Annotated in this window: 49 protein-coding genes (2 of these 49 running past the window's edge); 21 read left to right on the forward strand and 28 right to left on the reverse strand. The window is 69.1% G+C overall.

The genetic code is table 11. The features are described 5' to 3' along the window. Positions 1-66, reverse strand: the beginning of a protein-coding gene (locus ACFYRH_RS34625) for a hypothetical protein (protein ID WP_387784061.1). Its footprint begins 387 nt before the window's first position; only the first 66 of its 453 coding nucleotides appear in the window; the start codon lies at positions 64-66; its stop codon lies off the left edge, out of view. A gap of 51 nt (positions 67-117) precedes the next feature. Between ACFYRH_RS34625 and ACFYRH_RS34630 the strand changes: the two genes are divergently transcribed. Together ACFYRH_RS34630 and ACFYRH_RS34635 are read left to right on the forward strand one after the other, a co-directional pair. Continuing rightward, positions 118-726 carry a uridine kinase gene (locus tag ACFYRH_RS34630; protein ID WP_387784063.1) on the forward strand — a complete coding sequence of 203 codons (609 nt, stop codon included), beginning with the start codon at positions 118-120 and terminating at the stop codon, positions 724-726. 98 nt (positions 727-824) lie between these two features. Continuing rightward, positions 825-1,487 (forward strand): hypothetical protein, encoded by a 663-nt coding sequence (locus ACFYRH_RS34635; protein ID WP_387784064.1) that lies wholly within the window; start codon positions 825-827, stop codon positions 1,485-1,487. Positions 1,488-2,095: 608 nt separating this feature from the next. Here the strand turns inward: ACFYRH_RS34635 and ACFYRH_RS34640 are convergent. From ACFYRH_RS34640 to ACFYRH_RS34665, 6 genes are all read right to left on the reverse strand, one after another. Next, a complete protein-coding gene (locus ACFYRH_RS34640; protein WP_387784065.1) occupies positions 2,096-3,373 on the reverse strand; it encodes a thymidine phosphorylase in 1,278 nt (425 codons plus the stop codon). Continuing rightward, complete coding sequence (locus tag ACFYRH_RS34645; protein WP_387784066.1) at positions 3,373-3,804, reverse strand: cytidine deaminase; 432 nt, start codon at positions 3,802-3,804, stop codon at positions 3,373-3,375. Before ACFYRH_RS34645 ends, ACFYRH_RS34640 begins: the two co-directional genes overlap by 1 nt. Continuing rightward, positions 3,779-5,068 (reverse strand): ABC transporter permease, encoded by a 1,290-nt coding sequence (locus ACFYRH_RS34650; protein WP_387784067.1) that lies wholly within the window; start codon positions 5,066-5,068, stop codon positions 3,779-3,781. The genes ACFYRH_RS34645 and ACFYRH_RS34650 overlap by 26 nt, the downstream gene beginning before the upstream one ends. Further along, positions 5,065-6,264 carry an ABC transporter permease gene (locus tag ACFYRH_RS34655; RefSeq protein WP_387784069.1) on the reverse strand — a complete coding sequence of 400 codons (1,200 nt, stop codon included), beginning with the start codon at positions 6,262-6,264 and terminating at the stop codon, positions 5,065-5,067. The genes ACFYRH_RS34650 and ACFYRH_RS34655 overlap by 4 nt, the downstream gene beginning before the upstream one ends. Further along, on the reverse strand, positions 6,264-7,814 hold the full coding sequence (locus ACFYRH_RS34660; protein WP_387784071.1) for an ABC transporter ATP-binding protein: 1,551 nt from the start codon (positions 7,812-7,814) through the stop codon (positions 6,264-6,266). Before ACFYRH_RS34660 ends, ACFYRH_RS34655 begins: the two co-directional genes overlap by 1 nt. A gap of 93 nt (positions 7,815-7,907) precedes the next feature. Next, positions 7,908-8,987 carry a BMP family protein gene (locus ACFYRH_RS34665; RefSeq protein ID WP_387784072.1) on the reverse strand — a complete coding sequence of 360 codons (1,080 nt, stop codon included), beginning with the start codon at positions 8,985-8,987 and terminating at the stop codon, positions 7,908-7,910. Between the two features lie 296 nt (positions 8,988-9,283). On the opposite strand from ACFYRH_RS34665, the gene ACFYRH_RS34670 reads away from it, so the two are divergent. After that, positions 9,284-10,465, forward strand: coding sequence for an amidohydrolase (locus ACFYRH_RS34670; protein WP_387784074.1), 1,182 nt, complete (start codon positions 9,284-9,286; stop codon positions 10,463-10,465). 54 nt (positions 10,466-10,519) lie between these two features. On the opposite strand, the gene ACFYRH_RS34675 is transcribed toward ACFYRH_RS34670, so the two are convergent. Continuing rightward, positions 10,520-12,094 (reverse strand): methylmalonyl-CoA mutase, encoded by a 1,575-nt coding sequence (locus ACFYRH_RS34675; RefSeq protein WP_387784076.1) that lies wholly within the window; start codon positions 12,092-12,094, stop codon positions 10,520-10,522. Between the two features lie 150 nt (positions 12,095-12,244). On the opposite strand from ACFYRH_RS34675, the gene ACFYRH_RS34680 reads away from it, so the two are divergent. The 4 genes from ACFYRH_RS34680 (at position 12,245) to ACFYRH_RS34695 (ending at position 21,081) form a co-directional block, all read left to right on the forward strand. After that, positions 12,245-15,337, forward strand: coding sequence for a M14 family zinc carboxypeptidase (locus ACFYRH_RS34680; RefSeq protein WP_387784077.1), 3,093 nt, complete (start codon positions 12,245-12,247; stop codon positions 15,335-15,337). A gap of 213 nt (positions 15,338-15,550) precedes the next feature. Beyond that, positions 15,551-16,675, forward strand: coding sequence for a glycosyltransferase family 4 protein (locus ACFYRH_RS34685; RefSeq protein ID WP_387784078.1), 1,125 nt, complete (start codon positions 15,551-15,553; stop codon positions 16,673-16,675). After that, entirely contained in the window at positions 16,672-17,901 is a 1,230-nt protein-coding gene (locus tag ACFYRH_RS34690) for a glycosyltransferase (RefSeq protein ID WP_387784080.1), read from the forward strand. The genes ACFYRH_RS34685 and ACFYRH_RS34690 overlap by 4 nt, the downstream gene beginning before the upstream one ends. A gap of 147 nt (positions 17,902-18,048) precedes the next feature. After that, positions 18,049-21,081: a choice-of-anchor D domain-containing protein gene (locus ACFYRH_RS34695; protein WP_387784082.1), complete on the forward strand. Its 3,033-nt coding sequence runs from the start codon at positions 18,049-18,051 to the stop codon at positions 21,079-21,081. Positions 21,082-21,123: 42 nt separating this feature from the next. On the opposite strand, the gene ACFYRH_RS34700 is transcribed toward ACFYRH_RS34695, so the two are convergent. Then, positions 21,124-21,939, reverse strand: coding sequence for an MBL fold metallo-hydrolase (locus ACFYRH_RS34700; protein WP_387784083.1), 816 nt, complete (start codon positions 21,937-21,939; stop codon positions 21,124-21,126). A gap of 247 nt (positions 21,940-22,186) precedes the next feature. On the opposite strand from ACFYRH_RS34700, the gene sdhC reads away from it, so the two are divergent. The 5 genes from sdhC (at position 22,187) to ACFYRH_RS34725 (ending at position 26,755) form a co-directional block, all read left to right on the forward strand. Next, positions 22,187-22,564, forward strand: a complete 378-nt coding sequence (gene sdhC / locus ACFYRH_RS34705) for a succinate dehydrogenase, cytochrome b556 subunit (protein WP_344237808.1) — start codon at positions 22,187-22,189, stop codon at positions 22,562-22,564. Between the two features lies 1 nt (position 22,565). After that, complete coding sequence (locus ACFYRH_RS34710; RefSeq protein ID WP_387784085.1) at positions 22,566-23,033, forward strand: succinate dehydrogenase hydrophobic membrane anchor subunit; 468 nt, start codon at positions 22,566-22,568, stop codon at positions 23,031-23,033. Positions 23,034-23,042: 9 nt separating this feature from the next. Continuing rightward, on the forward strand, positions 23,043-24,785 hold the full coding sequence (sdhA, locus tag ACFYRH_RS34715; protein WP_387784087.1) for a succinate dehydrogenase flavoprotein subunit: 1,743 nt from the start codon (positions 23,043-23,045) through the stop codon (positions 24,783-24,785). Next, a complete protein-coding gene (locus tag ACFYRH_RS34720; RefSeq protein WP_387784088.1) occupies positions 24,785-25,489 on the forward strand; it encodes a succinate dehydrogenase iron-sulfur subunit in 705 nt (234 codons plus the stop codon). The genes sdhA and ACFYRH_RS34720 overlap by 1 nt, the downstream gene beginning before the upstream one ends. Before the next feature lie 108 nt (positions 25,490-25,597). Continuing rightward, positions 25,598-26,755 carry a WD40/YVTN/BNR-like repeat-containing protein gene (locus ACFYRH_RS34725; protein WP_387784090.1) on the forward strand — a complete coding sequence of 386 codons (1,158 nt, stop codon included), beginning with the start codon at positions 25,598-25,600 and terminating at the stop codon, positions 26,753-26,755. A gap of 119 nt (positions 26,756-26,874) precedes the next feature. Here the strand turns inward: ACFYRH_RS34725 and ACFYRH_RS34730 are convergent, their stop codons facing one another. Together ACFYRH_RS34730 and ACFYRH_RS34735 are read right to left on the reverse strand one after the other, a co-directional pair. Beyond that, complete coding sequence (locus ACFYRH_RS34730) at positions 26,875-27,297, reverse strand: DUF2000 family protein (protein WP_387784091.1); 423 nt, start codon at positions 27,295-27,297, stop codon at positions 26,875-26,877. A 1,205-nt stretch (positions 27,298-28,502) separates the two neighbouring features. Further along, positions 28,503-28,913 (reverse strand): MarR family winged helix-turn-helix transcriptional regulator, encoded by a 411-nt coding sequence (locus tag ACFYRH_RS34735; protein WP_387784092.1) that lies wholly within the window; start codon positions 28,911-28,913, stop codon positions 28,503-28,505. Between the two features lie 53 nt (positions 28,914-28,966). On the opposite strand from ACFYRH_RS34735, the gene ACFYRH_RS34740 reads away from it, so the two are divergent. Continuing rightward, positions 28,967-29,713 carry an alpha/beta fold hydrolase gene (locus tag ACFYRH_RS34740; RefSeq protein ID WP_387784094.1) on the forward strand — a complete coding sequence of 249 codons (747 nt, stop codon included), beginning with the start codon at positions 28,967-28,969 and terminating at the stop codon, positions 29,711-29,713. Here the strand turns inward: ACFYRH_RS34740 and ACFYRH_RS34745 are convergent. Next, complete coding sequence (locus ACFYRH_RS34745) at positions 29,688-30,515, reverse strand: M55 family metallopeptidase (RefSeq protein WP_387784095.1); 828 nt, start codon at positions 30,513-30,515, stop codon at positions 29,688-29,690. The genes ACFYRH_RS34740 and ACFYRH_RS34745 overlap by 26 nt on opposite strands. A gap of 23 nt (positions 30,516-30,538) precedes the next feature. On the opposite strand from ACFYRH_RS34745, the gene ACFYRH_RS34750 reads away from it, so the two are divergent. Further along, positions 30,539-31,330 carry an AraC family transcriptional regulator gene (locus ACFYRH_RS34750; RefSeq protein ID WP_387784097.1) on the forward strand — a complete coding sequence of 264 codons (792 nt, stop codon included), beginning with the start codon at positions 30,539-30,541 and terminating at the stop codon, positions 31,328-31,330. Here ACFYRH_RS34750 and ACFYRH_RS34755 read toward each other — a convergent pair. From ACFYRH_RS34755 to ACFYRH_RS34765, 3 genes are all read right to left on the reverse strand, one after another. Then, positions 31,302-31,538: an SCO4848 family membrane protein gene (locus ACFYRH_RS34755; RefSeq protein WP_387784099.1), complete on the reverse strand. Its 237-nt coding sequence runs from the start codon at positions 31,536-31,538 to the stop codon at positions 31,302-31,304. The genes ACFYRH_RS34750 and ACFYRH_RS34755 overlap by 29 nt on opposite strands. Then, positions 31,539-34,301, reverse strand: coding sequence for an AAA family ATPase (locus tag ACFYRH_RS34760; RefSeq protein WP_387784101.1), 2,763 nt, complete (start codon positions 34,299-34,301; stop codon positions 31,539-31,541). 171 nt (positions 34,302-34,472) lie between these two features. Beyond that, entirely contained in the window at positions 34,473-36,032 is a 1,560-nt protein-coding gene (locus tag ACFYRH_RS34765) for an amino acid permease (protein ID WP_387784103.1), read from the reverse strand. Positions 36,033-36,191: 159 nt separating this feature from the next. Between ACFYRH_RS34765 and ACFYRH_RS34770 the strand changes: the two genes are divergently transcribed. From ACFYRH_RS34770 to ACFYRH_RS34790, 5 genes are read left to right on the forward strand one after another with little or no spacing between them, the layout of a single operon-like run. Beyond that, positions 36,192-37,544 carry a glutamine synthetase family protein gene (locus ACFYRH_RS34770; RefSeq protein ID WP_387784105.1) on the forward strand — a complete coding sequence of 451 codons (1,353 nt, stop codon included), beginning with the start codon at positions 36,192-36,194 and terminating at the stop codon, positions 37,542-37,544. After that, a complete protein-coding gene (locus ACFYRH_RS34775) occupies positions 37,525-38,232 on the forward strand; it encodes a gamma-glutamyl-gamma-aminobutyrate hydrolase family protein (protein ID WP_387784106.1) in 708 nt (235 codons plus the stop codon). Before ACFYRH_RS34770 ends, ACFYRH_RS34775 begins: the two co-directional genes overlap by 20 nt. Further along, complete coding sequence (locus ACFYRH_RS34780; RefSeq protein WP_387784108.1) at positions 38,229-39,575, forward strand: aldehyde dehydrogenase family protein; 1,347 nt, start codon at positions 38,229-38,231, stop codon at positions 39,573-39,575. Before ACFYRH_RS34775 ends, ACFYRH_RS34780 begins: the two co-directional genes overlap by 4 nt. Beyond that, on the forward strand, positions 39,576-40,352 hold the full coding sequence (locus ACFYRH_RS34785) for a 3-oxoacyl-ACP reductase (RefSeq protein WP_387784110.1): 777 nt from the start codon (positions 39,576-39,578) through the stop codon (positions 40,350-40,352). Positions 40,353-40,361: 9 nt separating this feature from the next. Further along, complete coding sequence (locus ACFYRH_RS34790; protein ID WP_387784111.1) at positions 40,362-41,081, forward strand: FadR/GntR family transcriptional regulator; 720 nt, start codon at positions 40,362-40,364, stop codon at positions 41,079-41,081. 3 nt (positions 41,082-41,084) lie between these two features. On the opposite strand, the gene ACFYRH_RS34795 is transcribed toward ACFYRH_RS34790, so the two are convergent. The 6 genes from ACFYRH_RS34795 to ACFYRH_RS34820 form a co-directional block, all read right to left on the reverse strand. Then, positions 41,085-41,996: a carbohydrate ABC transporter permease gene (locus ACFYRH_RS34795; RefSeq protein WP_387784113.1), complete on the reverse strand. Its 912-nt coding sequence runs from the start codon at positions 41,994-41,996 to the stop codon at positions 41,085-41,087. Then, the gene (locus ACFYRH_RS34800) at positions 41,993-42,916 is read right to left on the reverse strand and encodes a carbohydrate ABC transporter permease (protein ID WP_387784115.1); all 924 of its coding nucleotides are present in this window, start codon (positions 42,914-42,916) and stop codon (positions 41,993-41,995) included. Before ACFYRH_RS34800 ends, ACFYRH_RS34795 begins: the two co-directional genes overlap by 4 nt. Beyond that, positions 42,916-44,253, reverse strand: coding sequence for an ABC transporter substrate-binding protein (locus tag ACFYRH_RS34805; RefSeq protein ID WP_387784116.1), 1,338 nt, complete (start codon positions 44,251-44,253; stop codon positions 42,916-42,918). Before ACFYRH_RS34805 ends, ACFYRH_RS34800 begins: the two co-directional genes overlap by 1 nt. A gap of 20 nt (positions 44,254-44,273) precedes the next feature. Beyond that, on the reverse strand, positions 44,274-45,773 hold the full coding sequence (locus ACFYRH_RS34810; RefSeq protein ID WP_387784556.1) for an alpha-N-arabinofuranosidase: 1,500 nt from the start codon (positions 45,771-45,773) through the stop codon (positions 44,274-44,276). Positions 45,774-45,898: 125 nt separating this feature from the next. Further along, a complete protein-coding gene (locus ACFYRH_RS34815; protein ID WP_387784118.1) occupies positions 45,899-48,085 on the reverse strand; it encodes a hypothetical protein in 2,187 nt (728 codons plus the stop codon). Positions 48,086-48,213: 128 nt separating this feature from the next. Further along, a complete protein-coding gene (locus tag ACFYRH_RS34820) occupies positions 48,214-49,215 on the reverse strand; it encodes a LacI family DNA-binding transcriptional regulator (protein ID WP_387784119.1) in 1,002 nt (333 codons plus the stop codon). Between the two features lie 188 nt (positions 49,216-49,403). Here ACFYRH_RS34820 and ACFYRH_RS34825 point away from each other — a divergent pair, with 188 nt between their 5' ends. Both ACFYRH_RS34825 and ACFYRH_RS34830 read left to right on the forward strand, forming a co-directional pair. After that, entirely contained in the window at positions 49,404-50,381 is a 978-nt protein-coding gene (locus tag ACFYRH_RS34825) for a zinc metalloprotease (RefSeq protein ID WP_387784121.1), read from the forward strand. A 46-nt stretch (positions 50,382-50,427) separates the two neighbouring features. Further along, complete coding sequence (locus ACFYRH_RS34830) at positions 50,428-51,588, forward strand: D-alanyl-D-alanine carboxypeptidase family protein (RefSeq protein ID WP_387784122.1); 1,161 nt, start codon at positions 50,428-50,430, stop codon at positions 51,586-51,588. Here ACFYRH_RS34830 and ACFYRH_RS34835 read toward each other — a convergent pair. The 7 genes from ACFYRH_RS34835 to ACFYRH_RS34865 form a co-directional block, all read right to left on the reverse strand. Next, on the reverse strand, positions 51,585-52,652 hold the full coding sequence (locus tag ACFYRH_RS34835) for a YhjD/YihY/BrkB family envelope integrity protein (protein WP_387784123.1): 1,068 nt from the start codon (positions 52,650-52,652) through the stop codon (positions 51,585-51,587). The two genes, ACFYRH_RS34830 and ACFYRH_RS34835, sit on opposite strands and share 4 nt — an antisense overlap. A gap of 28 nt (positions 52,653-52,680) precedes the next feature. After that, positions 52,681-53,199, reverse strand: a complete 519-nt coding sequence (locus ACFYRH_RS34840) for a 2'-5' RNA ligase family protein (RefSeq protein WP_387784124.1) — start codon at positions 53,197-53,199, stop codon at positions 52,681-52,683. A gap of 8 nt (positions 53,200-53,207) precedes the next feature. Then, positions 53,208-54,263, reverse strand: a complete 1,056-nt coding sequence (trpS, locus tag ACFYRH_RS34845) for a tryptophan--tRNA ligase (RefSeq protein WP_387784125.1) — start codon at positions 54,261-54,263, stop codon at positions 53,208-53,210. Between the two features lie 103 nt (positions 54,264-54,366). Next, positions 54,367-54,783 carry a hypothetical protein gene (locus ACFYRH_RS34850; RefSeq protein WP_387784126.1) on the reverse strand — a complete coding sequence of 139 codons (417 nt, stop codon included), beginning with the start codon at positions 54,781-54,783 and terminating at the stop codon, positions 54,367-54,369. Positions 54,784-54,840: 57 nt separating this feature from the next. After that, positions 54,841-55,842 (reverse strand): iron-siderophore ABC transporter substrate-binding protein, encoded by a 1,002-nt coding sequence (locus ACFYRH_RS34855; RefSeq protein ID WP_387784127.1) that lies wholly within the window; start codon positions 55,840-55,842, stop codon positions 54,841-54,843. Positions 55,843-55,890: 48 nt separating this feature from the next. Beyond that, on the reverse strand, positions 55,891-57,234 hold the full coding sequence (ngcE, locus tag ACFYRH_RS34860; protein WP_387784128.1) for an N-acetylglucosamine/diacetylchitobiose ABC transporter substrate-binding protein: 1,344 nt from the start codon (positions 57,232-57,234) through the stop codon (positions 55,891-55,893). Positions 57,235-57,274: 40 nt separating this feature from the next. After that, positions 57,275-57,671, reverse strand: the 3' portion of a protein-coding gene (locus tag ACFYRH_RS34865) for a sugar isomerase domain-containing protein (protein WP_387784129.1). It continues 389 nt past the right edge of the window; the window shows 397 of its 786 coding nt (coding positions 390-786); its start codon lies beyond the right edge, outside the window; its stop codon occupies positions 57,275-57,277.

The raw sequence follows: 57,671 nt of genomic DNA on the forward strand, positions 1-57,671 counted from the left end.
GACGCCCACGGTCGTTGCGATTGCGGCCAGCCCGTAGACCACGGCGCCCAGCTTCATCTTCGGCATACCTGGTTATCGCGGGGCGGGATTGGCTGTTACTGCAGGAAGTGGCAGAGAATGAGGCCCGTGCGTTCACGGGTGGTGTTGCTGGCAGGGCCTTCGGGAGCTGGGAAGTCGCGCCTGGCGGAGCAGGTCGGGCTGCCCGTGGTCCGGCTGGACGACTTCTACCGCGACGGGGACGACGAGGCGATGCCGCGCTCCCCGCTCGGCATCGTCGACTGGGACGACCCACGCTCCTGGGACGGTGACCGCGCGGTCGCGGCCCTCGAGGAGCTGTGTACGACGGGATCCGCCGACCTCCCGATCTACGACATCGCCGCCGACGGCACCGTCGGTCACCGCCCGGTCAGTACCGGCGGCGCCCCGCTCGTCGTTGCTGAAGGCATCTTCGCCGACCAGATCACCGGCGCGCTCGCCGACCGCGGCCTGCTCGCCGCCGCGATCTGCGTCCGGCACCACCGCATCGTGACGTTCGCGAGGCGGTTCCAGCGCGACCTCCGTGAGCGCCGGAAGCCCCCGTTCACGCTGCTCCGCCGCGGGTTGCTGCTGCTCCGCGACGATCCGCAGGTGGTCCGGCGCTGCGTCGAGGCCGGCTGCGAACCGATGCATCCGAAGGCCGCCCGGCGGGCGATCGAGACGCTTCTCACGCAGTCCACCTCTCAGTAGGACGAGACTGTTCGCCTGGAGTTCACCAACTTCTGATGACATCGGGCCCGGATGTGTCGGATGCGCTCGGGGGCGAGTGGCCGGACGGAGAGAGACCCGTGAAGCGGACTGCGCCAGGCGTTGCCGTTGTAGTGACCGCAGTACTGCTGTCTGTGACCGCCTGCGGGAACGAGGACGGCGCATCGGCTGGTGGCGTGCAGGCCCCGCCCGTGAAGCACTCCGCGCTGAACGGTCCGGCCGAGAAGGCGGCGAAGGGTTCGCTGGCCGCGCTCGCCGCGCTCCCCCGCGGGTACGTCGCGGACTCGCGCAACGGCACCGGCCCGTTCACCGCGACCGCTTTCCTGAACACGTGGTCCGCCGACCCGGCGCTGGACCGCGCGCTGCTGCTGAACGCGGGCTTCCTCGAGGGGTACCGGGCGTCGCGGTTGAGCCCCGACAAGAAGAAGCGCTACACCGTGCAGCTGTTCAAGACCGGCTCCGCCGCGAAGGCGAAGGTGCTGCAGAAAGGGCTGTGGAGCCAGGACACCCACGAGCGTTCGTTCGACCTTCCTGGCGCGCTGACCGACGCGCGGGTCGAGTACGACGGCGGCGCCGACCAGTCCGTGGCAACCGCCGAGGCCAGCCTCACCGTAGGCCCCCTCGTAGTAGAACTGTCCATCCGCGAAGCGGCTCCCCTCGGCACCGCCCTCACCCCCGACGCCCCACTCATCACCACCCTCACCAAAGAACAACGCACCCGCCTAACCACCACCTCCAGCTAACCCACCCACCCCGCCCACACATCACGCCCCTCGCCCCCACGGCCAGGCCCTAGCCCGCACGGCCACGGACCCGCCCGCACCACGGACCCGCATGCACCACGGACCCGCCTGCACCACGGACCCGCCCACTACCGCTACACCCCGCCGCGCGCCCACACCGCCCACCGCCGCCCACCGCCGCACGAGGGCATATCCCCTCGTCTTGGGGGTTCTTCCCTCTCACACCAACAGAGAACCCCCGCCTTGAGCGGATAACCCCTCCCGCGCAGGCATCGCCTCCCCGCAGGCATCCCCTCCCGCAGGCATCCCCTCCCGCGCCGGCATCCCGTCCCGTGCGCGGGCATCTGCTCCCCGTCGGGTCCCCCGTCCTCCCGGCGGAGCGGGGGAGCTTGTGGCGGCTGGCGGGGGTCGGGATCTGCAGGTCGGCAGGAGGTGTCGGGGCTGGGGGTAGTGCACTCGAGCGTGAGCGGGGTCGCGCGTACGGCGTTCCTCGGGTGCACTACCTGTCGAGATGCAGATTCCCGAGCGCGAAGGCGGTGCGTTTTCGCGTTCGGCAACCTTGCGCGGCTGCTGACCGGGTTCCTCCGGACCGGGCTGGTGCCGGCTGGTCAGGCGGTGATGCGGTCGATGACCAGCGGGGCTGGCTTGTAGGTGTCTGCGACGGCCACCGCGTCGGCCAGCGACTCGAGGGCGCGCTCGATCCGCGACGGGTCGTCGGTGTGCAAGGTCAGCAACGGCTGACCCTCCTGCACCTGGTCGCCCGGCTTCGCGTGCATCTCCACGCCAGCGACCGCCGACACCGGGTCCTCCTTGCGCGCCCGCCCGGCACCGAGCCGCCACGCCGCGACGCCCACCGCGAGCGCGTCGAGCTTCGCCAGCACCCCGGAAGCAGGAGCCGGTACGACGTGTTGCTCGGGAGCGACCGGCAGCTCCGCGGACGGATCACCGCCCTGCGCCGCGATCATGCGCCGCCAGACGTCCATCGCCGTACCGTCCCGGAGCTTGTCCGCGGGGTCGACATCCGTGACGCCGGCCGCGGCGAGCATCTCGGCGGCGAGGGCAACGGTCAGCTCGACGACGTCGGCCGGCCCACCGCCGGCCAGTACCTCGACCGACTCCCGGACCTCCAGCGCGTTCCCGGCGGTCAGTCCGAGCGGAACGGACATGTCGGTGAGCAGCGCGACTGTCTTCACCCCGGCATCGGTGCCGAGCGCAACCATCGTCTCCGCGAGCTCCCGGGCGTCCGCCGGCTCCTTCATGAACGCCCCGGAGCCGACTTTCACGTCCAGCACCAGCGCACCGGTGCCTTCCGCGATCTTCTTGCTCATGATCGAGCTGGCGATCAACGGAATCGCCTCGACCGTACCGGTCACGTCCCGCAGCGCGTAGAGCTTCTTGTCCGCCGGCGCCAGCCCGTCACCCGCCGCGCAGATCACCGCGCCGACGTCCTCCAACTGCCGCATCATCTCGTCGTTCGACAGCGTGGCCCGCCAGCCCGGGATCGACTCCAGCTTGTCCAGCGTCCCGCCGGTGTGCCCGAGCCCGCGCCCGGACAACTGCGGTACGGCGACCCCACAGGCCGCCACCAACGGCGCCAGCGGCAACGTGATCTTGTCCCCGACGCCACCGGTCGAGTGCTTGTCCGCGGTCGGCCGGGACAGCTTGCTGAAGTCCAGCCGCTCACCGGACGCGATCATCGCCGCGGTCCAGCGGGCGATCTCGCGCCGGTTCATGCCCTTCAGCAGGATCGCCATCGCGAGCGCGGACATCTGCTCGTGCGCGACGTGCCCGCGGGTGTAGGCGTCGATCACCCAGTCGATCTGCCCGTCGCTCAGCTCCCCGGCGTCCCGCTTGGCCCGGATGACGTCCACCACGTCGAAACTCATCAGTTCTCCAAGTCCTCCGGCCCGAACGCGTCGGGCAACAACTCACGCAACGGCCGCGGGCCGCGCGGTGTCTCGAGCAGCAGTCCGGGCCCGCCGTTCTCGTGCAGCAGCTGCCGGCAGCGCCCGCACGGCGTCAGCAGATCGCCGTGCCGGTCCACACAGGTGAACGCCACCAGGCGCCCGCCTCCGGTCCGGTGCAGCTCCGACACCAGCCCGCACTCCGCGCACAGCGTGAGCCCGAACGAGGCGTTCTCCACGTTGCACCCGGCAACGATCCGCCCGTCGTCGACCAGCGCCGCCGCACCGACCGGGAAGCCGGAGTACGGCGCGTAGGCCCGGCCCGTCATCTCGACGGCGGTGGCCCGGAGGAGCTCCCAGTCGACCGGGCCCGCGTCGCCGTCGGCGCTACTCGGTGACGTAGGGCTCACCATCGGCCTTCGGAGCTCTCACCCGGCCCACCAGTCCGGCCACGGCGATGATGGTCGCCAGGTACGGCGCCATCAGCAGCAGCTGACCCGGGATCGGCGTCTGGATGATCTGCAACTGCGACTGCAGCTGGGTCGCGAAACCGAAGAACAGCGCGGCGACCGTCGCGCCGATCGGGTGCCAGCGGCCCATGATCAGCGCGGCCAGCGCGATGAACCCGTTGCCCGCCGTCATCTCCTTGCTGAACGAACCGGCGTACCCGACGGTGAAGAACGCGCCGCCGAGGCCGGCCAGGATGCCGCCCGCGAGGACCGCGGAGTACCGGATCCGCTTGACCCGGATGCCGACCGTGTCGGCGGCCTTCGGGTGCTCGCCGACCGCGCGGATCCGCAGTCCCCAGCGGGTCTGGAACAGCACGAACGTGACGACCGCGACCGCGATGTACATCAGGTACACGAGGATCGTCTGGTGGAACAGGATCGGGCCGATGAACGGGATGTCGCCCAGCCCCGGGATCTTGACCGCCGAGAGCACCTCGGGGTTGTTCAGCTTGCCCGAGTCGCTCTGCAGGAACTGGTCGAACAGGAAGCCGGTGATACCGGTCGCGAACACCACCAGGACGACGCCGAGCACGACCTGGTTGACCAGGTACTTGATCGAGAACACCGCCAGCAGCGCCGCCATCAGTACGCCGGTGACGGCCGCCGCGACCAGCGCCGCCGCGCCGCTGCCCGTCGTACTCGAGACGACCGCCGCGGTGAACGCGCCGACCAGGAACTGGCCCTCGATCGCGATGTTGATGACTCCGGCCCGCTCGCTCATCACGCCGGCCAGCGCGCCGAGGATCAGCGGCGTCGCGAAGTTCAGCGTGCCCTGGAACTGGTTGGCCAGCGGGAAGGTCTTCCCGGCCGCTGCCCAGCACAGGAACGAGCCGATGAAGCAGATCCCGAGCAGGGCCGCCAGGTAGCCGGAGTACGACTGCGGGACCCGGCGCAGCAGGTACGCACCCGCGGCGATCACGCCGAAGATGCCGAGTACCAGCGCGGTGAACTGGGCCGGTACGCCGAGCAGGTTGTGCTCGAGGTCGCCCGAGACGAGCTGGAAGGTCGCGTCGCCGCCCTTGGTGAAGATCGCCAGACCGAGCCCGAGCAGCGCGAACAGCACCATCAGGGAGCCGACCCGCAACCGCCGGGTCCGATCCGCCGGCGCCTCGATGACCTGAGGCTTCGCCGTCGTCTCCGGTACGGCGTCGGGAGTCGTCTCGCTCATCCGTTCCACCCCTTCGCGAGAACCGGTCCGGTCCCACGTTCCTTCGGCAGGAACCGGAAGATCGAGCGCACCAGTGCCGGCGCCGCGACGAACAGCACGATCACGGCCTGCAGGACAGTGGTCAGGGTCAGCGGGGTCTGCGTGATCAGCTGCATCTGCAGACCGCCCGCGTTCAGCGCGCCGAACAGCAGACCGGCGAGTACGGTGCCGAGCGGAGTGCCGCGGCCGAGCAGCGCGACCGTGATCGCGTCGAACCCGACCGATGCCGCGACTCCGTCGGTCAGCGGCAGGTCCGTGCCGAGCACCTGCTGGGTACCGGCCAGACCGGCGAGCGCACCGGCCACGACCATCGCGATCACGTAAGCGCGGCCGACCGACATCCCGGCGGTCCGGGAGGCGTCCGGGTTCGCGCCGACGGCCCGCAGCTCGAACCCGATCGTCGACCGGTTGAGCAGCCACCAGACGAAGACCGCGGCCAGCACCGAGAGGATGAACCCGCCGTGCAGCCGGGTGCCCCCGAACTGCGGGTACTGCGCGTTCGCGTCGACGATCGGCGAGATCGGGTCCGTACGGCCCGGACGGCGGAAGGCCGACGTGGTGAGCAGCCAGGCGAGCAGGTAGATCGCCACGTAGTTCAGCATGATCGTCACGATCACCTCGTGCGCACCGGTGCGCGCCTTGAGGAAGCCGACGACGCCACCCCAGATCGCGCCGCCGAGCAACCCGGCGAGGATCGCCACGATCAGGTGCAGGACCGGCGGCAGGTGCCACGCGAACCCGACGTACGCGGCGAGGATCGCGCCCATGATCAGCTGGCCCTGGGCACCGATGTTGAACAATCCGGTGCGGAAGGCGAGCGAGACCGCGAGACCGCCGCAGATCAGTGGTGTTGCCTGGGTCAACGATTCGCTGATCGGGGTCAGCCCGCCGAACGCGCCGACCGCGAGCGCCTTGTACGCCTCACCGACGGCGCTCACAGCGGCCGAGACGGTGTCCATCGGGGCGGCGCCGAAGTACTTGACCGCGGCCTGCACCTGATCGTCGCTGACGATGATCAGGATCGCCCCGACTAGCAGCGCCAGCACGATCGCGCTCAGCGAGACCAGGCCCTGGACGGCCCAGTTCGGCAGGCCGGCGGACCGCTTCGGCTCCTTGGCCGGCGCGGGCGCCGGCACGGCATCTGTCTCAGTGCTCATCAGATGGTTCCCAACGTGGTCGGGTGTTCGATCGCCTCGTCGTGTGCCTCGGACTTCGAGGCGCCGGCCATCATCAGGCCCAGTTCGTCGCGCGGGGTGTCGGACGGTACGACGCCGACAACCTTGCCGCGGTACATCACCGCGATCCGGTCCGCCAGCGCGGCGATCTCGTCCAGCTCCGTGGACACGATCAGCACCGCCGTGCCGCGGTCGCGTTCCTCCACGATCCGGCCGTGCAGGAACTCGATCGAGCCGACGTCCACGCCGCGGGTGGGCTGCGAGGCGACCAGCAGCTTCAGCGGGCGGGACAGCTCGCGGGCCAGCACGACCTTCTGCTGGTTGCCGCCGGACAGCGACGACACCGGCAGGTCGATGCCCTGGGTGCGGATGTCGAACTCCTGCACCCGCTCCTCGGCGTTCTTGTCGATCTCGTCGGTCCGCAATGCCGGCCCGTTGCCGAACGGGGCCTTCCGGAACAGGTCGAGGATCAGGTTCTCGGCGACCGTGAACGAGCCGACGAACCCGTCGTGCGCCCGGTCCTCCGGGACGTACCCGATGCCGGCCTCCAGCCGGTGCCGGGTGGACTTCCCGGTCAGGTCCTGACCTTCCAGGCTGATCGTGCCGGCCGCGATCGGCGTCAGCCCGAGCAGCGCCTCGGCGAGCTCGGTCTGGCCGTTGCCCTGGACCCCCGCCACCGCGAGGATCTCGCCGCTCCGGACCTCCAGGTCGACCCCGTCGACGGCGGTGAACCCGCGCTCGTCGATCACGGTCAGGCCCTCGACCCGCAGTACGGCGTCCCCCGGCTGGGCCGGCTCCTTGTTCACCACCAGGTCGACCGCGCGGCCGACCATCAACTCGGCGAGCTCCTCCTCGGACGCCGACGGCTCGGCCTGGCCGACCACCTTGCCGCGCCGGATCACGGTGATCTTGTCCGCGATCGCCTGCACCTCTTTGAGCTTGTGGGTGATGAAGACGATCGACGTACCGTTCTCCTTGAGCTGGCGCATCACGCCGATCAGCTCGTCGATCTCGGCCGGCGTCAGCACCGCGGTCGGCTCGTCCAGGATCAGCACGCTGGCGTTGTTGGTCAGCGCCTTGATGATCTCCACCCGCTGCTGGACGCCGACCGGGATGTCCTCGACCAGCGCGTCCGGATCGACCTCGAAGCCGTACCGGTCGGACATCTCGGTGACCAGCGCGTGCGCCTTCTTACGGTCCAGGACGCCGGCGCCGCGGGTGTTCTCCCGGCCGAGCATGATGTTCTCGGCGACGGTGAACACCGGGACCAGCATGAAGTGCTGGTGCACCATGCCGATCCCGTGCCGGATCGCGTCACTCGGCGAGGTGATCGCGACCTTCTCGCCGTCGATCACGATCTCGCCCTCGTCGGGCTGCAGCAGCCCGTAGAGCATGTTCATCAGCGTGCTCTTGCCGGCCCCGTTCTCACCGAGCAGGCAGTGGATCTCGCCCGGCTCGATCACCAGGTCGATGTGGTCGTTGGCGACCAGCGAGCCGAAGCGCTTGGTCAGCCCGGAGAGCTCGAGATGCATGCGGGAGCCTTCCCTTCAGACGGCGAGCCAGGAAGGCCGGACCTGTGGGTCTGCCTTCCTGGCTCGCACCGTACTACGCAAGTGTGCGGAGGTTCAGGACGCCTTGGGCTGAACCTTCGACTCGATGGTGATCTTGCCGCTGATGATGTCGGCCTTGATCTGGTCCAGCTCCGACTTCACGTCGGCCGGGACCTTGCTGTCGAAGTCGTGGAACGGCGCGATCGCGGTGCCGCCGTTCTGCAGGGTGCCGGTGAACTGGGTGTTGTCGAACTTGTTGTCGACGACCGACACGACCGCGTCCTTGACGGCGACGTCCATGCCCTTCTGGACGCTGCTCATCAGGACCGAGCAGTACTCCTCGGCGCTGATGCAGCCGTCGGTGTCGACCCAGATCGCGTTCACCTTGCCGTTGCTGGCCTTGGCCGCCTGCAGGCCGCCGAGACCCGACGGGCCGGCCACCGGGAACAGCACGTCAGCGCCCTGGGTGATCAGGTTCTGGGCGTTGTTCTGGCCCTTCGCCTTGTCCTCGAAGTCGCCGGTGAACAGGCCCTTCTGCTTCTGGTCGTCCCAGCCGAGCACCTGGACGTTCTTGCTCTTCTGCTGGTTGTAGTAGCGCACGCCCTGGGCGAAGCCGTCCATGAAGATCGTCACGGTCGGGATCTGCAGGCCACCGAAGGTGCCCACCTTGCCGGACTTCGTCATCGCCGCGGCCAGGTAACCGGCCTGGAAGCTGGACTGCGCGGTGTTGAACAGCAGCGGCTTCAGGTTGGCGATCGGTGCCTTCGGCGCCGAGTCGACGATCGCGAACTTGATGTTCGGGTTCGCCTTCGCCGCCGCCTCGGTGGCGTCCTCGAGCTTGAAGCCGACGGCGACGATGACGTTGCACTTGGCGCTCACCATCGCGGTCATGTTCGTCGTGTAGTCGTTGTCCGACTTCGACTCGGCCTTGACCTCGGTCAGGCCCTTCTCCTTGACCGCGTCCTGCAGGCCCTTGTACGAGGTCTGGTTGAACGACTTGTCGTCGAAGCCCCCCGAGTCGGAGACCATGCAGGCCTTGAAGTCCTTGTTGGCGCTGCTGCCGCCAGAGTTGCTGTCGGTCGGCTTGCTACCACAAGCGGCGACGGCGAGCGTCAGTACGCCCACGATCGCCGTTCCCCGCACGTACTTCTTCACCGGACGTCTCCTTCGTCGACCAGATACGTTTGCCGGCACGCCTTCCCCCACGTGCCATCCGCAGACTATAGGGCGCGTCCCGGCCCGGATTGAACGTCGAGCAGACCTCGATACCGGAAAGTGACCGGCGTTTGCGTCACATTTCGACAACTTCTCCGGTACGGTCACCGCTCGCGCTGCAGGGGTCACGGTGAGCACTCTCCGTGGTGACTTTCACCGAACGTGGCCGTAATCCCGTCGTGACCGGCCTCGGTACTCTGCGCGGGCCTCCGGTCTCCGGGTGCAACAATCGCGGGATGAGTCATCAGTTGCTGGTCGCGGACATCCTGGCGCGCGTCGAGGCGGTGCGCGAGGACATGGTCGGCGTACGGCGTGACCTCCACGCCCACCCGGAGCTCGGGTGGCACGAGGTACGGACGACCGAACTGCTCGAGAAGCGGCTCGTCGACGCCGGGCTGTCGCCGCGGGTGCTGCCGACCGGGACCGGACTGATCTGCGACATCGGCGCCGGCGACACGTGCGTCGCGCTGCGGGCCGACATCGACGCGCTGCCGGTGCCGGACGGCGTCGACGCGCCGTGGCGGTCGACGATCGACGGCGTCGCGCACGCGTGCGGGCACGACGTCCACACGTCCGCGCTGCTCGGGGCGGCGCTGGTGCTGGCCGGGATGGCGCGCGACGGGCAGCTGGACCGGCGGGTCCGGGTGATCTTCCAGCCGGCCGAGGAGGTCATGCCGGGTGGCGCGCTCGGTGTCATCGCGGCCGGCGGGCTGGACGGCGTACGACGGATCTATGGGCTGCACTGCGACCCGCGGCTGCAGGTCGGTCAGATCGGGCTCCGGGTCGGTGCGCTGACGGCTGCTGCGGACAAGCTGCTGGTGCGGTTGACGGGACCGGGCGGGCACACGTCCCGGCCGCACCTGACCGCTGACCTCGTCTACGCGCTCGCGACGCTGGTGACCGATCTGCCTGCGGCGCTGTCGCGTCGCGTCGACCCGCGCTCCGGGATGTCGCTCGTCTGGGGGCGCATCACGTCGGGCTCTGCCGCCAACGCGATCCCGTCCCGCGGCGAGGCCGAGGGAACGCTGCGGTGCCTGGACGTCAATGCGTGGCGCCTCGCGGAACAACTCATCCCCGAGCTGGCGGCGCAGATCGTCCGCCCGTACGGCGTGGAGGTCGACACTGAGGTCACGCACGGCGTACCACCGGTGATGAACGACGCGATCGCGATCAACGTGCTGCAGAACGCCGTACATCAGACGCTGGGTTCGAGCGCGGTGGCGCCGACCGACCAGAGCCTCGGCGGCGAAGACTTCGCGTGGTACCTCGAACACGTGCCGGGTGCGATGGCCCGCCTGGGCGTCCGCCCACCCACCCAAGAGTCAGCCGCCGACCTCCACACCCCCGGCTTCACCCCCTCCGAAGAAGCCATCACCCTAGGCACCACAGTCCTCACCTCAACCGCCCTGCTGGACTGAACACCCACCACTTTCACGCGGTTGGATGCACGGGGCTCGGGTGGGACGGGGAAGTCAGAAGGTGTCGGCGGGAACGTAGATGCCCCAGACTTCTCGGAGGGTGTTGCAGACTTCGCCTACGGTGGCTCGGGCTTTCAGGGCCTGCTTCATCGGGTAGAGGCAGTTCTCGTTGCCTTGGGCAGCGGATTTGAGGGCTGCCAGGGCCTTGTCGACAGCAGCCTGGTCGCGGGTGGCGCGGAGGGTGGCGAGGCGGTCGACCTGTTGCGCCTCGATCGCGGGGTCGACGCGGAGCGGCTCGTACGGCTCCTCCTCGGCGATCCTGAACTTGTTCATGCCGACGACCACCCGTTCGGCGGAGTCGATCTGCTGAGCGATCTGGTACGCCGAGCGTTCGATCTCCTGCTTCTGGAAGCCCTTCTCGATCGCGGCGACGGCACCGCCGTACTCCTGCACCTGCTCCATCAGCTCGACCGCGGCGGCCTCGACCTCGTCGGTCAGCGACTCCACCACGTACGACCCGGCGAACGGGTCGACCGTCGCGGTCACGTCGGTCTCGTACGCGAGCACCTGCTGCGTGCGCAGCGCCAGCCGGGCCGCCTTCTCCGTCGGGAGCGCGATCGCCTCGTCGTATGAGTTGGTGTGCAGCGACTGCGTTCCCCCGAGTACGGCGGCCAACCCCTGGACCGCGACGCGGACGAGGTTGACCTCGGGCTGCTGCGCGGTCAACTGCACGCCGGCCGTCTGGGTGTGGAAGCGGAGCATCTGCGACTTCGGGTTGCGCGCGCCGAACTCGTCGCGCATCACCCGGGCCCAGATCCGCCGCGCCGCCCGGAACTTCGCGACCTCTTCGAGCAACGTCGTCCGGGCGACGAAGAAGAACGACAACCGCGGCGCGAACTCGTCGACGTCGAGCCCCGACGCGACCGCGGCCCGCACGTACTCGATCCCGTTGGCCAGCGTGAACGCGATCTCCTGCGCGGGCGTCGCGCCGGCCTCGGCCATGTGGTAACCGGAGATCGAGATCGTGTTCCAGCGCGGCAGCTCCGCCTTGCAGTACGCGAAGATGTCGCTGATCAGCCGCAGCGACTCCTTCGGCGGGTAGATGTAGGTGCCGCGGGCGATGTACTCCTTCAGTACGTCGTTCTGGATCGTGCCGGTGAGCTTGTCACCCGGCACCCCCTGCTCCTCGGCGACCAATTGATAGAGCAGCAACAGCACCGACCCCGGCGCGTTGATCGTCATCGAGGTGGACACCTGGTCCAGCGGGATCTTGTCGAACAGCACCCGCATGTCGTCGATCGAGTCGATCGCCACCCCGACCTTGCCGACCTCGCCGTGCGCGATCGGGGCGTCGGAGTCGTAGCCCATCTGGGTCGGCAGGTCGAACGCGACGGACAGTCCCATCGTGCCGTGGTCGATCAGCTGGTGGTACCGCTGGTTCGACTCGGCGGCCGTCCCGAACCCGGCGTACTGGCGCATGGTCCAGGGCCGCTGCGTGTACATCGTCGGGTACACGCCGCGGGTGTACGGGTACTGCCCCGGCTCGCCCAGCTGCGTCGCCGCGTCGAACCCGTCGAGCGGCCCGTACACCGGCTGGAACTCGAACCCCGACTCGCTGCGATGACTCATCCCCCCACGGTATTCCGAACCATTGCCGCACTGGTATGTACGGCCGGGTGAGATCGAGCACGCCACGGTCCGCTTACTCTCAGCTATTGACTAGTGATCTGCGTCACAGGACGCTGCCCTGGTATGCACCGTCGACCGGGGAGGGGCGACATGCGCAGAACTCCTGTTCTCATCGCGGTACTGGCCGTCGTAGCGGGGGCTTTCGCCACAGGGCAGGCAGCAACAGCGGGACCGGGCCAGGGCAAGGACGGCCTGGAGGTGTACGTCGGCGATCTGACCGCGCAAGAAGTGCAGAAGGTCGTGGACGTCGGGGTGGACCGTTCGGATCTGGCCACCGGCCGGGCCGCGGACGGGAAGACCACCGTCGAGGTCGTCATGTCGAAGCGGCAGGCTGCCAAGCTCCGCTCGGACGGCGTCGACCTGAAGGTGAAGAAGGTCAAGGGGCGGGACGCCTCCGAAGAGGCCGCCCGGCTGACCGCGGCGGGACCGACGGTGTTCCGCCCGTACAGCGGGACCGGCGGCCTGCAGGCCGAGCTGACGCAGACCGCCGCGGCAAACCCAGGACTGGCCGAACTCGTCACGATCGGTACGACGACGCAGGGCAAGCCGATCGTCGCGGTGAAGGTGACCAAGGACGCTCGTCAGCTGACCGACGGATCGCGGCCCTCGGTGCTGTACGCCGGCGCTCAGCACGCCCGCGAGTGGATCACGCCCGAGATGGTCCGGCGGCTGATGCACTACGTCATCGACGGCTACGGGACGAACGCCGACATCACCCGGCTGGTGAACTCCACCGAGCTGTGGTTCCTGCCGGTGGCCAACCCGGACGGCTACGACTACACGTTCGCCGGCGACCGCTTGTGGCGCAAGAACCTGCGGGACAACAACGGCGACGGGCAGATCGCCCCGGGCGACGGCGTCGACCTGAACCGGAACATGGCGACCAAGTGGGGTTACGACAACGAGGGTTCGTCCCCCGACCCGAGCAGCGAGACCTATCGCGGTCCGGCACCGGCGTCCGAACCGGAGACGAAGGCCCTCGACGGCCTGTTCAAGCGCGTCCGTTTCACCGAGCTGATCAACTACCACTCGGCCGCCGAGTTGCTGCTGTACGGCGTCGGCTGGCAGGTGAGCACGCCCTCGCCGGACGACGTGATCTCCGAGGCGATGGCGGGCGACGACGCGAATCCCGCCGTACCCGGTTATGACCCGGACATCTCGGCGGAGCTCTACACGACCAACGGGGAGACGGACGGGCATGCGTCGGCGAAGTACGGCACGATGGCGTTCACGCCGGAGATGTCGACCTGCGAGACCGCGTCGGCCTCCGACCCGAACGACCAGTGGCGGCCCGAGGACTGTGTCAGCGTCTTCAGCTTCCCCGACGACGAGCACCTGATCCAGGCGGAGTTCACCAAGAACATCCCGTTCGCGTTGTCCGTCGCGAAGTCCGCGAAGGACCCGGACGACCCGGTCTCGGTGGTCGGCAAGAAGGCCGCCGATCTGGTGATCGACCCGTTCGCGGTCTCCTACGGCACCACGCAGCCCGTCGCGGTGATCGCGAAGCGGGCGTTGAAGAACCTGCGCATCAACTACCGCGTCAACGGCGGCGACCCGATCACCGACAAGGTGGCGCAGTGGCAGGGCGGCGAGCGGTACGGCGACACCGACAACCACTACTACGCCGAGTTCCGCGGCACGGTTCGCAGTACCAGACCTGGCGACTCGGTCGAGGTGTGGTTCACCGGCAACAAACCGGGGACCGGCGCGGTGGCCAGCCGGCACTTCACCTATCGCGTCGCGAGCGACATCGGTGGGGACGTATTGATCCTGGCGGCCGAGGACACCACCGGCGCGAGCCCGGTGCAAGGCGTCGCGACGGCGAAGTACGCCGACAAGTACGCCGCCGCTCTGACCGCGGCCGGGATCACGTCCGACGTGTACGACGTGGACGCGAACAACCGGACCGCTCCGCATCCGCTGGGCGTGCTGTCGCACTACAAGGCGATCGTCTGGGAGACCGGCGACGACATCATCACCCGGAAGACCGGACAGCCCGCCGGTACGGCGGCCGAACTCGCGCTCGACCTGGAGTTGTCGGTCCGCGACTACCTCAACGAGGGCGGCAAACTGCTGTACACGGGTAAGTACGCCGGCTTCGCGAGCAACGCGGACGGGGCGTACTACTACAACCCGTTCCAGGAGCAGCAGGGCGAGTGCACCACACCGGGGGCATACCCGTGTCTGCCGTTGCTGAACGACTTCGAGCAGTACTGGCTCGGGGCGTACACCTTCATCGACAACAGCGGCACAGCGAATGGCGACCCGGTCCCGATCCAGGGTGTCTCGGGTGCCTTCAACGGATTCAGCGGGACGCTGAACGGTGGCGACTCGGCGAACAACCAGAACCACACCGGGGCCTTCGTCCTGACGTCGAGTGTGCTGCCACCCGCCCAGTTCCCGCAGTTCGCGAGCTCGGCACCGTTGAAGTGGCAGCGGCCCGGTGGCGACCCGTACGAACCGTTCACGGGTTCGCGATACGTCTACAGCCAACAGGCGAACATGAGCTACAAGCGGCTGGCCAAGACCGTTGACCTGACCGGGTCCACGAGCGGTTCGCTGTCGTTCAAGTTCTCCTACGACACCGAGAAGGACTGGGACTACGTGATGGTCGAGGCGCACACCGTCGGCCAGGACGACTGGACCACGCTGCCGGACGTGAACGGCCACACGACGCAGAGCACCGGCCAGAGTTGCCCGGCCGGCTGGGTGCAGCAACTGCATCCGTTCCTGGCCCATTACCAGGGCGCCGACTGTTCACCGACCGGTACCACCGGCGCCTGGAACGCGTCCTCGGGCTCCAGCGCGGGCTGGCAGGACTGGAAGATCGACCTGACGCCGTACGCCGGTCACCAGGTCGAACTGTCGATCACCTATGTCAGCGACTGGTCGACGCAGGGTCTCGGATCCTTCGTCGACGACGCCACGATCACGAAGGACTCCGGCACCGAAGCGACCTCGTTCGAGACCGACCTCGGTGGCTGGACGGTGCCAGGCGCACCGTCCGGCTCGGCCGCGAACCCGAACGACTGGGTCCGCACGACGACCGCCTTCGACGAGGGCGCCGGCGTCACCACACCGGACACGGTGTACCTCGGCTTCGGCGCCGAGGGCCTCACCACGCAGGCGATGCGCACCGACCTGGTCCGCCGGTCGATGGCCCACCTGTTCAGCGCACCGTAACTTCGAACGCACTGTCCCGCCAAGCAGGCGGCCGTCCCGGTCACAGCGACCCGGGGCGGCCGCCGTACTTTGGCGTTGGTCTGGCCACACTCCGGACGCCTCCCGTCGGCAACCTGAAGGACACTTCAAATCCCAGCAGCCGTCGACAGGGCATCGACGCGGTGTCACGAGAGCGTCGCCCAGGGTTCATGCGCGGTGAGGAACCTTCGAGATGTGCGAATCGTGATGGTGGCCGAGACCTTCCTGCCGCAGATCAATGGCGTGGCGAACACGGCTCGCCACGTCGCCGACCGGCTGCGTGCCCGCGGGCACGAGCTGCTCATCATCGCGCCCGGACCGGGCCCCGACACGTACGGCGACGTCCCGGTGCTGCGGGCGCGGAGCTTCCGCACCCCGGGGTACAAGGAGTACCCCGTCGGCCTGCCGGACCCGTCGATCGAGCGGGCGATGGCCGACTTCGAGCCGGATCTCGTGCACCTCGCCTCGCCGTTCATCATCGGCGCGTACGGGCTGCGCGCGGCCCGCAGGCTGGGCGTCCCGACGGTCGCGATCTTCCAGACCGACATCGCCGGTTTCGCCCGTCAGTACCCCTGGTACGCCGCCGCCGACCGCGGCATCTGGCGCTGGGTGAGCCGCACGCACTCGCGTGCCGATCGCACGCTCGCGCCGTCGACCTCGGCCGTCGACTCGCTGGTGCAGCGCGGTGTCCCCCGGGTCTACCGATGGGGCCGCGGCGTGAACCTGGATCTGTTCGATCCCAGGCACCGCGACGAGAGCTGGCGACGGGAGATCTCGCCGGACGGCAAGCCGATCGTCGGGTACGTCGGCCGGCTGGCCGCGGAGAAGAAGGTCCGGCGGCTCGCCGAACTGACCGGCCTGGACTGCCGGATCGTGATCGTCGGCGACGGCCCGGACCGGGCCGCACTGGAGAACGCGTTGCCAACGGCAACCTTTCTCGGGATGCGCCGCGGCGCCGATCTGGCGTCGATCTTCGCCGGGCTGGACGTGTTCGTGCACACCGGCGAGCACGAGACGTTCTGCCAGACGATCCAGGAGGCGCAGGCCTCCGGTGTCGCGACCGTCGGCCCGGCCGCGGGCGGCCCACTCGATCTGATCCACCCGGGCGAGAACGGGTTGTTGTTCGAACCGGGGCAGCCCGGTTCGCTGCGGAGCGCCGTACAGACGCTGCTCGAGCACCCGACGGCGCGCGGGCGGATGGCCGCCAGCGGGCTGGAACGTGTGCAGTCGCGAACCTGGCCGGCCGTCGTCGACGACCTGGTCGACCGGCACTACGCCGAGGTACTTCGCGACGCGGCAGCGGTACGGCGGGTCGCATGAGCTCACTGCGGATCGCCCAGCTGGCCAACTTCGTGGGACCGACCTCCGGAGGGATGCGGACCGCGATCGAGCAGATCGGCCAGGGGTACGTCGAGGCCGGCGCGGACCGGATCGTGATCACGCCCGGCGAGCGGGACACCGTGGTGGAGACCGACTTCGGCACCGTGGTCCGGGTGAAGGCGCCGAAGGTGAGCGGCGGCTACCGGCTGATCACCACGCCGTGGAACGTGATCGACGTACTGAAGAAGTTCCGCCCGACGACGGTGGAGATCTCGGACAAGTCGACGTTGCTCCCGGTCGCGCGCTGGGCCCGCAAGCACGACATCGGCACCGTGCTGTTCAGCCACGAGCGTCTGGACGCGATGCTGGCGCTGGGTTCGGCGCGTCCGGGTCAGCTCGGCGGTCACGACGTACTGCGTCCCGGCCGGATGCTCGGTGAGGTCAGCCAGCGCACCAGCCGCTGGACCGGCGAGAGCATCCAGCGCCGCGCCGAAGGCGTGAAGGCCAGCCAACTGCACGTTGTCGCCACCGTCGCGGCGCTCTACCGGATCCTCAGTCGCACGTACGACGCGGTCGTGGTCACGTCCCGGTACGCGGCGGCCGAGTTCGACGAGGTGACCACGCCACTGGTCCGGATCCCGCTAGGGGTCGACCTCGACACCTTCCATCCGTCGCTGGGTGCGCCGGCGGACGACGGCGTACTCAAGCTCGTGCACGCCGGCCGCCTGTCCCGGGAGAAGAGCCCGCACCTCGCGGTCGCGACGGCGGCCGAGCTGCACCGGCGGGGCGTGAACCTGCGGATGGACGTGTACGGCACCGGTCCGCATCTCGACGAACTGCGCGAGATCGCCGGCGACGCGCCCGTCACCTTCCACGGGTACGTCGACGGCCGCCAGACGCTGGCCAAGCACCTCGCCGAGGCCGACATCGCCCTGTCCGTCTGCCCCGGCGAAACGTTCGGCCTGGCCGTCCTCGAAGCACTGGCCGCCGGTACGCCGGTGGTGACCGCCAACACCGGCGGCGCCCGCGAACTCGTCGACGAATCCTGCGGCCGCTGGGCCGCGGCCAACCCCGCCGCACTCGCCGACGCGGTCCTCGACCTGGCTCAGGTCCCCCACCGACGAGCCGCCGCCCGCCAGCGCGCCGAGCTCTACGACTGGACCACCTGCATCCGCCACCTGCTCGCCCTCCACACCAGACTCGCCCAAACCCGCATCGCTGCGTGACCGTCCGGCGACGGCGTGGTGCGATCGATTGCACGAAGGTGCAAAAGCAGGGTCAAGGGTTGCGGACCAGCTCGCTGACGCGGTAGATCTTGCCGGCCCACCGGCGTAATCGGGGTTGCGCCGGCCTCCCCTGCACTGGAGTCCCTCTTGCGACGCGTCCGCAGAACCCCCCTGTTCCGTGCTGCCCTCGCCACCGCTCTCGCAGCCGTCACGATCCCCTTCATCGCCCACGCCGCCTTCGGTGAGGAAGCCGCGCTGACCACCCCGACCGCGCAGGTGTTCCCGACCCGCACCGGCCTCGGCGTCACCTGGAACGCCGTCGACGCGACCAGCTACCGCGTCGAGCGCAAGGAAGGCAGCGCCGACTGGGCCGCGGTCAGCGAACCCTTGAGCGCCACGACCGCAAGCTGGGTCGACGACACCATCACGCCGGGCACCACGGCCTCGTACCGCGTCGTCGCCACCGCCGACACGGAAACCACCACCAGCACCCCGGTCACAGCCACCCGCGCCGAACAAACCCCAGCCGTCGGGGCCATCGACCGGCTCGCTCTCGACGTGGACCCCGGCGGCACCTGGCCGCACGACGAGAGCTCCGACGCGCTCACGGTCTCCGCTCCGTCCGGCGGATCGCGCACGCTGTCGGCAGGCTCGATGAAGGTGCGGCTCCCGGCGTTCATCACCGGCCCGGGCAACTTCTCGCTCTCGCCGTCGGAGCTCGAGTTCAGCCAAGACGACCAGAGCTGCACCGCGAGCGGGTACCTGTCGGTCACCGCCGTCGCCTACACCGCCGCACTCGAGCTCGACACGCTCGCCGCCAGTCTGCGCATGTACGACTGCAACAACAGTCAGGTCGTCCGGGCGATCGACCTGCGCTACCACAGCACCTTCGGGTACCAGGCGCTGTCCGTCACACCGGAGCAGTACGACTACGGCAAGGTCAAGTACGGCGTGATCGCGGACGCCTCGTTCGTCGTGAAGAACACGGGAACCGATCCCGTCCAGGTGACCGGAGCCGACGTGACCCACGTAGGCACGACCTACAGGATGAATCCGGACGCTCCGCACGACTGCCCGCGATCGTTGGCGCCCGCGGCGACCTGCACCGTGAGCGTGCAGTTCCTGCCCGGCTCGACCGGCCCGGACTCGGACACCTTGACCATCTCGGACTCCACCTCCTTGGGACGGCACACGGTCGCCCTGACCGGGTACGGCATCTCCGTGGCCGCCGCCCAGAACGTGGCCGTGCGATCGACGTACAACGGTCATACGGTGAGCTGGCGGTCGCAGCAGACCGGAGGTGGTACAGCGGTTCTCGGGTACAACCTGTACAAGTACCTGAACGGCGCGGAGACCGTGCAGTGGTTCCCCGTGAAGGCCTCGACCGACGATTTCGTCTTCGTCGAGCCGAACACCGAGCCGGGGACCGCGTACGCCGTCTCGCTCGTGAACGAGGTCGGTGAGGGACCGCTCAGCGCGCGCCTGGCCGTCCCGCGCGCCATCGACCAGGTCGTGATCACACAGGGCGAGCCGGACAGCCGGGACCTGGTCGCCGCGGACGACTTCGGCAACGCCGTGCCGTTTCCGGCGGATCCGAGCTCGGTCAAGCCGAAGGAAGCCGTTACCACCTCGCCGGACGGGCGGACGCTCGCCTACGTGACCGGCACCACCGAGCCATCTGTGTGGACGCAGACAGTGACACCTGACGGTGTCGGCGTACCGGTCAAGCTGTGGAGTTCCACGACGCCGATCACTCACCTGGCCTGGTCGCCCGACGGCACCAGCATCGCGTTCCAGGCACGCGAGGACACCACCCCGTGCGTGTATCTGCTCCCGGCCACCGGCGGCACGCCGCTGAAGGTCGCGTGCCAGGTGTCCAGCCCGAGCTGGATGCCGGACGCCCGTACCTTGGTCGTGTCGGACCACCGCGTCACGCCGAGCCGGCTCGCTACGATCGCGGCAACGGCCGGCGGGGCCCGGATCAGCACGCTGCCGGGAGCCGCCGAGGTGCCGGACGGCCGGCCGGTTCGAGCCTCGGCCGATGGACAGTACGTCGCCTTCGCGGCCGGCTCGACGGTGCGCCTGGCCGGAACGACGGAGCGAAAGAGCCCGGCGCTCGACTCGGACGTGCGGGCCATCGCCTGGGAAGGCAGCGCTCGGATCCTGGCGCTGACGGCCAGCGGCCGGCTGTACCAGCTCGCGGTGGACGGCGGCGACCCGTACCTGCTCAACGAGCTGGCGAAACAGCGGAACGCGAACCGGACCGACGTCACCTGGCAGCACCCTGGGGTGACCATCAAGCCCACACCGGCGTTGATGGGACCGAACATCTCCGTTCCGTTCGACGGCTCCGCCTACCCGGCAGGCACCAGGTTCTACTGCCAGGTGAAGGGATCGTACGTTTCGGAGAGGCTCTGTACCTCGCCGTTCACGGGCACCGAACTGCGATCCGGGAAGTACGTGGTCATGGTCCGCGCGTCCACAGCGGACGAGTCGGGCGCGACGGCGTACCGGCCGATCACCGTCGACGCGGAGGGGCCGGTGGCGCGGATGGTGGCACCGGCCTACCAGTCCTCGGTGGCCGCGACGGCGACCTTGGCCGTTTCGGCGACCGATGCCCAGGGCGTCGCCTCGTACGACGTGCGGTACCGGCGGGCCACGTCCGCCGGGGAGTACGGCGCCTTCGTACAGCCGTGGACAAGGACCACGTCGACGTCCATGAGCCTCGCGATCGCGGCCGGGTACGAGTACTGCGTGTCGGTGCGGGCGACGGACAAGTTGGGAAACGTCGGCCAGTGGAGTGCGGAACGGTGCTTCTCCCGGCCGCTGGACGACCGATCCTTGTCCTTGGCAACGAGCGGCTGGACGCGGGCGACCGGGTCGACGTTCTACTACGGGACCACGACGCAGACGACGGCGTACGGGAAGGCGCTCACTCGGACCGTGCAGGGCAAGCGGTTCTTCCTGGTCGCGACCCGATGCCCGACCTGCGGGTCGGTCGCGGTCTACGCGGGGAACAGGTACCTGACCACGGTGAACCTCGCCTACCCGACGACCCACAAGCAGGTGCTGCTCGGGCTGCCGGTCCAGAGCACGCTCTTCAGCGGCACCCTCAAGCTGGTCAGCGCGTCCACCGGCAAGCTCGTCCAGATCGACGGGCTCGCTGTCGGCCGGACCTGATGACCGGGTGCCGGACGCCCGACGGGGCGTCCGGCACCCCCCTCAGGTGAGGTGGTCGTAGTCGCCGCGGACCCAGGCGGCGTGGCGGTCGGCGGAGCGGCGCACGACGGCTTTGGCGTCGACGGGGATCGAGGCGCCGAAGTTGTTGTAGAGGCGGTCGTAGGCGTAGGGGTCGAGGGAGCGGGCGACCCGGTCGACGACCGCGCCGGACAGCGGGATGCGGTTCGGGTAGCTGCGCATGAAGCTGACCGAGGTGCGGTCCGGGTTCGCGAAGATGGTGTCGCCGGACAGGATCACTCCCTTGCCCTCGGCACCGTCCGCCCAGTGCACGACGGCGCTGCCCGGGAAATGACCGCCGGGCTGCAGAACGGTCACTCCGGGTAGTGGGGTGAGTTCGCCGGACCAGGTCTTGATCACCGGGTCCGGGCGGGCGACCCACTCGCGGTCCTTCTCCGCGACGTACACCGGCACGTCGCCGAGCCGGTGGCTCCACTCGACCTGGACGCCGTACATGTGCGGGTGGCTGGCGATGATCGCGACCACCTCGCCGAGCGCGGCGACCCGGCGTACGGCGTCGTCGTCCAGGTAACCGATCGGGTCCCAGAGCAGGTTGCCGGCGGACGTTGTCACCAGCATCGACTGCTGCCCGATGCCGACCGGCGGCTTCGAGCGGACGCCGTACAGGCCGGGCTCGACCTCGTCGATCGTCACCTCGGTACCGGCCGCGGCCAGCTCGTCGAGCGTCGTCCAGTGCTGCCCGTCGGCAGGCACCCACTGCCGCTCGTCGGCGCAGATCGCGCACACGTCGACCTGCTCGGAATGCTCGACCGCACAGGTCGCACAGATCCAGAAACTCACCGTGTTCTCCCCTTCACCTCGTTGTGCCACGAAGCCAACGTCTTCAAGCTCAGTTGAAGTCAAGCGGACCGGTGGTCGCGCGTCGAGGGCCACTGTGAGATCCGGCCCGTGGGCCACTGACGCGACCGATCTCACACCGGGCAGGACATTTTCGGTCGTGCGACGGGATTAGCATCGAAGCGGTCTGGCTTTCGCCCGGCCGGGCCGGTCCCACGGCCCTGGTCCGAACTCCGATCGGAGGATCGGTTTGCCCAGCAAACCAGCCGGCACGCTCTACCGTGGCCGGGAGGGCATGTGGTCATGGGTCGCGCACCGGATCACCGGTGTCGGGATCTTCTTCTTCCTGCTGGTGCACGTGCTGGACACCGCGCTCGTGCGGGTCTCGCCGCACGCGTACAACGAGGTCATCGGCACCTACAAGAACCCGGTCGTCGGCCTGCTCGAGGTCGGACTGGTGGCCGCGATCCTGTTCCACGCGTTCAACGGCATCCGGCTGATCCTGGTGGACTTCTGGGCCAAGGGCCCGCGCTACCAGCGGCAGCTGATGATCGGCGTCGGCGTGCTCTGGGTCGTCCTGTTCGTGCCGTTCGTGATCCGGCATCTGACCCACGTGTTCGGAGGCTGAGATGCCAGAAGCCACTCCTGCCATTGCCGCACCGCGCTCCAGCTCGCGCGCCCGCAACCTGAAGGGCGGCGGCCGGAGCCGCTCGGGCCGGACCAACTTCGAGCTCTACAGCTGGCTGTTCATGCGGCTGTCCGGGCTCGCCCTCGTCATCCTGGTGCTCGGGCACCTGTTCGTGAACCTGATGCTCGGCGGCGGGATCACCGCGCTCGACTTCGGCTTCGTGGCCGGCAAGTGGGCGAACCCGCTGTGGCAGGTCTGGGACCTGCTGATGCTCTGGCTGGCGATGCTGCACGGCACCAACGGGCTGCGCACGATCGTCAACGACTACGCCGAGAAGGACCAGACCCGGTTCTGGCTGAAGGCGCTGTTGATCACGGCCGCGGTCGTGATCGTTGTCCTCGGCACCCTGGTGATCTTCACCTTCGACCCCTGCCTCGACCCCAACTCCACGTTGTCGGTCTGCAAATAAAGGATCTTGATGCAGCAGCACCAGTACGACGTCATCATCGTCGGCGCGGGTGGCGCCGGAATGCGCGCGGCCCTCGAGTCGAGCAAGCGGACCCGGACCGCCGTACTCACCAAGCTCTACCCGACCCGGTCGCACACCGGCGCGGCCCAGGGCGGCATGTGCGCCGCGCTGGCCAACGTCGAGGAGGACAACTGGGAGTGGCACACCTTCGACACGGTCAAGGGTGGTGACTTCCTGGTCGACCAGGACGCGGCCGAGGTGATGTGCAAGGAGGCCGTCGACGCGGTCCTCGACCTGGAGAAGATGGGCCTGCCGTTCAACCGGACGGCCGAGGGCAAGATCGACCAGCGCTTCTTCGGTGGTCACACCCGCAACCACGGTGAAGCCGTCGTCCGCCGGTCCTGCTTCGCGGCCGACCGTACCGGTCACATGATCCTGCAGACGCTCTACCAGCAGTGCATCAAGCAGAACGTCGAGTTCTTCAACGAGTACTACGTGCTCGACCTGCTGATGACCGACGGCAAGGCGAGCGGCGTGGTGGCCTACGAGCTGGCCACCGGCGAGCTGCACGTGTTCTCGGCGAAGTCGGTGATCTTCGCGTCCGGTGGCTTCGGCAAGGTGTTCCGGACCACGTCGAACGCGCACACGCTGACCGGCGACGGTATGGGCATCGTCTGGCGCAAGGGCCTGCCGCTGGAGGACATGGAGTTCTTCCAGTTCCACCCGACCGGCCTGGCGGGCCTCGGCGTACTGCTGTCGGAGGCCGCTCGTGGTGAGGGCGGCATCCTGCGGAACAAGGACAACGAGCGGTTCATGGAGCGCTACGCGCCGACCGTGAAGGACCTGGCGCCGCGGGACATGGTCGCCCGCGCGATGGCGAACGAGGTCCGCGAGGGCCGCGGCTGCGGTCCGGACGGCGCGTACGTGATGCTCGACCTGACGCACCTGGAGCCCGCGCACATCGACGCGAAGCTGCCGGACATCACCGAGTTCGCCCGGACCTACCTCGGGGTCGAGCCGTACACCGAGCAGATCCCGGTGTTCCCGACCGCGCACTACGCGATGGGCGGCATCCCGACCAACATCAAGGGCGAGGCGCTGGCCAACAACGACGACGTGATCCCGGGCCTGTACGCCGCCGGCGAGGTCGCGTGCGTCTCGGTGCACGGCGCGAACCGGCTGGGTACCAACTCGCTGCTCGACATCAACGTGTTCGGCCGGCGGGCGGGGATCGCCGCCGCGGAGTACGCCGAGACCGCGTCCTTCGAGGAACTGCCCGTCGAGCCGGAGAAGTACGTCGTCGAACTGGTCGAGGGCCTGCGGAACTCCACCGGTGCGGAGCGGATCGCGGCGATCCGGTCCGACCTGCAGGCCACGATGGACCTGAACGCGCAGGTGTACCGGACCGAGGGTTCGCTGAAGCAGGCGCTGGTCGACATCGAGGCGCTCAAGGAGCGGTTCAAGAACGTCGCGGTCCAGGACAAGGGCAAGCGGTTCAACACCGACCTGCTCGAGGCGGTGGAGCTCGGCTTCCTGATCGACCTGGCCGAGGTCCTCGTGGCCGGCGCACTGGCCCGCAAGGAGTCCCGCGGCGGGCACTTCCGCGAGGACTACGACAAGCGCGACGACGTGAACTTCATGCGGCACACGATGGCGTACCGCGAGGTCGATGCCGAGGGCAACGTGAACATCCGGCTCGACTACAAACCGGTCGTCCAGACCCGCTACAAGCCGATGGAGCGCAAGTACTGATGGACGTCAAGGTCAAGATCCTCCGGTACAACCCCGAGGTGGTCGACGAGGCCGAGTGGAAGACGTACTCCGTCACCCTGCAGCCGACCGACCGGGTGCTGGACGCGCTGCACAAGATCAAGTGGGAGCAGGACGGCACGCTGACCTTCCGGCGGTCCTGCGCGCACGGCGTCTGCGGCTCGGACGCGATGCGGATCAACGGCCGCAACCGGCTCGCCTGCAAGACCCTGATCAAGGACCTGAACCCGGACAAGGAGATCACCGTCGAGCCCATCAAGGGCCTCGCGGTGCTCAAGGACCTGGTCGTCGACATGGATCCGTTCTTCGAGGCGTACCGCTCGGTGATGCCGTTCCTGGTCACCAGCGGTCACGAGCCGACGCGGGAGCGGATCCAGTCGCAGGCCGACCGGGACCGGTTCGACGACACCACGAAGTGCATCCTGTGCGCCGCCTGCACGACCTCCTGCCCGGTGTTCTGGTCCGACGGCCAGTACTTCGGTCCGCAGGCGATCGTCGGCGCGCACCGGTTCATCTTCGACAGCCGGGACGAGGGCACCGAGCAGCGGCTGGAGATCCTGAACGACAAGGAAGGCGTCTGGCGCTGCCGGACCACGTTCAACTGCACCGAGGCCTGCCCCCGCGGCATCGAGGTCACCAAGGCCATCCAGGAAGTGAAGCGGGCCCTGATCTTCCGCCGCGTGTGAGTGCGGTGCGGCCCGAGGGCCGCACCCTGTTGCACCTGGTGATCGCATAAGATTCGTCCGCCGACCTGACCCCTTGACCGGGGACTCATCTGCGCCCGGGGGGTGATCGTGCAGCGCCTGCGTGAGTTCTTCGACCGCTCGTACCGCCGGCTGGTGGAGCTGTTGGAGCGTTGTGGCCTACCCCGCAGCATGCCGCCGCTGCTCGTCCTCGGCGTTCTCGCCGCGATCACGTCCGTCGTCCTCGCGGTGACGCTGTCCGCGCACCGCAGCGCGGCCGACTCCGGTCCGGTCGCGATCGCGCCGGCCGCCGCCGGGAGCCCCGGGACCGCGGTGGTGGCCGCGGACCGGGCCCAGGTGCTGTCGATGACGATGGTGACCCGGAACCGCTGGGCGGCCGGCTGGTCCGACTGCACCAGCGGCCCGAACTGCAAGTACGCGGCGGTCATCGACCGCGACGGCGCCCGCGCGACCGCCCCCGAGTGGCCGGTCCCGTACGCGACCCTGAAGTCCGGCGACGAGGCGATCGCGGTCGCCCCGCCGCGCGAGGGCACACTGACCGGCGACTCGACGATGATGTTCCGGCTGACGTACGACGGCCCGGTGCTGATCCGGCTGCGGTACCGGCTGTCCACCTCGACCTTCCACACCGGCGAGATCCTCACCGACCGGATCGTGCCGGGCCGGATCGTCGTGGTGAACCCGGAGGAGTCGACCGTCCGGATGCTCGACACCCGCGGGACCCGCTCCCCGGCCTGCGACGACACCGGTCGCTGCTGGATGCTGACCGGGATCGGCCGGACCGACATCACCTGGACCGACGACGGCGGCAAGACCTGGGGCACGCAGGGGCTCGACCGGCACAACCAGCTCGGCAAGCTGGCCGTCAGCCCGAACGGCCGCACGGTGGTGATGACCTCGGTCCTGGTCAGCGACAACGGCGAGACCGTCGCCGGCATGCGGATCTCCACCGACCGCGGGGCCACCTGGAAAACCGTCCACAACCCACCGCCGAGCCTGAACGCGCCGCCACTCGCCTTCGACGACGGTACGGCGCTGATGCTCGGCGGCCGCCCGAACGACCGGCCCCGCCTCTACCGGGTCCGCGACGGCGTCGCCAAACTCGACCGCGGCTACCCCGGCGACCTCGCGGTCCTCGCCGGTGACGAGCACCTGATGTACGGCTTCGAGGTCCCGAAGCGCCGTACCACCGAGGTCGTCCTGAGCGAGGACGAAGGCGCCACCTGGACCAAGTTCGCGCCGCGCTGACTCGGGCTGCGAGTCAGCTGGCCCTGCTGCGGGACGCGAACGTCCGGGTGACGTGCGCGGATCGAACGCGGTCCAGTGGCGCATGATGTCGGACGCACTCGCGGCGGGTCATCGGAGCCTCAGTGGTGCATGGCGGCGCCCTTGACGATCTTGTCGACGGCGTTCTTGGGTCCGTAGAAGGCGATGCCGACCAGGTCCAGCGCGGCGGTCGGGACCGCCTTCACCGCGGCGCGGTTGTCGCGGTCGTTGCCGGTGGCGAACAGGTCCTGGGTGAACACCGAGTGCTCGACCTCGCGCCACAGCGCCCGCTCGTGGGCGGCGGCCATGAACTCCTTGGATCCCTCGAACACCATCACCGGCTGGCGGAACATCGGCAGGTACCGCGTCCCATCCGCGTCCTCGTAGGGCTCGCCAACAACCTCGGGATGCGTCCCGGCAATCCCACTGACCAGGAACGCGGTCACATTCAACCGCTGCCACACAGCCAGGTCGTCCCTCAACAACACCGCAATCTTCGTATCGAACTTGATCGGCTCATCCACCCACCCATCGTCCCGAGCCGCACCGCCGCAGGTCTTGTACGTTCTAAACCTCCCCGCCCACCAGCCGACGAGCCGCGGCGGGCAGGCGGGGACAGGATCTGGTGGCCGCGGACCTGAAATACCAGGTCTCCACCCACCGCTTCCTGGGTCAAGCCCCGTCAGTTCGCAACGAGCCCGCGGCAGCCGACGGTCGGCGCGGGAGGTACGCCGTACGTCGGAAAGCGCACGCTCGGGCAGCGCACGCTCGGGCAGCGCACGCTCGGGCAGCGCACGCTCGGGCAGCGCAGGCACGGGCAGCGCACGCTCGGGCAGCGCAGGCACGGGCAGCGCAGGCACGGGCAGCGCAGGCACGGGCAGCGCACGCTCGGGCAGCGCAGGCACGGGCAGCGCACGCTCGGGCAGCGGGCGCGGGCAGCGCACGCTCGGGCAGCGGGCGCGGGCAGCGGGCGCGGGAAGCGCAGGCGCGGGAAGCGGGCGCGGGAAGCGCAGGCGCGGGAAGGACCGGGCCGGGGCCCCTTCCCGGCGGTCGGCGTACTACTCCGCGGCCTCCCGCACCGCACTCACCCCCGACCCCGCCTTTGCCCTACGCCACCGCCACTCGAGGCGCACCACCGGGTATCGCCCGTACGCCTGCCGCGTCTGGTGGGTGGCGACAGGCTCTGGTGGGTGGGGACCTGCAATACCCGGTCTCCACCCACCGGTTCCTGGGTTAGGTCCCGTCAGTTCGCGATTAGCGTGCGGCGACGGGCGGCTGGCGGCCGGAGGTACGGCGTACCTCGCGAGGCGGAACTCGGGGAGAGCCGGCGTTGGGCCGGGGCAGGCGTGGGGCCTGGGCGAGCGTGGGGCCGAGGCAGGCGTGGGGCCGAGGCAGGCGTGGGGCCGAGGCAGGCGTGGGGCCGAGGCAGGCGTGGGGCCGGGGCGAGCGTGGGGCCTGGGCCGGCGTGGGGCCGCGTGGGGCCCGGGCTGGGGCCGGCGTGGGGCCGCGTGGAGCCTGGGCTGGGGCCGCCGTGGGGCCGGGGCCGGGGCGGGTGTGGGCGGGTGTCTTTCGCGCTGGTTGGGGTGTTAATGGGTTACTGGGGAGGGTTGCGTACCTGAATCGGCCAGTAGATCTCCCCGGTTGGCGTTGACGCGACCAAGACGCCGACCACCGAGGACGGGTTCGTGGCCGTCATGGCGGGAACCGGCGGTGGTGGGTGGTCGCGGCGTCAGGGGTTGGTGAGTTTGGTGAGGAGGGTGTGGAGGGTGGCGCGTTCGGGCTTGGTGAGGGGGGCGAGGGACTCGGTCAGGACGTCTTCGAGGAGCTTCGCGCCGGCCTCGCGGATGCGTTCGCCTTCGGGGGTGAGGGTGTGACGGACGGCGCGGCCGGGGCCTTCGACGCGTTCGAGGAGGCCGCGGGTGACCATCCGGGTCGCCAGGGAGCCCATCGACTGGTCGGTCTGGAAGGTCAGCTGGGCGAGGTCGTGGAGGGAGGCGTCCGGCTTCTCGTGGAGGCGGCGGAGCACGTCCCACTGCGGTAGCGAGACGCCGAGTTCGGCCAGTCGTTTGCTCGCGGCGGTGTGATGACGCCACTGCAGGCGCTTGACGGCGATCCCGATGTCCTGGACGGAAGGTTCCACGGGCGCACTTTATCAGATTGCTTAGATAAGGAACCTGATCTAAGGTTCCTTATATGACTATTCCAGAGTTCGAGGAGTACGGCGCCGGGCGGCCGGTGCTGTTGCTGCACGGTGGGGGCGGTCCGCAGACCGTCGCCGGCTTCGGCGCGCGGCTCGCGGACGAGCTGCCCGCGCGGGTCGTCGTACCGACCCATCCAGGCTTCGGCGGGACGCCGCGACCCGAGGACCTCACGACCATTCGCGGGCTGGCGCGGGTGTACGCCGATCTGCTCGACCGGCTCGACCTGACCGAGGTGCTCGTGATCGGGAACTCGATCGGCGGCTGGATCGCGGCGGAGCTCGCCCTCCTGCACTCAGCCGCGACGCGAGTCGGAGAGTTGGTGATCGTGGACGGCGTCGGGCTCCAGGTCGCCGGGCATCCGGTCGCGGACTTCTTCGCGCTGACGCTGCCCGAAGTTGCGGACCTCAGCTATCACGACCCCGACGCGTTCCGCATCGACCCGAGCAAGCTGCCACCTGAGGCGCAGGCCCAGCTCGCCGCCAACCGCGAAACGCTCGCCGTCTACGCCTCCGCGATGGAAGACCCCACGCTGCAGGCCCGACTGGCCGCGATCACCGTCCCGACCACCGTGATCTGGGGTGACAGCGACCGGATCGCCGACCCCACCTACGGGCAGGCGTATGCCGACGCGATCCCCGGTGCCCGGTTCCAGCTCCTCCGCGACACCGGCCATCTCCCCCAGCTGGAGAGCCCCGACCTGCTCCTGAAGGTCCTCAGCAGTACGGCGGGTTCGAGGTAACCGCCGTACAGACGCGCAGGAACAGGTTGAACAGCCGGTAGAGCTGCAGCATCTCCCCCTCCACCACGACCGTCCGGTCGTCCCGCCGGCTCACGCCCGGGATGGCGGTCAGGTGCGAGACGACCGAGGCCGACTGCCAGCGAACCGCGAGAGTCCGCAGTCCACCGCCGGACGCCGGCGCCGTGAGGTCACCGAGGGCTTCGGTGGTGGCCGCCTCGATCGCCGCCTGCGCTTCGGCGACCGGCACGAGCTGCGCCGCGAAGCGGTCCTTGGCGAACTTGACCGGCACGGTCGCGACCGCCGGGTCCCAGGCCTTCATCTCGTCGCACGCGGCGTCGTCCCCGGTCAGCAGCGCGACCGGCACCCCGTACGCCGCGGCGGCCGCCTGGAGCAGCCCGATCTCGCCGGTCACCCGGTCGTCGAGCCAGATGTCCTCGATCTCGTGCCCCATGAAGCTGTGACTCAGTACGCCGAGCACGCCGGCGCGCGCGTGGAAACCGACACACAGCGCGGCGTCGTACTCCGCCGTCAGTCCCTCCATCATCCCCATCGGCTTCGGGCGGCCCTTGATCAGCCGCGCCCGCGGGTCGAGGAGGTCCGGCAGCAGGTTGCGCATCGGGCCGTGCGCGTCGTTGACCAGGACGGCGGTGGCACCCGCCGCGTACGCGCCGCGGACGGCCGCGTTCACGTCCTCGGTCATCAGCACCCGGCTGCGTTCGTAGTCCCGCCCGGGCGGCTGCACGTCCTCCGCGTCGACGAGTCCGGTGACGCCTTCCATGTCCGCGCTCACGTAGACCTTCACAGGCAGCAGCGTATGTTCTCACCATGAGCGTCGGCGCCGAGGTCCGGGCGTGGCGACCTGGGCTGACCGGGATCGTCGAGGTGCTGCATGCCCACTTCCCGTCGCATGCCTATCCGAGCCACACCCACGACGCCTGGACGGTGCTGATCGTCGACGAGGGCGCCGTCCGGTACGACCTGGATCACCGCGAGCACGGCCTCGCCCAGGCGCAGGTCTCACTGCTCCCACCACACGTGCCGCACGACGGGCGCTCGGTCCGCCCCGAGGGCTTTCGCAAGCGGGTGCTCTACCTGGCTCCCGATCGGCTCGGCGACCACCTGATCGGCGCGGCCGTCGACCAGCCGGAGTACGTCGACCCGCTGCTGCGCCACCGCATTCACCAGTTGCACGGCGTACTGCAGGACGGGCTGGAAGATCTCGAGGCGCAGAGCCGGCTCACGCTGATCGAGGAGCGGCTCGGGCAACACCTGCGGCGCCACGTGATCGCACCACCCGATCGGTACGACGCCGGGGTCGCCTCGCGACTGCGCGACGTACTGGATTCGCGGGTGGCCGACGGGATCACGCTGGAGGACGCGGCGAAGCTGGTGCACGCGCATCCGGCCCATCTGGTGCGCGCGTTCAGCCGGGAGTACGGGATGCCACCACACCGGTACCTGACCGGGCGGCGGGTCGATCTGGCGCGGCGGTACCTGCTCGACGGGTACCCGGCCGCGGAGGTGGCGTCGCTGGCCGGGTTCTACGACCAGTCACACCTGACGCGGCATTTCCGGAAACTGCTCGGGGTCACACCTTCGAGTTTTCTGCGGCGCTGACCTTCGACGCCTTGTAGGCACGGACACCCCAGGTGCCGAGCAGCGCCGCGATCAGCAGGTTCACGATGATCAGGATCGTGTGCGCGACGTAGTACCCGGTCGGGCGTCCTTCGGTGTCCAGGAGCGCTTTGACGAAACGCACGTAGGTGACGACGTTCCAGACCGCGATGGCGAGCAGGATCAGAGCATGCTTGCGTTCGAGCTTCACCTAGCCATTGTGACCAGGGCGGTCGACCATCCGTAGCAGCTGGGTGCGGTTGGCGACGCCGAAGCGGCGGTAGAGGCGGGTGAGCTGGGACTCGACCGCCTTCACCGACAGGTACAGCGCCGCGGCGATCTCGCGGTTCGTGGAGCCGTCGCGGACCATCGAGACGATCTGCTGCTCGTTGTCGGTCAGCTCCGAGGGCTGCCGGCTCCGGCTCGGTACGTCGAGCCGCGCGAGCTCGGTCTCGGCCACCTCCCGCCACGCGGGCGCGCCGTACGCCTCGAACTGCTCGATCGCGTCCAGGAACGCGGTCCGCGCGACCGAGCGGCGCCGGGCCTGCCGCGCGACCCGGCCGCGGGTGAGTTCGCAGCGGGCGAGGTCGAGCGGGTAGACGCGGTCGCCCGCCGTGGCGATCGTGGTCTCCAGCAGGTCGAGGGCCGCGGCCGGGTCGCCCTGCTTGGCGATCAGCAACGCTTCGGCACGGTCCAGACCGATCGCGATCACGGTGCGGTCCAGGTTCGCGGCGCGGGTGCGGATCTCGGCGATCAGCGCGGCCGCGTCGTCGAGGCGCCCGGCCGCGACCAGGGCCTCCGCGTAGTCCGCGTGCCACGGGATCACCGCCGGGTCGTACGGCATCGCGGCCTCGCCCGACTCCGCGATCGCGTCGAACGCCTCCACCGCGCGCTGCGGGTCGCCGGTCAGTACGCCGATCTGCCCGAGGCTGGCCAGAGCGGGGCCGGTCCACTCGTCGTTCCCGACCAGGCGGACACGTTCCAGCGCGGCCTCGGCGAGCTGCCGGCCCGCGGCCGCCGTACCACCGGCCCACTCGGCGCGACTGGCGACGATCAGACCGACCTCGGGCTCGTCCCCGATGTCCTGCATCAGCTGGTAGCACTCGTGCCCGGCGGCCAGCGCCTCGGCGCCGTGTCCGCTGCGCTCGTAGATCGCGGTCGCCGAGATCAGCGCGGACGCCAGCCAGCGCATGGCGCCCTGGTCCCGGACCTCTTCGACCAGCGCGTTGATCGCCGCGATCGCCAGGTCGGTGCGGCCGAGGAACAGTTCCTGCATCGCGGCCATCTGCCGCGCGTTCACCACGGTCCGGGTCAGCGGCAGACCGTTCGCCAGCTCGGCAGCCTGCTGCAGTACGTCGTCCGCGGACTCCCCCGCGTCCCGCGCCATCAGCACCGAACTGGCCGCGCTCAGCGCATCGACGACCGCTTCGGTGTCACCGGCCTCGCGCGCCAGCGCCTCGGCGATCCGGGCGTCCTCCTGCGCGTCGTCGAGGCTGCGGTCGAAGTAGTGACTGTGACTGCGCTCGATCCGCACCCGCGCCTCGAGCCGCTGATCCCCCGCGGCCGCGTCGAACGCCTCGGCCAGCAGCTCTACACGTCGCTCGCGCTCCGGCCACACCGCGTCCGCGCACAGCAGCAACGCGGGCACCTTCGTCTCCGGCGTCCGCGCAGCCTGTACGGCGAGGCGCGCCACGTCGGCCGATTCGGCCAGGTGACCCGCGGCCGCCGCGTCGTCCGAGGCCCGGGTCAGGCGGCGGGCCCGTTCGTCCGGCTCGGTGCTCGGCGTCCGGTCCGCACTCAGTCGCCACAGGGTCGCCGCGGCGCCCGGGGCTCCGCGGCCGGCGGCAACGGTGGCCGCCTCCTCGATGGCTGTCGCCAGCTCCGCGTCGGCCGCCTGGGTGGCGAGGGCCCGGTGTGTGGCGTTCTCGACCGGTTCGTCGACCACGGCGGCCAAGCGGGCGTGCGCCTGCCGTCGGGCGGCCGACGTGGCTTCGGCGTACACGAACTCGCGGAGCAGCGGATGGCTGAAGCGGAGGCGCTCGGCGGAGATGTCGATCAAGCCGAGCGTCTCGGCCGCGGCCAGGTCGGCGTCGATCGGGCGGTCGAGGGACCGCGCGAGCTGGCTCGTGGTCGGGCGTGGCGACGACGCGGCGTGCAGGAGCAGCTCGTGGGCGCCGGGTGTCAGGTCGGCGAGACGTTCACCGAGCAGGGTCTTGAGCCGGCTGGAGACCGGCAGCGGGTCGTTCGGCGAGACGCTCTTCGGATGCCGCAGTACGGCCCGGCCGAGCTCCAGCGCCATGAACGGGTTGCCGGCGCTGGCGGCGAAGATCCGGCGCGCGGTGCGCACCGGGAGCGGGCTGGACAGGCGCTGACGGAGCAGGCCGAGGACGTCCGGCTCGGTCAGCGGCGGCACCTCGAGCTGGAGAACCGGCTCGGGACACGCCTCGACCATCATCGGCAGGTCGCCGTCGGCCACCTGCTCGGTGGCGAGCAGGTGCACGCCTTCGGAGAGCCGGCGGGCGCAGAAGGTCAGCACCTCGAGACTCGACGGATCCACCCATTGGATGTCGTCGACGACCAGCAGGACCGGTCCGGTCGCGGCGAGCCGGCGCAGTACGTGCAGTACGGCGAGCCGCACCGCAAGCTCGTCCCGGACGGTGTCGGGAGCACTCGCCTTCAGCAGCGCCACCTCGAGCGGCTGGCGGAGGTGGTCGGGCAGGACCTGCCACGCGAACTCGAGCTGGCCGGAGAGCAGATCGAGCAGCGTGACGTACGGCAGGCCGGCCTCGGAGTTCGACGGAGCGGCGCTGAGGATCCGGCAGCCCTTCCGGCCGAGGTCCGCGACCAGCGCCCGGCCGAGCGCGGACTTGCCGATACCGGTCGGGCCGTAGAGCAGCACGCTGCCGCTGGTCTCGAGCTGCTTCGTGGCACGCTCGACCAGCCCGGCACGCCCGACCAGCTCGTCGTCAGTCATCCATCTCCTCGAAGGATTACCTTCGCCGATTATCACAGCCAATGGCCGTTCGACACGGCGAGTGTCACATGAGGAAAGTTTCTGGTCACCATCCTGTCACCGACTGCTGCCCAGATCCGAGAGTCACGACGGCACGATCGTGCCGGGGCACCGGATGGTCTCCGACCGACGTCAGATGGCTTCGAGGTCGCGTTCGATGGCGGCGAGTTCGGCCTCGGTGCCTTGGACCTTGGGACCGGTGAACCAGCGGCGGGCGGAGAGGAACCAGTACGCCGCCGCGAAGCCGAGCACCACCAGGACGGCGATCGGGGTGTAGTTGAAAGTGCTACCGGTCACCGGGCTGACCTGCGGCAGCATGAACAGGATCGTGATGAAGCAGACCCAGACGATCGCGATCACGCCGATCGGACGGCTCCAGCGGCCGAGGTGCCACGGGCCGCGCTGGAAACGGTCGCCCTGGAGCAGCCGGAGCAGGGTCGGCAGCACGTAGGCGATGTAGAGCCCGATCACCGCGATCGACGTCACCGCGGCGTACGCCGTCGCGTTCCAGAGGTACGGCAGGCCGAGGACGAACGCGCCGCCGGCGGCCAGCCAGATCGCGTTGGTGGGCGTGCGGGTGCGGTGATTGATCTTGTGCCAGAACGTCGAGCCGGGCAGCGCACCGTCCCGGGAGAACGCGTAGATCATCCGGGAGTTCGCCGTCACCGAGGACATCCCGCAGAACAGCTGCGCGCCGATCACCACCAGCAGCAGGATCTTGCCGGTCACCGCGCCGACGGCGTCGATGAAGATCTGCGCGGGCGGTACGCCGGTCGAGCTCGAAAGCGCCCCGTCGTAGTTCTGGATCGCGAACGTGAGACCGATCAGCAGCACCCAGCCGGCCGCCAGCGAGACCAGGATCGACATCACGATCCCGCGCGGCCCGGACCGCGCCGCATCCTGCGTCTCCTCGGTCATGTGCGCGGAGGCGTCGTACCCGGTGAAGGTGTACTGCGCCAGCAGCAGGCCGAGCAGTGCGACATAGAAGGTCGAGCCCCAACCGGTGTTGTTCACGAAGTGACCGAAGACGAAGGACGCGGACTGATGCCTGTCCGGGACCACGACCAGCACCACGACGATCGCGAGCACGCCGAGGATGTGCCACCAGACGCTGATGTCGTTGAGCTTCGCGACCAGCTTCACGCCCAACGAGTTCAGCAGCCCGTGCACAACCAGGATGATCCCGAACAGCAGGATCGTGTGCCCAGGTGTCGCGGTGAAGCCGAACTGCAGGTCGAGGAAGGCGTTCAGGAAGAACGCGGCACCGAAGTCGATGCCGGCCGTCACCGCGACCTGCCCGAGGAAGTTGAACCAGCCGGTGAACCACGACCACGCGGCGCCGTTGGAGGGCGCGAGCTTCGCGGCCCAGTAGTACAGGCCACCGGCGGTCGGGTAGCTCGAGCAGACCTCGGCCATCGCCAGGCCGACGAACAGCGTCATCAGGCCGACGATCGGCCAGCCCCAGATGATCATCACCGGGCCGCCGGTGTTCATCCCGAACCCGTACAGGGTCAGGCAGCCGGACAGGATCGAGATGATCGTGAAGGACACCGCGAAGTTCGAGCAGCCGGACATCGTCCGGGACAGTTCCTGGGCATATCCCAGCTGGTGCAGGCGTAACTCGTCGTCGCTCATCGTGGTGGGCTTCGTGGTGGGCCTGGTGGTCGGCTCGGTTCGGTCCTCGTTGCTCATTGCGGGGCCTCCTAGACACAGCCGTGCGCCTAATGGTCTCCCCCCAGACCTTTAGGCAATTGAGGCAGCCGGGTGGTCGGGTGTCAAGGAGTCGGCGGGATTGACAGCGGCAGGCGCGGCTGAGTCAATGGACTGTAAGCAGACCAATAGACTCCGGGAGTGGCCGTGCTGGATGTGCAGGAGTTGCGGAGGCTGGTGGCGGCCGGCGAGGTCGACACCGTGCTGGTGGCGATCACGGACATGCAGGGACGGCTGCAGGGCAAGCGCTGCGGGGCGCGGTACTTCCTCGAAGAGGTGCTGAAGCACGGGACCGAGAGCTGCAACTACCTGCTCGCCGTCGACGTCGACATGAACACCGTGGACGGCTACGCGATGTCGTCCTGGGCCCGTGGGTACGGCGACATGGTGATGGCGCCCGACCTGGACACGCTCCGGCTGGTGCCGTGGCTCGAGGGGACCGCGCTGGTGCTGTGCGACGTGCAGTGGCTCGACGGTACGCCGGTACTCGCCTCGCCGCGGCAGGTCCTGCGGGCCCAGCTCGACCGGCTCGCCGAGCGCGGCCTGCGCGCGTACGTCGGGACCGAGCTCGAATTCATCGTGTTCGACGACACCTTCGAGTCCGCCTGGGACAAGCGCTACCGCGACCTCACGCCGGCGAACCAGTACAACGTCGACTACTCGCTGCTCGGCACCTCCCGGATCGAGCCGCTGCTGCGCGACATCCGCAACGGCATGGCCGGCGCCGGCCTGTACGTCGAGTCCGCGAAGGGCGAGTGCAACCTCGGCCAGCACGAGATCGCCTTCCGGTACGACGAGGCGCTGGCGACCTGCGACAACCACTCGATCTACAAGACCGGCGCGAAGGAGATCGCCGCCAAGCACGGCAAGAGCCTGACGTTCATGGCGAAGTACGACGAACGCGAGGGCAACTCCTGCCACATCCACCTGAGCTTCCGCACAGGCGACGGCGAACCGGTGCTCGCCGGCGATCGCGACCACGGGTTCTCGCGACTGATGGAACACTTCATCGCCGGCCAGCTCGCCTGCCTGTCCGAGTTCACGTACCTACTGGCGCCGAACATCAACTCCTACAAGCGATTCGTGCACGGCAGCTTCGCCCCGACCGCGGTGGCCTGGGGGCTGGACAACCGCACCTGCTCGCTGCGCGTGGTCGGGCACGGCGACTCGCTGCGGGTCGAGAACCGGCTGCCCGGCGGCGACGTGAACCCGTACCTCGCGGTGGCCGCGATCGTCGCCGCCGGCCTGCACGGGATCGAGCAGGAACTGGAGCTGGAGCCGCCGCTGGAGGGCAATGCGTACGAGTCCGGCAAGGAGCACGTGCCGGCCACGTTGCGCGAGGCCGCCGCGCTGTTCTCCGGCTCGAAGCTCGCCCGGACGGCGTTCGGTGACGAGCTGGTCGACCACTACACGAACGCCGCGCGCGTCGAGCTGGACGCGTACGACGCCGCCGTCACCGACTGGGAGCGAGTCCGTGGTTTCGAACGGCTCTAGGCGCCCCCGGATCGGCATCACGACGTACCTGGAGCCGGCGACCTGGGGCATCTGGCAGCGGGACGCCGCGCTGCTCCCGAAGGTGTACCTCGATGCGGTGGTCGCGGCCGGAGGGGTGCCGCTGCTGCTGCCTCCCACCGGCACCGATCCGTCGGTGCTGGAGATTCTCGACGGACTCGTGATCGCCGGCGGCTGCGATGTCGACCCGGGCGCGTACGACGCGGCGCCGCACCCGGAGACCGTCGGCACCCGGCCCGGACGGGATGAGCACGAGGCGGTCCTGATCCGCGCCGCCCTCGAGCGGGACCTGCCGTTGCTCGCGATCTGCCGCGGCCTGCAGATCCTGAACGTCGCACTCGGCGGCACGTTGCACCAGCATCTCCCGGAGGTCGTCGCGCACGACGCCCACCGGCCCGGGCCCGCGGTCTTCGGCAGGACCGAGGTGAAGATCGAGCCCGCGACGCTGACTGCCGAGATCCTCGGCGAACAGGCCGGGGGTAGCTGCTACCACCACCAGGCCCTCGACGTCGTCGCGCCGAGCCTGAAGGTCACCGCCCGCGCCGGCGACGGCACGATCGAGGCGGCGGAGGTGGCAGGCCACGCGTTCGCGCTCGGCGTGCAGTGGCACCCGGAGGAGACTCCCGATGACCTGCGGTTGTTCACCGCACTGATCAGGAAGGCGTTATGACGTACGACGTGATCAACCCGGCCACCGAGAAGGTGATCCGGACGATCGAGCTCGCCTCGGAACAGCAGGCGGACGCGGCGATCGAGCGGGCCGCGCAAGCCTTCGAGACCTGGCGGACCGTGACGCCGGCGGATCGCGGCCTGCTGCTGCGCCGGTTCGCCGCCGCCGTCGACGCCGACCTGGACCACCTCGCCGCGCTGGAGGTCGAGAACGCCGGCCACACGATCGGCAACGCCCGCTGGGAGGCCGGCAACGTCCGCGACGTGCTGACCTACTACGCGGCCGCGCCGGAACGCCTTTTCGGACGGCAGATTCCGGTGGCCGGCGGCATCGATATCACCTTCCAGGAACCGCTCGGCGTGGTCGGCGTGATCGTTCCGTGGAACTTTCCGATGCCGATCGCCGGCTGGGGTTTCGCTCCGGCGCTCGCGGCCGGGAACACCGTCGTACTCAAGCCGGCCGAGCTGACGCCGCTGACCGCGGTCCGGCTCGGGGAACTGGCCCTCGAGGCAGGCCTGCCACCCGGCGTGTTCGAGGTCCTGCCCGGCAAGGGAACCGTTGTCGGACAACGTTTCGTCACGCATCCGGCGGTCCGGAAAGTGGTGTTCACGGGATCGACCGTGGTCGGGAAACAGATCATGACGGGCTGCGCCGACCAGGTGAAGCGGGTGACGCTGGAGCTCGGCGGGAAGTCGGCCAACATCGTGTTCGCCGACGCCGATCTCGAGAAGGCGGCGGCGCAGGCGCCGTACGGCGTGTTCGACAACGCCGGGCAGGACTGCTGTGCGCGGTCGCGGATCCTCGTCGAGCGGTCGGCGTACGACCGGTTCCTGGAGTTGCTGGAGCCTGCGGTGAAGAACTTCAGAGTCGGTGATCCGGCGGACCCGGCGACCGAGATGGGCCCGCTGATCTCGGCCGGTCAGCGGGCGCGCGTCGCGTCGTACGTCGAGAACCCGGCCTTCCAGGGCACTGCTCCGGCCGGGCCCGGGTTCTGGTTCCCGCCGACCGTGCTGGCGCCCGGGAGCGAGCGGGCGGTCCGCGACGAGATCTTCGGCCCGGTGGTCGCGGTGCTGCCGTTCGCGGACGAGGCCGACGCGCTCCGGATCGCGAACGGCTCGGAGTACGGGCTGTCCGGCTCGATCTGGACCCGGGACGTCGGTCGCGCGATCCGGGTCAGCCGCGGTGTCGAGGCCGGGAACCTGTCGGTGAACTCCAACTCGTCGGTCCGGTACTCGACGCCGTTCGGCGGCTACAAGCAGTCCGGCCTCGGCCGGGAACTCGGTCCGGACGCGCTGGCGGCGTTCACCGAGACCAAGAACATCTTCATCAGCACGGAGGACTGAATGGACGTGAAGGCGCAGCGGCTCGAGGGCCGGGTCACAGTGGTGACCGGCGGCGCGAGCGGGATCGGCCTGGCCACGGTACGGCGGTTGGCCGCGGAAGGCGCGCACGTCGTGATCGGCGATCTCGAACCGGCCGCGGGCAAGGACGCTGCGGACGAGGTCGGCGGGCTGTTCGTGGCCACCGATGTCACCGACCCGACCGGCGTCGAGAACCTCTTCCAGCAGGCCTTCGACACCTACGGCAGCGTGGACATCGCGTTCAACAACGCGGGCATCTCACCGCCCGACGACGCGTCGATCCTGGACACCGGACTGGATGCCTGGCGGAAGGTCCAGGAGGTCAACCTGACCTCGGTATACCTGTGCTGCAAGGCCGCGATCCCGTACATGCGACGACAGGGCAAGGGGTCGATCATCAACACCGCGTCGTTCGTCGCGGTGATGGGGGCGGCGACGTCGCAGATCTCGTACTCCGCGTCGAAGGGCGGCGTCCTGGCGATGAGTCGCGAGCTCGGCGTCGAGTTCGCGCGGCAGGGGATCCGGGTGAACGCGCTCTGCCCGGGCCCGGTGAACACGCCGCTGCTGACCGAACTGTTCGCGAAGGACCCGGAGCGAGCGCAGCGCCGGCTCGTGCACGTCCCGATGGGCCGCTTCGGCGAACCCGAGGAGATCGCCGCCGCCGTCGCCTTCCTGGCCAGCGACGACTCCTCCTTCATCACCGCCAACACGTTCCTGGTGGACGGTGGTATCTCAGGTGCGTACGTGACCCCCATCTAGTCTGGACCTATGGTCACGCAGGCAGATGACGCGGTGTTCCGGCCGGTGCGGGCCGGGAACCCGTTCGAGGAGACGGTCGAGCGGTTGCTGCAGGCAATCAAGCTCGGCGTCGTCGTGCCCGGTGACCGCCTGCCGCCGGAACGCGAGCTCGCGGCCCGGCTGAACGTCAGCCGGGTCACGCTCCGGGAGGCGATCCACGCCCTCACCGAGGCCGGGTACGTCGGCTCTCGCCGCGGCCGCTACGGGGGAACGTTCGTCAACGAGCGGCTGCCGAAACCCCGTCGTACGACGGCCAAACGCCGCGCCCGGGATCTCGCCGCCGGACTGGACGACGCGCTCACGCTGCGCTCCGTCCTGGAGACGGGGGCCGCCGAAGCGGCCGCGTCCCGGCATCTCACCGACGCCGAACGCGACCACCTCGAGCGCTGCCTCGCCGACACCTCGGCGGCCCGCCTCACGGACTACCGGCGCCTGGACTCTCGCCTGCACCTGGCGATCGCCGAGGTGACCGGCTCACCGTCGCTCACGTCCGCGATGGCCGACGTCCGGATGCGACTGAACGAGCTCCTCGACGCGATCCCGCTGCTCGAGCCCAACCTCGAGCATTCCAACGAACAGCACCAGACCGTCGTCGACGCGATCCTGGCGGGCGACCCCGATGCCGCCCGCCGCTCGATGCAGGAACACCTGGCCGGGACCGAAGCCCTGCTCCGAGCGTTCCTGGCGTGAATCTCACCCCTTCAGACCGCTGTTGGCGACTCCCTCGATGACGTAACGCTGGACGACGACGTACAGGATCAGCACCGGTACGGCGGCCAGCGTCGCGCCGGCCATCACCACCGGATAGTCGGTCGTGTACGCACCCTGCAGTGTCGCCAGACCGGGAGCCAGCGTCATCTTCTCCGGACTGAACAGCACGAAGACGGGCCAGACGAAGTCGTTCCAGGCCCCCAGGAAACTCAGCACCGCCAGCGTCACCAGCGCCGGTTTGGACAACGGCAGCACGATCCGGGTGAAGATCGTCCACGAGTTCGCACCGTCGATCAACGCGCTCTCCTCCAGCTCCCGCGGGATCGCCAGGAAGAACTGCCGGAGGAAGAACACCCCGAACGCGTTGGCCGCGCCGGGCACCACCAACGCCCAATAGCTGTCCAGCCAGCCGAGCGTGCTCATCGTCAGGTAGTTCGGCATGAAGAAGATGAAGCCCGGGATGAACAGCGTCGCGATCAGCGTCCCGAACAGCAGGTTGCGCCCCCGGAACCGCATCCGCGACAACGCGTACGCCGCCATCGACGCGACGACCAGCACCAGCAGCATGTGCAGGATCGAGACCGCGAACGAGTTCGCCAGCCACAGGTACACCGGGTTCGCCGCGTCCGCGAAGATCAGCTTGTAGGCGCGCAGCGTCCACTCGCTGGGCATGACCTTGATCGGGATCGATCGCGCGTCCGACTCGGTCTTGAACGTGGTCAGCAGCATCCACAGCAGCGGTACGACGAAGATCAGCGAGATCAGCGTCATCGCCACGTAGGTCAGCGGCCCGACGCGCGTCCGTGAGTACGCCCGCCGCCGATGCCCGCCAGGTCCCTGGCCGGGCGTGTCCTGTTCCGTACCGACGTACGCCGGAGTCGTGGTCGTCGTCACTTGCGCTCCCTCATCAGCAGGAAGTTGGCGACCGACACCAGGCCGAGGACGATGGCCAGCAGGTAGCTCATCGCGGCCGCCGTACCCATCCGGAAGCCTCGCAGGCCCTCGTTCGTCATCGCCATGATGGCCGTCGTCGTACTGTCACCCGGGCCGCCGTGGGTCAGCAGGTACGGCTGCCCGAACAGGTTGGCGCTGGCCAGCACCGTCGTGATCAGCACGAAGATGAACACGTTCCGCAGACCCGGGATCGTGATGTGCCGGAACTTGCCCCAGCGGCCGGCGCCATCCAGCTCGGCGGCCTCGTAGAGCTCCTGCGACAGCGACTGCAGACCGGCCAGGAAGATCACCGCGTTGAAGCCGATCGTCCACCAGACCGTACAGATCAGGATCGTGATCCACGCCTGCGGCTGGCTGGTCAGCCAGGCGATCTTGCCGATCCCGAGTCCGGACAGGATCCCGTTGACGACCCCGACCTCGGGATCGAACAGGTACCCGAACAGCACCCCGACCACGGCCACGCCGAGCACGAACGGCGTGAAGATGATCGCCCGGAAGAAGGTCCGGCCGGGAAACTTCTTGTTCAGCAGCAGCGACAGCAGCAGCGGGATCGAGACCAGGAACGGCACGCTGATCAGCACGAACAGGAACGTGTTCTTCATGCCGTTCCAGAACGGGTGGAAGATCACCGAAGTGGAGTCGAACAGGTCCTTGTAGTTCTGCAACCCGACCCAGGGCTTGCCCGGCAGCATGAAGTCCCAGTTGTGCAGGCTGATCCAGATCCCGAAGACCGCCGGGAACACCAGGAACGCCAGCAGCAGGATCACGAACGGCGCGACGAACAGGTACGGCGTGATCGGGCGGTAGTGCCGCAGCGTCGGGCGGCTGATCGCCGCCGGACGCCCTGTCACGGTGGCCATCAGCCGTACTTCTTCTTGTTCGCTTCCAGGATCTTGTTGCCCTTGTCCGCCGCGGCCTTGAGCGCGTCCGCGACCGGCTGCTTACCGGTCATCGCCAGGCTCACACCCTTCGACCACTCCGGGTCGGTGTCCGACATGCCCGCGACGTTCGGCGGGAAGTGCGCCCAGTCGATCATCTTCTCGAACTGCTTGACCTCGGTGTACTGCTCGAACTCCTTCGACTCCCGGACCGACTTGCGGGCAGGCACCATCCCGGCCTCGGCCCAGCCGACCGAGTGCTGGCTCATCCAGTTCACGAAGAACCGCGCAGCGTCGCCCTTGTTCTTGTCCTGGCTGGTCTGCCGCGGCAGCGTGAAGCAGTGCGACCCGGCCCAGGTCTGCTGGTCACCGCCGAGCAGAGGGACCGGCGCGCAACCCCAGTCCAGGCCTTTGGCCTGCTTGCACGGCGTCACCATCCACGGGCCGACGATCATGAACGCGGCCTTGTTGTTGCTGAACGACACCCAGTCGCCGTCACCAGCGGCGTTGGCAGGCGAGTACCCGTTGTCGATCAGGCTCTTGAAGAACGTGATCGAGTCGATCGCCGGCTGGTCACCGAAGCCGGTCTTGGCGCCGTCGTCGCTGATCATGTAGCCGCCGCTCTGGAAGATCATCGACTGGGCGATCAGCCCGCCGACGCTGAGCGCGCTCACCCAGTACCCCTTGACGCCCTTGGACTTGCACTTGTCCAGGACGGCCATGAACTCGTCCTTGGTGGTCGGCGGCTTGGTCGGGTCGGCGCCGACCTGGGTCAGCACCTTCTTGTTGTAGTAGAGACCGGCCGGGTGGATGTCGAGCGGAATGGCGTACTGCTTGTCCTGGTAGTGCGCGGACTTCCAGACCGCGTCGGCGTAGTCGGCCGCGGTGAGGTTGAGTCCCTTGACGACGTCGTCGATCGGCTGGATGACGCGCCGGGCGGCGTTCGTCGCGATGTCCGCGGTGTGCATCAGGCAGATGTCCGGCGCCTTGCCGCTCTGCACCGCGGCCGGCAGCTTCTGGAACAGGTCGGCCCAGGCGATCGAGGTGGTCGTCACCTTGATCTTGGGGTTGGCGTCCATGAACTTCTGGACCAGCTTCTTCATCACCGGACCGTCACCACCGGTCAGACCGTTCCAGTACTGCAGCTGGACGTCCGGGCCGTTGTAACCGTCGGCGCCACCCTTGCCGGTGGCGGCAGCCCCGGCCTGGCCGGGGCCCTTGCTGCCACCGCAGGCGGCGAGTGACAGCCCGGCCGCGGCGGCGCCTGCTGCACCTAGCACTGCCCGGCGGCCGAGCCGCACGGAATCGCGAGAATTCATCGTCAGGTCCTTTCTGGGGATCAATGACAAGCGAGCCGAATGCAGTGCCAGGACGCCGGCGGCATGGTGACGTCCAAGGCGCAGTCGGTGATGCCCGACGTACCCGGGTGCGGGACCACCCGGTCGGGCATGTCCGAGGAGTTGACCGCGTAGCGGTCGTCCTCGGCGAGGACCAGATGCTCGGTCAGCCGTACGTCGCCGAACGCGCCGAGCCGCAGCTGCCAGGACGCAGCGTCGGTCAGCGATCGGTTCACGGCGAAGACCGTCAGCTCGCCCGCCTCGGGATCGTGCGTCGCGACGGCCCAGACCTGCTCGACCGGCCCGTACGCCGGGGTGTCGACCTGACCCTGGTCACCGGCCAGCATCAGAACCGTTCCGCGGGCGTACTTCGCGGTCAGGGCGAACGGATGGAAGATCGTCTGCCGCCACGCGGCGCCACCGGCGACCGTGAGGATAGGCGCGATCGCGTTCACCAGTTGCGCCTGGCAAGCAACGCCGACGCGATCGGTGTTGCGCAGCAACGTGATCAGCAACGACCCGACCACCACCGCGTCGAGTGCGTTGTAGACGTCCTGGATCAGCTCCGGAGCCTCGGAAGCTGCGCTGCGCTCTTCCTCGCGCTCGCCGTGCCGGGCGGCGAACCACACGTTCCACTCGTCGAAGGAGACGTTGATGCGCTTGCCCGAATGCCGTTTCGCCGCGACGTGATCGGCGGTCGCGACCACTCCGCGGATGAAGCGGTCCATGTGGGTCGAGGACGAGAGGAACGAGACCTCGTCGCCGTCGACCGGTTCGTAGTACGCGTGCGCCGAGATGAGTTCGACATCGTCGAAGCAGTGCTCGAGGACGACGCGTTCCCACTCGCCGAAGGTCGGCATCGTGGTGTTCGACGAACCGCAGGCCACCAGTTGGAGCTCGGGGTCGAACGTCTTGTACGCCCGCGCGACCTCCTGGGCGAGCCGTGCGTACTCGAGCGGCGTCTTGTGCCCGATCTGCCACGGTCCGTCCATCTCGTTGCCGAGACACCACAGTCGCACGTTCCACGGTTCGGCGTACCCGTTGCCGACGCGTTGGTCGGCGTACCGGGTTCCGGCCGCTCCGTTGACGTACTCGAGGTAGTCGACCGCCTCGGACAGACCGCGGTTGCCGAGGTTGACGGCGAGCATCGGCTGGATGCCGATTCGGTTGCACCAGGCAAGGAAATCGTCGGTGCCGACCTGATTGGTCTCGATCGACTTCCAGGCCAGGTCGAGGACGCGGGGCCGGTTCGCCCGCGGTCCGACGCCGTCCTCCCAGCGATAGTTGGAGACGAAGTTGCCGCCTGGGTAGCGGACGATCGTCGCACCGAGTTCCTGCACCAGGCCGGCGACGTCGCCGCGGAATCCGTCGGCGTCCGCGGTGGGGTGGGTGGGCTCGTAGATCCCGGTGTAGACGCAACGTCCGAGATGCTCGACGAAGGTCCCGAACAGCAGGGGGTTGACCTGACCGACGGTGAACGCCGGATCAATCGTGGACGTGATCAATGGGCAGTCCTCACACGACTTCCAACGATGTAACCGCTGAGGTGCCAGGAGTTTGCACCGCGCGCAAACGGCCTGTCAACGGCTCGGCCAGCAGAATTTTCTATCGTTGAACTGGCGTGACCTCAGCGCGACGGCATTCGGTTCGCCCGTTGCCGCTCGGCAAGCGGGATCGCCTCGAGGGCCCCCAGATCAAGGGTTCCGAACGTGTCGAGGAAGCGTGACAACGGCTCCACCTCGGCGACCGAACACCACGGCAGCCAGACGTTGGAGCCGCTAACCACGAGGTCACTGAGCCCGATCGCCTCCTCGACCAGACCGGGTACGGCGTACCCCTGCGACTGACCGGGAAGCTCGGTGGTTCGCACGCCGGCGGTGAGGATCGTCAGCGCGACGTCGCGATAATGCGGATCACCGGTGAACAAAAAGATCCGGTAGAAATTCCAGCTCTGGTAACAGATCCAGTTGTCGACACCCGAATGTCCCGCAGCAATGAACGACAGGCCGAAGGCGCCGTCGCGTGCGTACGAACGGCGTGGCGTGGTGATCCGCCAGCGCCACGCGACGAGCCAGGTCTCGGTGAAGTCGGCCGCCCGGCGGGCGAGGTCGAGCCAACGATCTTCGCCGGTGAGGTTGTACAGCGCAAGGCTTGCGTTCATGGCCATCCCGCCGGCCTCTTTGTCGAGGACGTTGGGATTGTCGGCCGTCCCACCGATGAACTGCCAGTCCTTGGTGTTGGCGAGGTACCACTCGCCGGCCGCGAGAGCCGCCTTGCGGTAGCGGTCGTCCCCGGTCAGTACGGCGGTGTTGCAGAGGAACCGGATCGGGTGCGAGGTGTTGCTACGGGCGTCACTCGCGACCGAGCCGTCCTGGTTGTAGGACCGGGCGAACGACCCGTCGGCGTACTGCTTGCGGACCAGGAAATCGGCGAATCCGGTGACCGCCTTCTCCCACGCGGCGACGGGCTCGCCACGATCCCGCATCAGCCGGCACGCGTCGACCATCCCGTCCATTCCGTCGGCTGCGACGCGGACGAACGCCTGGTACCAGTCCCGCCAGCGTGGTTGGTCACCGTCGATCCACAGGCGCACGAGTCCGTTCGGCAACGGTGCCTCGGTCGCCCAGAAGTCCAGGATGTCCTGGCCTTTCGCCCGGCGCGCGGAGTTGCCGTCCCGCAGGCCGCTGCGCAGCAACTGAAACCCGGCCGGCACTTGCTGGCCGACGAAGCCCATCATGTAGCTCACTGCATCGGCCTCGCCGCTGTCCAGTCGAGACCTGAACGGCAGCCCGGGTTTGCCGTTGTAGCGGGCCACCTGGCTGTCCAGCAGGGCCAATCCGGACTCATGGACCTGTCGGTTGCGGTCCTTCAACGGCGTGACCTTGAACAGCTTCCAATGGTCTCGCCAGGCGTCACGCGCCGCGGTCGCGAAGGTCTCGGACTCCGCGGCGGCGATGCGGACCTGGTACGTGTGGGTGAATCCGGCGCGCGCGGGATGACTGCGCCGCGTCCATTGCCCGCCGAGATAGGTGATGTCGCCTTCACTGCCGGGATAGGCGATCGCCAGCGCGGTCTTGTGTTCGGGCAACTGGTGGACGCCGAGCGATGCGAACTGCACGTCCTCGTGGATCCACCAGGCGTTCGAGTTCTCCGGGTAGCGGCCGTCGGTCGCGGTTCGAGGTGCCGCATCGACGTGGGCCAGACTGATCGTCCGCCCGCTCCGGCGATTGCGCAGGGCCGCGAACGGGAGCGTCATCCGCATCTCGCGCACGAGGATCCACTCGGCGGCGTCGTTGCCCGCGATACCGCCGCCGATGCCCGCCGTACTCCCGGCCCGGATCGCCGGAAGCAGCAGGTCCTGCTCGCTCAGCGGGCCGGCAGCCGCCGGCAGGATCTCGAGACTCGACGCGAATCCCATCTCTTGCAGGGGATTCGGCGCGACGGCCGTGACGGATCTGCTGAGCGTGACGGCGGAACCGTCCGTTCGCCACTCGTCGCGGAACTCGTAGCGGCCACCGGTCGCGGTGGTGACCTGGCCGACTCCGGACGCACGACCACCGGAAACAACCAGCGAGGCGTACCCTGCCGCCGACCGCACCGGCGCGTCGCCGACCTTCACCTCGATCCGGAGCGGGCCTGGGCACTCCCAGACGACCTGGGCGCCGGCGACCGCGCGGATACCGGCCAGACCGCCGGCGGACGCCGGAGCCTTCTCGAGTGTCAGCGGCGTCGGGGCGGCCGGCGGTGCGGCCGCTGCCGGTAGACCGTTCTGAAGCGGCAGCGCCACCGCGGCACCGCCGGCTGCAGTTGCCATCACGAAAGATCGTCGCGAAACATCCATCTCTTGCTCCTCATCGACGCGGGAGGTGAGATCGGGATCGGCTCGATTCCGGGCGTCACCTTCGCATGATGATGTGCATCGATGCAAGAGTTCGCGAACCCTCAGCTCGAGGCGCGGACGACCAGTCGGAACGACGTGAGCGTGCGCGTGAACTCGTACGGCATCGGATGACCGTCGATCTGGTCGACGAGCAGCCCGAGCGCACGGTTCGCGAGCTCGTCCAGATCCGGGGCGATCGTGGTCAGCGGCGGGTCCGAGAACCTGCTCATCACGATGTCGTCGATGCCGGCGATCGCGATGTCGTCGGGAACCTTCAGCCCGCGGTCCCGGATCGCCCGGAGCGCGCCGTGCGCCAGGCTGTCGTTGAACGCGAAGATCGCGTCCGGCGGCCGCGCCCGGCGACGCAGCAGCGCCGAGATCTCCCGGTACGCCCCCTCGGCCGACCACGACTCGGGAAAGTCCAGGCTGAGCAGCCCGCCGAGCCGCGCGCCCGCAATCGCCTGCCGATAACCCTCGAAACGCAGCCTGGCGGTCTCGGTGTCCTGATTCCCGAAGGCCAGGATCCGATGGTGCCCACGGTCGATCAGATGCTGTACGACGGTCCGCGCCGCGGCCACGTTGTCGATGCCCACGTGCGGCGTGTTCGCGACCGGCGGGGATTCCCCGAGCAGCACCGTCGGAAGATCCGGGTTCCCCTCGTGATCGGCGGCGACCGCGTTCACCAACACCCCGTCGACCATCTTGGTGAGCGATCCCTGGAGGATCTCGTGTTCGATTTCGGGTTCGTTGCCGGTCGTCTCGATCAGCACGCTCAGCCGATGCCCGCGGGCCGCCCTGATCACGCTCTCGGCCAGCGCGGCGAAGTACGGCTCGGCCAGGCTCGGGACGACCAGCGCGACGAAGCCGGTGCGGCCCGAGCGGAGACCTCGGGCCAGGTAGTCCATCTGGTAGCCGAGCTCGTCGAGCGACTTCTGCACCCGGGCGCGCATCTCGTCGCTGACGTAGGCGTAGTTGTTCACGACGTTCGACACCGTGCGCGGGGAGACCCCGGCATGCGCGGCCACGTCCTTCATCCGGACGCGGCGAACTCGACGTTGCGCCACGCCCGCATCATGCCACGAAACCGACGGATTCTCTTGCATCGATGCATCCCCGATCGCTCCCTGGACTACGGCGTGCTGGTGCCGTGGCACGGGTCGGACAGCGAACCGGTTGGCAGTACGCGGGATGGTGCGGAAAATCCTGGGATCCGGCCGCACCGCCCAAGCGGCCCGATCTCTGGAGGACCGCCATGCGAGCTTGGATTCCTTCCCCGCCCCACCACCCCGGTCGTTTCGTTTCCCGCCACCGCGCCCTCGCCGTCCTGCTGGCCGGCACGGCGCTCGCGTTCAGCCCACTCGGAGGCCAGGCGACCGCCAAGTTGCCGGTCGATCAAGTGGGAAATCCGGCCTGCTTCACGCCTGAAGAAGGGGCCACGGCCCGTGGCGGCTTCGGCGCCGACCACCGCGAACTGTCCGCTGCCGAGCAGAAGGCCATCGACGCCCGGACCGCGCAGATCCTGAAGGCCAAGGCCGCGCGCGGCCTCGCCCCGAAGGCCGGCCGACTGGCGGCCGCGAGCGTACCCGTTTACGTGCACGTGATGCGCAGCAGCACCGGCGCCGGTGACGTCACCGACAGCCAGATCTCGCAGCAGATCGCCGAGCTGAACCAGGACTACGCCGGCGCCGAGTCGTCGGAGGCCGCGAACACCGGCTTCACGTTCTACCTGGCCGGCACCGACCGCTACAACAACAACCAGTGGCACAACGACCGGCAAAGCACGCAGTACCGGAACCAGACCCGCAAGGGTGGCAAGAACGCGCTGAACATCTGGCTGGTGGACTTCTCGTACCTCGGGATCGCGACCTTCCCGTGGGACTACGCGAGCAACCCGGGGATCGACGGGATCCGGGTGCAGTACACCTCGCTGCCCGGCGGCTCGGCGACCAACTACAACCTCGGCAAGACCGCGTCCCACGAGGCCGGCCACTGGTTCGGGCTCTACCACACGTTCCAGGGCGGCTGCACGAGCACGAACGACTCGGTGGCCGACACGCCCGCGCAGAGCAGCGCCTCCAGCGGCTGCCCGACCGGCCGGGACTCCTGCTCGCTGCCAGGCCTGGACCCGATCCACAACTACATGGATTACTCCTACGACACCTGCTACAACCAGTTCACCCCCGGCCAGTCAACCCGGATGAGCAGCATGTGGACTGCTTACCGGGCATGAGACCCGACTGTGACATCTGCACCGTGCGGCAACTAGAGTGCCGCCGATGCGTTTGCTTCTGACGGCCTGCGCGACCACGGCACTCGTGGTGGCCGGCCCGCTGACAGCGACCGCCGCCGGCGAGGGCCCACAAGGCCCGGTCGGCGGCGACCTGCTGACCGCGAAGCCGACGGTCGTCGCCAACGGGGCGTCGCCGCCGGCGGTGCAGGCGTCGGCCTATGTGGTGGCCGACGTGGACACCGGTCAGGTGCTGGCGGCGAAGGCCCCGCACGCGCGACTCCGCCCGGCCAGCACGCTCAAGACGCTGACCGCACTGGTCCTGCTGCCGCGGCTGAAGAAGACCGATCCGGTGATCGGCAGTGACGCCGACGCCGGGATCATCGGCAGCAAGGTCGGGGTCTACCCGGGCCTGCACTACACCGTCGACCAGCTGTTCCAGGGCATGTTCCTGGCGTCGGGGAACGACGCGGTGCACGCATTGTGCGCCCACGACCAGGGCGGCGTACCGGCGACCGTGCAGCGGATGAACGCGAAGGCCAAGGAAATCGGCGCGCTGGACACCACCGTGACCGACCCGACCGGCCTGGACGCCGACGGGCAGTACTCCAGCGCCTACGACCTGGCGCTGTTCGCGCAGGCCGGGCTCCAGCGGCAGGACTTCGCGAAGTACGCCTCGACCAAGTTCACGAACTTCCCGAACGTGGGCAACAAGGGCACGTACCAGGTCGCGAACCAGAACAAGCTGCTGTTCAACTACGACGGCGCGATCGGGATCAAGACCGGGTACACCACGCTGGCCCGGAACACCTTCGTCGGCGCCGCCAAGCGCAACGGGCACACGCTCGTGGTCACGATGATGAACGCGCCGCACGGCATTACCCAGGACGCCGGCAACCTGCTGACCTGGACGTTCACCAACTACGGCAAGCTCAAGCCGGTCGGCACCCTGGTCAAGGCCGAGGCCCCGACGAAGACCCAGACGCAGGGCAAGTCCGGCACCGAGACGAAGCCGACCACGGGGACGCCGCGGCCGCCGCGCAGCCGCACCGTCCTCAACCCCGGGCAGGCCGTCCAGTCCCTTGCCTTCCGGGTCCCCGCCTGGGTGTACGCCGGACCCCCGGTGCTGCTCCTCGGGCTCTTCCTGCGCCGCCCGCGCAGCCTCCGCCGCCGCCGCTCAGCGGCAGCGGCAGGCGCCCGTCGGCACTAACGCCGTACGGCGCGTACCGCGCGGACCGTCTGCACGGCCAACGTGGTGAGCGTGGCCCCCAGCACGGCACCGGCGGCGACCGCGACGGTGTCCGCCTTGCGCTCCGGGATCGGGACCACCTTGTACCGCTTCCCCGGCGGCCCGAGCAGGAGCGGCTCGGGCTCGGGCTCACGCTCGACCAGCCGGTCGGCCGCGTCGGTTTCGGCCGGCTCAGGCTCTTCCGCGGCCCGGGCGTCGAGCGTGGCCTCCTTGGTCCACGCCGCGATCAGCATGATCACCCGCGTCATCAGGTAGATCCACACCAGCAGCGCCAGCGGCACCGCGAGCGCGCCGTACGCCGCGTTCGTGCCGATCACGTGGCCGACGTACAGGTTGCCGAGCCGCTGCGCCAGGTAGAACACGATGCCGCCGGCCAGCGCCGCGATCCCGGCAACCTTCCGCGGCAGGATGATCCGCGGCAGCGCGGTCTGCATGTAGAGGAACAGGACCGCCCCGGCCGCGATGCCGACCACGACGCTGAACAGGGTGATCCCCCAGTTCGCCAGCCAGGTGCCTTCCAGGTCGGCGGCGTGCACGATCCGCTTCGACAGACCGGTCAGGATCGAGGACGCAGCGGTCGCGATCAGGCCGATCAGGCCGAGGCCGATCAGCGCGGCGAGGTCGACGGCCTTCAGCTTGATCGCGTTGCCCGGCTCGTCGTCCAGCTCGTGCATCGAGCGGATCGAGGCGCGCAGCGAGTCGATCCAGCCGAGGCCGGTGAACAGCAGGCCGATCGCGGAGATCAGCCCGATGGTGCCCGCGTTCGCGATCAGGCTGTCGAGGTCGATCCGGTCGCCGACACCCGGCAGGTACTGGTGCAGGGACTTCTTCAGCGCCGCGATCGCCCGGTCGCCGAGCAGCGGCCCGATGATCGCCGCGGCCAGCACGATCAGCGGGAACAACGACAGGAAACCGAAGAAACTGGTGGCCCCGGCGAGGCGGTTCCCGCGCCGGTTGCCGTACCGCTGCCAGGCGCGCCACAGCTGCGTCCGGCTGAACCGCTGCCAGACCGACTTGATGTTCATCTCTCTCCTGTACCCGCGACGAGGAGACTCAGCCTGCCAGTGGGAACGACCGTTGTGGGCGCCACACGCCGTCGGCACCGTGCTCGTACCGGCTGAAGTACTCGACGTCGAAGGCGCAGTCGTACTCCGCGAGCGCGGCGTAGGCGTTGTCGAGGGCGGCCTTGTCGAGGTCGTGGGCGACCGTCACGTGCGGGTGGTACGGGAACCGCAGGTCGACCTGCAGCGGCCCGGACCGGACCTGGGACTGCAGCACCTCGCAGGACGAGATGCCCTCGGCCAGCGGCACGAACACCACCGGCGAGACCGGCCGGAACGTCGCCGTACCGCGCAGCCGGATCCGGAAGCTCGGGAACCGGGCCGCGACCGCGAGCAGGTGCTCGTCGATCGCGTCCAGGTCCGCCGCGTCGATCTCGGTCGGCGGCAGCAGCGTGACGTGCGTCGGGATCGACCCGGCCATCGGATCACCGAACTCGGCCCGGTACTTCTGCAGCTCCGAGCCGTACGGCTCCGCGATCGGAACCGCGACACCGATCGTCGTCGTCGGCATCGTCGGCACTACCGGCCCTGTGGCGGGCCGGGGACGAACCCGAGGCGGTCGTAGACGCGGGCCAGGGTCGGCTCGGTAACCGCGCGGGCGCGCTCGGCGCCGGCGGCCAGGATCGCGTCCAGCTGCGCCTTGTCGTCGAGGTACGCCAGCGTCTGCTCGCGGAACGGGGTGACGAACTCCACCACCACGTCGGCGAGATCCTTCTTGAAGTCGCCGTACCCGCGGCCGGCATACTCGTCCTCGAGCTCGCTGATCTTCCGGCCGGTCAGCGCGGAGTAGATGGTCAGCAGGTTCGCGACGCCGGGCTTGTTCTCCTGGTCGAAGATCACGTCCCGGCCGGAGTCGGTGACCGCGGAGCGGATCTTCTTCGCGCTGACCTTCGGGTCGTCCAGCAGGTCGATGATGCCGGCCGGCGACGAGCTGGACTTGCTCATCTTGGCGCTCGGGTCCTGCAGGTCGGAGATCTTCGCGGTCTCCTTGACGATGTACGGCTCCGGCAGCCGGAAGGTCTTGCCGAACCGGTGGTTGAAGCGCTGCGCGAGGTCGCGGGTCAGCTCCAGGTGCTGACGCTGGTCCTCACCGACGGGGACCCGGTCGGCCTGGTAGATCAGGATGTCGGCGGCCTGCAGGATCGGGTACGTGAACAGGCCGACGGTGGCGCGGTCGGCGCCGCCCTTCGCGGACTTGTCCTTGAACTGCGTCATCCGGCTGGCCTCGCCGAACCCGGTCAGGCAGCCCAGCACCCAGGCCAGCTGCGCGTGCTCGGGCACGTGCGACTGGACGAACAGGGTGGAGCGCTCCGGGTCGATCCCGGCCGCGAGCAGCTGCGCCGCGGACCGCCGGGTGCGCTCGCGGAGCGCCTTCGGCTCGTAGTCCACGGTGATCGCGTGCAGGTCGACGACGCAGTAGAACGCCTCGTGGTCGTCCTGCAGGGCCACCCACTGCCGCAACGCGCCGAGGTAGTTGCCGAAGTGGAAGGAGTCCGCCGTCGGCTGGATCCCGGAGAGCACGCGGGGGCGCCGCTGGGAACCGGCTGCGGAGGGGTCAGACGCAGCATGGGACATGAGAGCGATTCTGCCAGCGCCGGAAGTTCGCCCCGCACCCGGGCGGGTCACGACAGTCATACACCTCGCTCCGCTCGGCGGGGCGCAGGAAGGCCGCGCGGGGTTACCAGGACCAGCCGCGGGCGGCCAGCTCCTGTTCTTCCTGCCAGCGTTTGGCCTCGGAGCGTTGTTGCTCGGGTTCGCCGGGCACGCCGGCCAGGCGGCAGGCCTCGTCGAGGAGGTCGTCGTACGCCGCCTCCAGCGCCATCAGGCGGTGTGCCCGGGCGTAGACGTGCGGCGTGGACTCGACCCGGCGGATCTTGCTCGACAGATACCCCAGACGGGTCTGCAGGCGGAGCGTGTCGAACGGATCCGGCGCGACAACGGTCTGCCGGTGCAGGCGCGACGTCATCCGCATGGTCCCGCGCTCGAGCCCGCGCCGCCAGCGCGAGGCCGGCCGGTGCGGCAGCAGCAGGTTCAGGAGCAGGTTCAGCAGGGCACAGAGCAGCAGGAACACACCTGCCGCCAGCATCCACGCCATCGCTCTCACTCCCCACTCCCGAGGGTACGGCGAGCTGGCCCCGACTGCGACGGGGTATTACGCGTTCGTCGCCGGGTTGCCGTCCACCGCGGCCGCCAACTTCGGCACCAGCTCGTCGAGCACGATCGGCAGGCTCAGCACGGACACGAAACTCGTCGCGCCGTACAGCTGGTTGTCGTAGTCCTCCTCGACGAACACGTCCCGCCCCTCGGTCCGCACCTTGAGGTTCTTGTACAGCGGATCCGCCTTCAGCTTCGCCGTCCCGCCCTTGGTCGGGAACCACACCAGCGCCTGCTGATCGAGCAGCGCGATCTTCTCCGCACTGATGTTCGCGCCGAACTTGTCACCGATCGCCTTGTCCAGCCCCTCCGGCAGCGAGAACCCGAAGTCGGTCAGCAGCCGCGACCGCGGGTCCTGCGTCCCGTAGACGAAGTACCCCTCGTACGGCGTCGCCATCAGCGCGGTCCTGCCCTTGAACTCGGGATGCTGCGCCCGTACGTCGGCGAACCGCTGCTCGACGCCTCGCACCAACTCGTCGGCCTGCCGCGGCTTCCCGACCGCCTGACCGACCGTCCGCGCGACCACCTGCCAGGACACCCCGTAGTCCGGTACGCCGGCTGGCTGCGCGACCGTCGGCGCGATGGCCGTCAGCTTCTTGTAGTCATCGGCGGAGATCCCGGAGTACAGCCCGATGATCAGGTCCGGTCGCAGCGCGGCGATCTTCTCGAACTGCAACCCGTCCTTGTCGCTCAGCACCTGCGGTACGGCGGCATCACCAAGCTTCGCCTTCGCCCACGGGAACAGCGCGCCCGGCTTCTCCCCGAACCACTCGGTCGTCCCCACCGGCGCGACGCCCAGCGCGAGCAGCGCGTCCTGCTCCACCAGCCCGACCGTCACGACCCGCTGCGGCGCCGCCTTGACCACGGTGTCGCCGTACTTGTTCTTGATCGTCACCGGGAACGCACCGCCACCCGGCGAGCTCGCGGTATCCGGCGTGTCCTCGGACCCGCAGCCGCTCAACCCGAGCAACAGGACGATCAGGACCACCAGGCGGCGCATAGAGACCTCACAGGGTTCGAGTTAGGTTGCCCTAACCTAACCCAGGTCTCAGTCCCGGTGGTACTTCGTCACCTCGGCGTCCTGCTTGAGCTTGTCGGCCGCGGCCTGGATGCGGGCGGTCCACTCGGACTGCTGCAGGCCACCGGCCATGAACTGGGCCGTCGTCGTGGCCGCCGTGGTCGCGAAGGCGGGGTACCAGGTGTCGAAGTACCAGGTGATGACCTGATCGCCGGCGGCCGTCAGCAGGTCGCGGGCCGAGCGGAGCGCCGTACTCATCTCCAGCCCGTCGGCCGCACCGCGCACGATCGTCAGCTGGCTGGACTCCGAGCTGACCTGCGCCGCGACATCCGCGGACAGCAGCGCTCGCAGGTACTCGAGCCCGCCGGCCTTGTTCTTCGCCTTCTCCGGCACCAGGAACGGCGCGGTGGCAGCGACATGCAGGCCACTGGCAAGCGCCGGCGAGCTGTCCAGCGCCGGTACGGCGAACATGGTCAGCCCGAACCCTTCCGGGACCAGGCCCTTCATCTCGTTCTCGAGCCAGTTCCCGCACGGCAGCATCCCGGCCTTCGAGGCGAGGAAGCGCTTCTGTGAACCGATGTGGTCGTACTGCGCGGTGCCGGGCGCGAGCAGGCCGCGCTTGGTCAGCTCGCCGACCGCGGTGATCGCCCGGGTGACGCTCTCGTCCTTCCAGGCACCGTCGTCGAGGTTGTCGATCCGCTTCACCACATCCGGTCCGCCGGTCTTGGCGGCCAGCGTGAGCACCAGTTCGAGCAGGTAGTACGGGTGGGTGCCGGCGTAGATGAACGGTCCGAGACCGGCGGCCTTCATGTCGGTGCCGAGCGCCAGCAGGTCCGGCCAGCTGCGCGGGACCTCCCAGTTGTTGCGCTGGAACAGGCCGGCCGAGTACCAGAGCCCGTAGACGGTCGCGATGTAGTTCAGGCTGCGCTGCGTCCCGTCGTACCGGCCGACGTCGAGCAGGCCGGCCAGCAGTTGGTCCTTGACCTTGGCGTTCTGGTTGTCCCAGGACGGGGCGTCGAGCAACTGTTGCAGGTCGGCCAGTGCGCCGTCCTTGACCAGCCGGCCGAGTTCGAGCGCGTTGTCACCGGTACTGAGCGCCACGTCGGGCGGGCTGCCCGCGGCGAACCGCGGCAGCAGCTCGTCGGACAGTTGCTGCGTCACCTTGGGCGTGACGACGGCGCTCGTGTACTTCTTCCGGTACGCCGACGCGGCGAACCCGCCGTACTCCTCGCTGACCACCACGTCGAGCGGCGCGTTCCCGCCGACGGTGAACGGGTTCTCCGGTGACACGGGCGGGGCGGCCGGGGCGCCGGAGCATCCGCTCACGACCGCACCGGCCAGCGCCGCTTGCAGTAACGTCCGCCGTTTCAGCACCACGGCAGGCTAGTACTTACGGGGTACTTCAGGGGTTACTTCAGGCGGTACGCCGGATGCGACCGGCGTACAGCGCCTCCAGGGCGTGGTTGTGCTCGTCGCCGCCCGGGATGTTCGCGGACAGGTACACGGGCGGGGTCTCGCCGGCCTCGGTCATCCGGCGCAGCACCTCGGCGACCAGCATCTGGGCGATCAGCGCGGCGGTGATCGAGGAGACCGCGCACACCTTCCCGCCGCCAGGCAGGTCGAGCACGGAATCGCCGTACGGCGCCAAGTTGTCGAGCACCACGTCGGCGAAGTCGATGAGCTTCTTGCCGGACGGGTGCCGCGACTCCATCCCACCCGTGTGCTGCAGCGACGTGATCGCGATCAGTGGGTGGCCCTTCTCCTTCACGACGCTCGCCAACTCGACGATCGAGCCGTTCACACCGGAGTTG

It is taken from the genome of Kribbella sp. NPDC004875 (assembly GCF_042873375.1).
Taxonomy (GTDB): Bacteria; Actinomycetota; Actinomycetes; order Propionibacteriales; family Kribbellaceae; genus Kribbella.

Coding starts and splice junctions, on each gene's coding strand:
- ACFYRH_RS34750 (WP_387784097.1), top strand. CDS start 30,539: ATGAGCGTCGGCGCCGAGGTCCGGGCGTGGCGACCTGGGCTGACCGGG.
- ACFYRH_RS34785 (WP_387784110.1), top strand. CDS start 39,576: ATGGACGTGAAGGCGCAGCGGCTCGAGGGCCGGGTCACAGTGGTGACC.
- ACFYRH_RS34815 (WP_387784118.1), bottom strand. CDS start 48,085: ATGGCAACTGCAGCCGGCGGTGCCGCGGTGGCGCTGCCGCTTCAGAAC.
- ACFYRH_RS34760 (WP_387784101.1), bottom strand. CDS start 34,301: ATGACTGACGACGAGCTGGTCGGGCGTGCCGGGCTGGTCGAGCGTGCC.
- ACFYRH_RS34790 (WP_387784111.1), top strand. CDS start 40,362: ATGGTCACGCAGGCAGATGACGCGGTGTTCCGGCCGGTGCGGGCCGGG.
- ACFYRH_RS34650 (WP_387784067.1), bottom strand. CDS start 5,068: ATGAGCGAGACGACTCCCGACGCCGTACCGGAGACGACGGCGAAGCCT.
- ACFYRH_RS34800 (WP_387784115.1), bottom strand. CDS start 42,916: ATGGCCACCGTGACAGGGCGTCCGGCGGCGATCAGCCGCCCGACGCTG.
- sdhA (WP_387784087.1), top strand. CDS start 23,043: ATGCAGCAGCACCAGTACGACGTCATCATCGTCGGCGCGGGTGGCGCC.
- ACFYRH_RS34690 (WP_387784080.1), top strand. CDS start 16,672: ATGAGCTCACTGCGGATCGCCCAGCTGGCCAACTTCGTGGGACCGACC.
- ACFYRH_RS34670 (WP_387784074.1), top strand. CDS start 9,284: ATGAGTCATCAGTTGCTGGTCGCGGACATCCTGGCGCGCGTCGAGGCG.
- ACFYRH_RS34840 (WP_387784124.1), bottom strand. CDS start 53,199: ATGCCGACGACGACGATCGGTGTCGCGGTTCCGATCGCGGAGCCGTAC.
- ACFYRH_RS34740 (WP_387784094.1), top strand. CDS start 28,967: ATGACTATTCCAGAGTTCGAGGAGTACGGCGCCGGGCGGCCGGTGCTG.
- ACFYRH_RS34640 (WP_387784065.1), bottom strand. CDS start 3,373: ATGAGTTTCGACGTGGTGGACGTCATCCGGGCCAAGCGGGACGCCGGG.
- ACFYRH_RS34645 (WP_387784066.1), bottom strand. CDS start 3,804: ATGGTGAGCCCTACGTCACCGAGTAGCGCCGACGGCGACGCGGGCCCG.
- ACFYRH_RS34630 (WP_387784063.1), top strand. CDS start 118: ATGAGGCCCGTGCGTTCACGGGTGGTGTTGCTGGCAGGGCCTTCGGGA.
- ACFYRH_RS34850 (WP_387784126.1), bottom strand. CDS start 54,783: ATGGCGTGGATGCTGGCGGCAGGTGTGTTCCTGCTGCTCTGTGCCCTG.
- ACFYRH_RS34825 (WP_387784121.1), top strand. CDS start 49,404: ATGCGAGCTTGGATTCCTTCCCCGCCCCACCACCCCGGTCGTTTCGTT.
- trpS (WP_387784125.1), bottom strand. CDS start 54,263: ATGTCCCATGCTGCGTCTGACCCCTCCGCAGCCGGTTCCCAGCGGCGC.
- ACFYRH_RS34655 (WP_387784069.1), bottom strand. CDS start 6,264: ATGAGCACTGAGACAGATGCCGTGCCGGCGCCCGCGCCGGCCAAGGAG.
- ACFYRH_RS34835 (WP_387784123.1), bottom strand. CDS start 52,652: ATGAACATCAAGTCGGTCTGGCAGCGGTTCAGCCGGACGCAGCTGTGG.
- ACFYRH_RS34780 (WP_387784108.1), top strand. CDS start 38,229: ATGACGTACGACGTGATCAACCCGGCCACCGAGAAGGTGATCCGGACG.
- ACFYRH_RS34710 (WP_387784085.1), top strand. CDS start 22,566: ATGCCAGAAGCCACTCCTGCCATTGCCGCACCGCGCTCCAGCTCGCGC.
- ACFYRH_RS34765 (WP_387784103.1), bottom strand. CDS start 36,032: ATGAGCAACGAGGACCGAACCGAGCCGACCACCAGGCCCACCACGAAG.
- ACFYRH_RS34830 (WP_387784122.1), top strand. CDS start 50,428: ATGCGTTTGCTTCTGACGGCCTGCGCGACCACGGCACTCGTGGTGGCC.
- ACFYRH_RS34805 (WP_387784116.1), bottom strand. CDS start 44,253: ATGAATTCTCGCGATTCCGTGCGGCTCGGCCGCCGGGCAGTGCTAGGT.
- ACFYRH_RS34680 (WP_387784077.1), top strand. CDS start 12,245: ATGCGCAGAACTCCTGTTCTCATCGCGGTACTGGCCGTCGTAGCGGGG.
- ACFYRH_RS34660 (WP_387784071.1), bottom strand. CDS start 7,814: ATGCATCTCGAGCTCTCCGGGCTGACCAAGCGCTTCGGCTCGCTGGTC.
- ACFYRH_RS34855 (WP_387784127.1), bottom strand. CDS start 55,842: ATGCGCCGCCTGGTGGTCCTGATCGTCCTGTTGCTCGGGTTGAGCGGC.
- ACFYRH_RS34675 (WP_387784076.1), bottom strand. CDS start 12,094: ATGAGTCATCGCAGCGAGTCGGGGTTCGAGTTCCAGCCGGTGTACGGG.
- ACFYRH_RS34720 (WP_387784088.1), top strand. CDS start 24,785: ATGGACGTCAAGGTCAAGATCCTCCGGTACAACCCCGAGGTGGTCGAC.